Annotated in this window: 57 protein-coding genes and 6 pseudogenes (1 of these 63 only partly in view); 44 read left to right on the plus strand and 19 right to left on the minus strand. The window is 38.2% G+C overall.

Annotated features, from left to right (window positions below; translation table 11 throughout):
- Positions 1 to 163: 163 nt before the first annotated feature.
- Positions 164 to 340 carry a site-specific integrase gene (locus HMPREF0851_RS16740; RefSeq protein ID WP_416068969.1) on the minus strand — a complete coding sequence of 59 codons (177 nt, stop codon included), beginning with the start codon at positions 338 to 340 and terminating at the stop codon, positions 164 to 166.
- A 90-nt stretch (positions 341 to 430) separates the two neighbouring features.
- Here HMPREF0851_RS16740 and HMPREF0851_RS05085 point away from each other — a divergent pair, with 90 nt between their 5' ends.
- Positions 431 to 1,396: a polyprenyl synthetase family protein gene (locus HMPREF0851_RS05085; RefSeq protein WP_000416122.1), complete on the plus strand. Its 966-nt coding sequence runs from the start codon at positions 431 to 433 to the stop codon at positions 1,394 to 1,396.
- A gap of 43 nt (positions 1,397 to 1,439) precedes the next feature.
- Here HMPREF0851_RS05085 and HMPREF0851_RS05090 read toward each other — a convergent pair whose 3' ends face one another.
- Together HMPREF0851_RS05090 and gdhA are read right to left on the minus strand one after the other, a co-directional pair.
- A complete protein-coding gene (locus HMPREF0851_RS05090) occupies positions 1,440 to 2,432 on the minus strand; it encodes a hypothetical protein (protein ID WP_000694215.1) in 993 nt (330 codons plus the stop codon).
- A 660-nt stretch (positions 2,433 to 3,092) separates the two neighbouring features.
- Positions 3,093 to 4,439, minus strand: a complete 1,347-nt coding sequence (gene gdhA / locus HMPREF0851_RS05095) for an NADP-specific glutamate dehydrogenase (RefSeq protein ID WP_000199529.1) — start codon at positions 4,437 to 4,439, stop codon at positions 3,093 to 3,095.
- Between the two features lie 225 nt (positions 4,440 to 4,664).
- Here gdhA and HMPREF0851_RS05100 point away from each other — a divergent pair, with 225 nt between their 5' ends.
- The 7 genes from HMPREF0851_RS05100 to abc-f all read left to right on the plus strand — a co-directional run bounded on the left by HMPREF0851_RS05100 (position 4,665) and on the right by abc-f (position 11,404).
- Positions 4,665 to 5,600, plus strand: coding sequence for a dihydroorotate oxidase (locus HMPREF0851_RS05100; protein ID WP_000255153.1), 936 nt, complete (start codon positions 4,665 to 4,667; stop codon positions 5,598 to 5,600).
- 32 nt (positions 5,601 to 5,632) lie between these two features.
- Positions 5,633 to 6,670, plus strand: a complete 1,038-nt coding sequence (holA, locus tag HMPREF0851_RS05105; RefSeq protein ID WP_000879662.1) for a DNA polymerase III subunit delta — start codon at positions 5,633 to 5,635, stop codon at positions 6,668 to 6,670.
- A 313-nt stretch (positions 6,671 to 6,983) separates the two neighbouring features.
- Positions 6,984 to 7,589, plus strand: coding sequence for a superoxide dismutase SodA (gene sodA, locus HMPREF0851_RS05110; RefSeq protein ID WP_000974740.1), 606 nt, complete (start codon positions 6,984 to 6,986; stop codon positions 7,587 to 7,589).
- A gap of 156 nt (positions 7,590 to 7,745) precedes the next feature.
- The gene (locus HMPREF0851_RS05115) at positions 7,746 to 8,273 is read left to right on the plus strand and encodes a YutD family protein (RefSeq protein ID WP_001224346.1); all 528 of its coding nucleotides are present in this window, start codon (positions 7,746 to 7,748) and stop codon (positions 8,271 to 8,273) included.
- 20 nt (positions 8,274 to 8,293) lie between these two features.
- Positions 8,294 to 9,379, plus strand: a complete 1,086-nt coding sequence (rlmN, locus tag HMPREF0851_RS05120; RefSeq protein ID WP_000804761.1) for a 23S rRNA (adenine(2503)-C(2))-methyltransferase RlmN — start codon at positions 8,294 to 8,296, stop codon at positions 9,377 to 9,379.
- The gene (locus tag HMPREF0851_RS05125) at positions 9,379 to 9,861 is read left to right on the plus strand and encodes a VanZ family protein (protein WP_000976712.1); all 483 of its coding nucleotides are present in this window, start codon (positions 9,379 to 9,381) and stop codon (positions 9,859 to 9,861) included. Before rlmN ends, HMPREF0851_RS05125 begins: the two co-directional genes overlap by 1 nt.
- 1 nt (position 9,862) lies before the next feature.
- Positions 9,863 to 11,404 carry a ribosomal protection-like ABC-F family protein gene (gene abc-f / locus HMPREF0851_RS05130; protein WP_000025375.1) on the plus strand — a complete coding sequence of 514 codons (1,542 nt, stop codon included), beginning with the start codon at positions 9,863 to 9,865 and terminating at the stop codon, positions 11,402 to 11,404.
- A gap of 55 nt (positions 11,405 to 11,459) precedes the next feature.
- Here the strand turns inward: abc-f and HMPREF0851_RS05135 are convergent, their stop codons facing one another.
- A complete protein-coding gene (locus HMPREF0851_RS05135; protein WP_000731942.1) occupies positions 11,460 to 12,263 on the minus strand; it encodes a peptidylprolyl isomerase in 804 nt (267 codons plus the stop codon).
- Between the two features lie 306 nt (positions 12,264 to 12,569).
- Positions 12,570 to 12,945: pseudogene (locus HMPREF0851_RS05140) on the minus strand (tyrosine-type recombinase/integrase); the annotation flags it as partial.
- 64 nt (positions 12,946 to 13,009) lie between these two features.
- On the opposite strand from HMPREF0851_RS05140, the pseudogene HMPREF0851_RS15470 reads away from it, so the two are divergent.
- Together HMPREF0851_RS15470 and HMPREF0851_RS05145 are read left to right on the plus strand one after the other, a co-directional pair.
- A pseudogene (locus tag HMPREF0851_RS15470) lies at positions 13,010 to 13,814 on the plus strand (IS5 family transposase).
- A gap of 121 nt (positions 13,815 to 13,935) precedes the next feature.
- Positions 13,936 to 14,154 (plus strand): hypothetical protein, encoded by a 219-nt coding sequence (locus HMPREF0851_RS05145; protein WP_152639384.1) that lies wholly within the window; start codon positions 13,936 to 13,938, stop codon positions 14,152 to 14,154.
- A gap of 100 nt (positions 14,155 to 14,254) precedes the next feature.
- Here the strand turns inward: HMPREF0851_RS05145 and HMPREF0851_RS05150 are convergent, their stop codons facing one another.
- The 4 genes from HMPREF0851_RS05150 to HMPREF0851_RS05165 are packed head-to-tail and all read right to left on the minus strand — an operon-like array spanning position 14,255 to position 18,344.
- Positions 14,255 to 15,625 (minus strand): MFS transporter, encoded by a 1,371-nt coding sequence (locus tag HMPREF0851_RS05150; RefSeq protein ID WP_000753505.1) that lies wholly within the window; start codon positions 15,623 to 15,625, stop codon positions 14,255 to 14,257.
- On the minus strand, positions 15,625 to 16,722 hold the full coding sequence (locus tag HMPREF0851_RS05155; RefSeq protein WP_009014148.1) for an NADH-dependent flavin oxidoreductase Oye family: 1,098 nt from the start codon (positions 16,720 to 16,722) through the stop codon (positions 15,625 to 15,627). Before HMPREF0851_RS05155 ends, HMPREF0851_RS05150 begins: the two co-directional genes overlap by 1 nt.
- Before the next feature lies 1 nt (position 16,723).
- Complete coding sequence (locus HMPREF0851_RS05160) at positions 16,724 to 17,404, minus strand: AAA family ATPase (protein ID WP_000684424.1); 681 nt, start codon at positions 17,402 to 17,404, stop codon at positions 16,724 to 16,726.
- A 22-nt stretch (positions 17,405 to 17,426) separates the two neighbouring features.
- Positions 17,427 to 18,344, minus strand: a complete 918-nt coding sequence (locus tag HMPREF0851_RS05165) for an AvrD family protein (protein ID WP_000351501.1) — start codon at positions 18,342 to 18,344, stop codon at positions 17,427 to 17,429.
- A 102-nt stretch (positions 18,345 to 18,446) separates the two neighbouring features.
- Here HMPREF0851_RS05165 and HMPREF0851_RS05170 point away from each other — a divergent pair, with 102 nt between their 5' ends.
- On the plus strand, positions 18,447 to 18,776 hold the full coding sequence (locus HMPREF0851_RS05170) for a winged helix-turn-helix transcriptional regulator (RefSeq protein WP_000447029.1): 330 nt from the start codon (positions 18,447 to 18,449) through the stop codon (positions 18,774 to 18,776).
- A gap of 520 nt (positions 18,777 to 19,296) precedes the next feature.
- Here HMPREF0851_RS05170 and HMPREF0851_RS05175 read toward each other — a convergent pair.
- The 3 genes from HMPREF0851_RS05175 to HMPREF0851_RS16250 form a co-directional block, all read right to left on the minus strand.
- Positions 19,297 to 19,521, minus strand: a complete 225-nt coding sequence (locus HMPREF0851_RS05175) for a helix-turn-helix transcriptional regulator (protein ID WP_001041099.1) — start codon at positions 19,519 to 19,521, stop codon at positions 19,297 to 19,299.
- A gap of 2 nt (positions 19,522 to 19,523) precedes the next feature.
- Complete coding sequence (locus HMPREF0851_RS05180) at positions 19,524 to 20,120, minus strand: hypothetical protein (protein ID WP_000749550.1); 597 nt, start codon at positions 20,118 to 20,120, stop codon at positions 19,524 to 19,526.
- Between the two features lie 378 nt (positions 20,121 to 20,498).
- On the minus strand, positions 20,499 to 20,642 hold the full coding sequence (locus HMPREF0851_RS16250) for a hypothetical protein (RefSeq protein WP_001092277.1): 144 nt from the start codon (positions 20,640 to 20,642) through the stop codon (positions 20,499 to 20,501).
- A 177-nt stretch (positions 20,643 to 20,819) separates the two neighbouring features.
- On the opposite strand from HMPREF0851_RS16250, the gene rpsP reads away from it, so the two are divergent.
- From rpsP to HMPREF0851_RS05225, 9 genes and pseudogenes are all read left to right on the plus strand, one after another.
- A complete protein-coding gene (gene rpsP / locus HMPREF0851_RS05185; RefSeq protein WP_000268760.1) occupies positions 20,820 to 21,092 on the plus strand; it encodes a 30S ribosomal protein S16 in 273 nt (90 codons plus the stop codon).
- Positions 21,093 to 21,111: 19 nt separating this feature from the next.
- Positions 21,112 to 21,351, plus strand: coding sequence for an RNA-binding protein KphA (gene kphA / locus HMPREF0851_RS05190; protein WP_000379617.1), 240 nt, complete (start codon positions 21,112 to 21,114; stop codon positions 21,349 to 21,351).
- Positions 21,352 to 21,537: 186 nt separating this feature from the next.
- Positions 21,538 to 21,822 (plus strand): annotated as a pseudogene (locus HMPREF0851_RS05195) (MazG nucleotide pyrophosphohydrolase domain-containing protein); the annotation flags it as partial.
- 335 nt (positions 21,823 to 22,157) lie between these two features.
- Positions 22,158 to 22,490, plus strand: a complete 333-nt coding sequence (locus HMPREF0851_RS05200; protein ID WP_009014151.1) for an EamA family transporter — start codon at positions 22,158 to 22,160, stop codon at positions 22,488 to 22,490.
- Entirely contained in the window at positions 22,430 to 23,059 is a 630-nt protein-coding gene (locus tag HMPREF0851_RS05205; protein WP_156790861.1) for a DMT family transporter, read from the plus strand. The genes HMPREF0851_RS05200 and HMPREF0851_RS05205 overlap by 61 nt, the downstream gene beginning before the upstream one ends.
- A gap of 149 nt (positions 23,060 to 23,208) precedes the next feature.
- Positions 23,209 to 24,083 (plus strand): annotated as a pseudogene (locus HMPREF0851_RS05210) (alpha/beta fold hydrolase).
- 76 nt (positions 24,084 to 24,159) lie between these two features.
- Positions 24,160 to 24,678: a ribosome maturation factor RimM gene (gene rimM / locus HMPREF0851_RS05215; RefSeq protein ID WP_001105872.1), complete on the plus strand. Its 519-nt coding sequence runs from the start codon at positions 24,160 to 24,162 to the stop codon at positions 24,676 to 24,678.
- Positions 24,668 to 25,384 carry a tRNA (guanosine(37)-N1)-methyltransferase TrmD gene (gene trmD / locus HMPREF0851_RS05220; RefSeq protein WP_000686914.1) on the plus strand — a complete coding sequence of 239 codons (717 nt, stop codon included), beginning with the start codon at positions 24,668 to 24,670 and terminating at the stop codon, positions 25,382 to 25,384. Before rimM ends, trmD begins: the two co-directional genes overlap by 11 nt.
- Positions 25,385 to 25,398: 14 nt before the next feature.
- A complete protein-coding gene (locus HMPREF0851_RS05225; protein WP_001196038.1) occupies positions 25,399 to 25,737 on the plus strand; it encodes an ATP cone domain-containing protein in 339 nt (112 codons plus the stop codon).
- Positions 25,738 to 25,766: 29 nt separating this feature from the next.
- Here the strand turns inward: HMPREF0851_RS05225 and HMPREF0851_RS05230 are convergent, their stop codons facing one another.
- The gene (locus HMPREF0851_RS05230; RefSeq protein WP_001216104.1) at positions 25,767 to 26,087 is read right to left on the minus strand and encodes a hypothetical protein; all 321 of its coding nucleotides are present in this window, start codon (positions 26,085 to 26,087) and stop codon (positions 25,767 to 25,769) included.
- A 97-nt stretch (positions 26,088 to 26,184) separates the two neighbouring features.
- On the opposite strand from HMPREF0851_RS05230, the gene HMPREF0851_RS05235 reads away from it, so the two are divergent.
- The gene (locus HMPREF0851_RS05235) at positions 26,185 to 26,400 is read left to right on the plus strand and encodes a YdbC family protein (protein WP_000807423.1); all 216 of its coding nucleotides are present in this window, start codon (positions 26,185 to 26,187) and stop codon (positions 26,398 to 26,400) included.
- A gap of 53 nt (positions 26,401 to 26,453) precedes the next feature.
- On the opposite strand, the gene HMPREF0851_RS05240 is transcribed toward HMPREF0851_RS05235, so the two are convergent.
- Together HMPREF0851_RS05240 and gor are read right to left on the minus strand one after the other, a co-directional pair.
- Positions 26,454 to 26,990, minus strand: coding sequence for a biotin transporter BioY (locus HMPREF0851_RS05240; protein WP_000709044.1), 537 nt, complete (start codon positions 26,988 to 26,990; stop codon positions 26,454 to 26,456).
- Between the two features lie 196 nt (positions 26,991 to 27,186).
- Entirely contained in the window at positions 27,187 to 28,533 is a 1,347-nt protein-coding gene (gor, locus tag HMPREF0851_RS05245) for a glutathione-disulfide reductase (RefSeq protein WP_001209567.1), read from the minus strand.
- Positions 28,534 to 28,819: 286 nt separating this feature from the next.
- Between gor and HMPREF0851_RS05250 the strand changes: the two genes are divergently transcribed.
- From HMPREF0851_RS05250 to ciaH, 15 genes and pseudogenes are all read left to right on the plus strand, one after another.
- Positions 28,820 to 30,025, plus strand: coding sequence for an efflux RND transporter periplasmic adaptor subunit (locus HMPREF0851_RS05250; RefSeq protein WP_025169836.1), 1,206 nt, complete (start codon positions 28,820 to 28,822; stop codon positions 30,023 to 30,025).
- Positions 30,009 to 30,710 (plus strand): ABC transporter ATP-binding protein, encoded by a 702-nt coding sequence (locus HMPREF0851_RS05255; protein WP_000811469.1) that lies wholly within the window; start codon positions 30,009 to 30,011, stop codon positions 30,708 to 30,710. The genes HMPREF0851_RS05250 and HMPREF0851_RS05255 overlap by 17 nt, the downstream gene beginning before the upstream one ends.
- Before the next feature lies 1 nt (position 30,711).
- Positions 30,712 to 31,971 (plus strand): ABC transporter permease, encoded by a 1,260-nt coding sequence (locus HMPREF0851_RS05260; protein ID WP_001180432.1) that lies wholly within the window; start codon positions 30,712 to 30,714, stop codon positions 31,969 to 31,971.
- A gap of 123 nt (positions 31,972 to 32,094) precedes the next feature.
- Positions 32,095 to 34,092, plus strand: coding sequence for a methionine--tRNA ligase (gene metG, locus HMPREF0851_RS05265; protein WP_001291403.1), 1,998 nt, complete (start codon positions 32,095 to 32,097; stop codon positions 34,090 to 34,092).
- A 330-nt stretch (positions 34,093 to 34,422) separates the two neighbouring features.
- Positions 34,423 to 34,743 carry a PadR family transcriptional regulator gene (locus tag HMPREF0851_RS05275; RefSeq protein ID WP_000665422.1) on the plus strand — a complete coding sequence of 107 codons (321 nt, stop codon included), beginning with the start codon at positions 34,423 to 34,425 and terminating at the stop codon, positions 34,741 to 34,743.
- Positions 34,744 to 34,746: 3 nt separating this feature from the next.
- The gene (locus HMPREF0851_RS05280; protein ID WP_000164416.1) at positions 34,747 to 35,562 is read left to right on the plus strand and encodes a hypothetical protein; all 816 of its coding nucleotides are present in this window, start codon (positions 34,747 to 34,749) and stop codon (positions 35,560 to 35,562) included.
- A gap of 74 nt (positions 35,563 to 35,636) precedes the next feature.
- Complete coding sequence (locus tag HMPREF0851_RS05285) at positions 35,637 to 36,563, plus strand: aldo/keto reductase (RefSeq protein ID WP_001269444.1); 927 nt, start codon at positions 35,637 to 35,639, stop codon at positions 36,561 to 36,563.
- A 96-nt stretch (positions 36,564 to 36,659) separates the two neighbouring features.
- Positions 36,660 to 36,896 carry a DUF2829 domain-containing protein gene (locus HMPREF0851_RS05290; protein ID WP_000141914.1) on the plus strand — a complete coding sequence of 79 codons (237 nt, stop codon included), beginning with the start codon at positions 36,660 to 36,662 and terminating at the stop codon, positions 36,894 to 36,896.
- Positions 36,889 to 37,587 carry a 3-oxoacyl-ACP reductase gene (locus HMPREF0851_RS05295; protein WP_000167122.1) on the plus strand — a complete coding sequence of 233 codons (699 nt, stop codon included), beginning with the start codon at positions 36,889 to 36,891 and terminating at the stop codon, positions 37,585 to 37,587. Before HMPREF0851_RS05290 ends, HMPREF0851_RS05295 begins: the two co-directional genes overlap by 8 nt.
- A gap of 9 nt (positions 37,588 to 37,596) precedes the next feature.
- Positions 37,597 to 38,097: pseudogene (locus HMPREF0851_RS05300) on the plus strand (NUDIX hydrolase).
- On the plus strand, positions 38,075 to 38,950 hold the full coding sequence (locus tag HMPREF0851_RS05305; RefSeq protein WP_001245813.1) for a putative PEP-binding protein: 876 nt from the start codon (positions 38,075 to 38,077) through the stop codon (positions 38,948 to 38,950). Before HMPREF0851_RS05300 ends, HMPREF0851_RS05305 begins: the two are co-directional and overlap by 23 nt.
- Positions 38,919 to 39,359, plus strand: coding sequence for an ASCH domain-containing protein (locus HMPREF0851_RS05310; RefSeq protein WP_009014157.1), 441 nt, complete (start codon positions 38,919 to 38,921; stop codon positions 39,357 to 39,359). Before HMPREF0851_RS05305 ends, HMPREF0851_RS05310 begins: the two co-directional genes overlap by 32 nt.
- Positions 39,360 to 39,481: 122 nt before the next feature.
- Complete coding sequence (locus HMPREF0851_RS05315) at positions 39,482 to 42,028, plus strand: M1 family metallopeptidase (protein WP_001149131.1); 2,547 nt, start codon at positions 39,482 to 39,484, stop codon at positions 42,026 to 42,028.
- A 106-nt stretch (positions 42,029 to 42,134) separates the two neighbouring features.
- Positions 42,135 to 42,809, plus strand: coding sequence for a two-component system response regulator CiaR (gene ciaR / locus HMPREF0851_RS05320; RefSeq protein WP_000590636.1), 675 nt, complete (start codon positions 42,135 to 42,137; stop codon positions 42,807 to 42,809).
- Positions 42,799 to 44,133 carry a two-component system sensor histidine kinase CiaH gene (gene ciaH / locus HMPREF0851_RS05325; RefSeq protein WP_000491802.1) on the plus strand — a complete coding sequence of 445 codons (1,335 nt, stop codon included), beginning with the start codon at positions 42,799 to 42,801 and terminating at the stop codon, positions 44,131 to 44,133. Before ciaR ends, ciaH begins: the two co-directional genes overlap by 11 nt.
- 33 nt (positions 44,134 to 44,166) lie before the next feature.
- Here ciaH and HMPREF0851_RS05330 read toward each other — a convergent pair whose 3' ends face one another.
- Positions 44,167 to 44,454, minus strand: a complete 288-nt coding sequence (locus HMPREF0851_RS05330; protein ID WP_001145231.1) for a DUF3270 domain-containing protein — start codon at positions 44,452 to 44,454, stop codon at positions 44,167 to 44,169.
- Between the two features lie 139 nt (positions 44,455 to 44,593).
- On the opposite strand from HMPREF0851_RS05330, the gene HMPREF0851_RS05335 reads away from it, so the two are divergent.
- From HMPREF0851_RS05335 to tnpA, 8 genes and pseudogenes are all read left to right on the plus strand, one after another.
- Complete coding sequence (locus HMPREF0851_RS05335; protein WP_000411190.1) at positions 44,594 to 45,523, plus strand: peptidase U32 family protein; 930 nt, start codon at positions 44,594 to 44,596, stop codon at positions 45,521 to 45,523.
- Between the two features lie 198 nt (positions 45,524 to 45,721).
- Positions 45,722 to 48,172 (plus strand): bifunctional DnaQ family exonuclease/ATP-dependent helicase, encoded by a 2,451-nt coding sequence (locus tag HMPREF0851_RS05340; RefSeq protein ID WP_000848737.1) that lies wholly within the window; start codon positions 45,722 to 45,724, stop codon positions 48,170 to 48,172.
- 36 nt (positions 48,173 to 48,208) lie between these two features.
- Complete coding sequence (locus HMPREF0851_RS05345; RefSeq protein ID WP_000830670.1) at positions 48,209 to 49,432, plus strand: FtsW/RodA/SpoVE family cell cycle protein; 1,224 nt, start codon at positions 48,209 to 48,211, stop codon at positions 49,430 to 49,432.
- Between the two features lie 10 nt (positions 49,433 to 49,442).
- Entirely contained in the window at positions 49,443 to 49,997 is a 555-nt protein-coding gene (locus tag HMPREF0851_RS05350) for a DJ-1 family glyoxalase III (protein WP_000241404.1), read from the plus strand.
- Positions 49,998 to 50,082: 85 nt separating this feature from the next.
- Positions 50,083 to 50,646, plus strand: a complete 564-nt coding sequence (locus tag HMPREF0851_RS05355) for an HAD family hydrolase (protein ID WP_025169837.1) — start codon at positions 50,083 to 50,085, stop codon at positions 50,644 to 50,646.
- A 13-nt stretch (positions 50,647 to 50,659) separates the two neighbouring features.
- Positions 50,660 to 52,606 carry a DNA topoisomerase (ATP-hydrolyzing) subunit B gene (gene gyrB, locus HMPREF0851_RS05360; protein WP_000134034.1) on the plus strand — a complete coding sequence of 649 codons (1,947 nt, stop codon included), beginning with the start codon at positions 50,660 to 50,662 and terminating at the stop codon, positions 52,604 to 52,606.
- A gap of 80 nt (positions 52,607 to 52,686) precedes the next feature.
- Positions 52,687 to 54,414, plus strand: a complete 1,728-nt coding sequence (ezrA, locus tag HMPREF0851_RS05365; RefSeq protein WP_001276171.1) for a septation ring formation regulator EzrA — start codon at positions 52,687 to 52,689, stop codon at positions 54,412 to 54,414.
- A 200-nt stretch (positions 54,415 to 54,614) separates the two neighbouring features.
- A pseudogene (gene tnpA, locus HMPREF0851_RS15475) lies at positions 54,615 to 55,129 on the plus strand (IS200/IS605 family transposase).
- A gap of 269 nt (positions 55,130 to 55,398) precedes the next feature.
- Here tnpA and HMPREF0851_RS05370 read toward each other — a convergent pair.
- The 3 genes from HMPREF0851_RS05370 to HMPREF0851_RS05380 all read right to left on the minus strand — a co-directional run.
- Positions 55,399 to 55,698, minus strand: coding sequence for a DUF1827 family protein (locus HMPREF0851_RS05370; protein ID WP_000767198.1), 300 nt, complete (start codon positions 55,696 to 55,698; stop codon positions 55,399 to 55,401).
- A gap of 58 nt (positions 55,699 to 55,756) precedes the next feature.
- Positions 55,757 to 56,209, minus strand: a complete 453-nt coding sequence (locus HMPREF0851_RS05375; protein WP_000235165.1) for an NUDIX hydrolase — start codon at positions 56,207 to 56,209, stop codon at positions 55,757 to 55,759.
- A 129-nt stretch (positions 56,210 to 56,338) separates the two neighbouring features.
- Positions 56,339 to 56,832, minus strand: partial view of an ATP-dependent Clp protease ATP-binding subunit gene (locus HMPREF0851_RS05380; protein ID WP_000882536.1) — the final stretch only. 1,765 nt of this gene lie beyond the right edge of the window; the window shows 494 of its 2,259 coding nt (coding positions 1,766–2,259); its start codon lies beyond the right edge, outside the window — the gene reads right to left on this strand; its stop codon occupies positions 56,339 to 56,341.

Here is a 56,832-nt window from a genome sequence, read left to right on the forward strand (position 1 = left end):
CTGTTCTAAATATATAAAATGCTTTTCAGAATGTCATGCGGAATCGTTTAGGCAATACTTTTCAGTTCTAAATTGAAAGCGCAATTGATTGAAGGATTCTCTTCAATTATGTTCTGGTATTTTAGATAGTTATAAAACACCTTCATACAAGCAATTTTTCTTCTTAATGTATTCGTTTTATGTTAGATTGTGTCAACTGCTCTATATAGGATTCGACATTATCATGGTCTGAGTTATAAAATTGCATAAGATCATTCTTATAAGCGCGAATTGTGTGTGAACTCAAACGCTTATGAGTTTTGCAATAATCTAAGTAAGCAGAAATAAGTTTATAATCCATAAAAATCTCCTTTATCAATAATCATGCTATTATAAACCTATTTAGGTGCTTTGTATAGTGATAATAAATTGTTATCAGTAGGAGAATACTATGGAAAAGACACCAATCATTACGTTAAATAGTGAAGAAAAAGATTTTTTGTTCCGGATTGATTCTATGATTAAATCAATACTGTTTGAACTACCAGTACAATATCATGAGATACTTCAAGTGGTGAATGGGAGTCGTTTTAGACCGTTATTAACATATTATGGTTATAAGTTGTTTTCTGAGAATCTAAATGAAAAAGTTTACAAGTCTGCAATAGCTATTGAGTTAATTCATAAATCCTCTATTATTATTGATGATATTATAGATCAAGACGATAAAAGACATAGCATATACACAGTACATAAGCAATATTCTATTGATGAAGCCCTAGTAATCACAGTTTTTTTATTAGGAAAGTGTATTGAATTATTATCTGAAATTGATGATTCTACAATTAGGGTATTTAGTCGTATGATTATTAGAATGTGTCAAGGAACAATACAAGAATTGAATATTGATATGAATGTAAGTATTGATAAAATAAAAGAAATCTTAGATAACCAAACTTCACAAGTTATTCAAAATTGTTTAGTGATTGGCATGAAATCATATGATCCTGAGTTAGATAATCAACATTTAGCAATTATTGGTTACAAATTAGGCTACTTATTTCAATTACTAAATGATTGCGAAGCATACTTTAATCCTGAGTTCACTATAAAATACAAAGGGAATCATAATTTTGATATTAATAAAAGTAGGAAAAATTTATGTTACGTTTACCTTGAACAGTTTCTCTCTAATAAAGAAAAATTGGGACTTCAGAATAAAGATAAGGTGACTAATATAGAAATTTTATTGAATAAATATAGTGTGTTAAAACATATAAAAAATGAAGTTTCGTTAATTGAGTTTGATATTAAAAAACAATGTGAAGTTTTAGAAAAAAATCACTCTATGGAAAGGTTAAATTATTTTATTGATTATTCAATTAAATTAGCGAAGGTGAGAGCGGGGATTTATTAAAATAAAAGAGCAGAGATTGGAATTCTCTGCTCTTTTAACAACACTAATTTTGTGATAAAAATGGTTGAAGTAACCTATATAGATTTATCAAAATGGGGATGTAACCTATCGGATTGAATATTTTTCCATTGAATAACTGTGGAAAGTTCGGGGAATCTTTATAGAGTTTAAATAGCTCAATATAATCTTTATTAAGTTGTTTATTACTGTAATCGGTAATATCATATTCCTTCAGTTGCATTCTTTTTATTTTTTTTATTATATCTTTAATATATTTTTTCCAAAGATAGTCAAAAATTAAATAACCAAAACCAATCAGTATAAAAATTATTCCCCAAGTAATTTTAAATACTAGGTTATTAGGTGTATCTATTACTAATGTATTCTCGGTAAATTTAATAGCAGATAGCGGAGTGGTTAAATAGAATAGAGCAGTATAAGCAATACCTAAAATTCCAAAATAATTACTAAATGAACTCATACTATCGGTAAATTTAACTATCCAATCACATTCAGATGGATTATGTAGAGAAACTGGTGTCAATGTAGTAAACTCTAATTTTGAAATCTTTCTTAAGGTAAGAATATAGAGTAGATACTTTAAATACAATTGTATTGCAATAAATACAGTTAGGATTAGAGTAATAGCGCCATAGATTGTAATTAATTCGTTCCAGATAAGAACTTTTAATAATATTAGTGAAACGAAATAAGTTACTCCAATTGTAAAAGAAACAGTTATGCTATACCATTTATTTAAATAATCACTATTTTTACTAAGTATTGAAAACAGGGGAAGGTCATTAACTTTAGTGCCTGAAATAGATGTTGAAACGTTTCTTTCTTTTTTCATTAAGTTTCGATATGTGATGATTTGAGCTAACAATAAAGAATTTACACCAAGAACATACACATAATTATTTTTCAATGATGAATCAAAAATTGATACTATAATCCCAATAAAAATCCAACAAGAAAAAATAACTGTCCAAAAGCATTTTTGGGAGAGAATTTGATCGACTATTTTTATTTTCATACCAATCTCCTACCAATAACAATTTATTATCACTAGTATACCATAAATTCATCTTTAGTGGCTTGATTTGTATAATAATTTTTTTAGTTAAAATTAGATGATATTGGCCAACTATAAATTAAAACACTGTTTTGAAATTATATCGAATATTTTTGAGTCGATTACAAACTTACAACAATTAGAGAATTGTGTAGTTTGAAGGAAATAAGTACAAGTTTATTAGAAAAGGAGCATTTTATAGGATTATCACGAAAAATTCTAATTTTAGAATGATACTTTCTATTAATTTAGAACATGTTTTTTAATTTTTAAATGTTATAATATTGTTATCAATTAAAAGTAGCATACTATAATTGGTAACAATATAAAATTCTACTAAAGACACACGGCCTGACAAAAACAGATTTGCTCGAATTGTATAAATTTTACGCAATAGCCCTTAGCTGTTATAAAAACGGAACAAGTACCATTTCAACAGAATTTATAGAAGATTCCGCAATTGGAAATCTCTAGCTTTTTTGTGGCTGAGAACTATTTTGTCCCAGACTCTTTTCTTTTTGTTCTAACAGGGACAAAAGGTGGCGAGTAAGTAATTTATAAACTATTTAACTCAAAATAAAAATCCCCAATCGGAGCGATCGGGGATTGAGCGAATAAATCTTAAACAATACCTTGTGCAATCATAGCGTTTGCTACATTTTCAAAGGCAGCAATGTTAGCTCCTGCAAGGTAGTCCTTATCAAGACCATATGTTTCTGAAGTTGTTTTAGCTGTGTTAAAGATGTTTGTCATGATGTCTTTGAGACGTCCATCAACTTCTTCACGAGTCCATGAAAGGCGAAGACTATTTTGGCTCATTTCAAGAGCTGAAACGGCTACACCACCAGCGTTGGCAGCTTTGGCAGGTCCGTAGAAGATACCATTTTCTTTGTAAACTTTGATGGCATCAAGGTCGCTCGGCATGTTGGCACCTTCAGAGACGCAGATAACGCCTTGGGCAACCAAACGTTTAGCTGCTTCACCGTTGATTTCGTTTTGAGTAGCACATGGAAGCGCGATATCGTAGTTACCAGCGTAAGTCCATACAGAACCTTCATGATAAGTAGCAGTTGCTTTCTCAGCTGCATACTCAGTCAAACGAGCGCGACGTTTTTCTTTAACATCAACCAAAAGATCGAAGTCGATACCATTTTCATCGATGACATAACCATTTGAGTCAGATACAGAGATAACAGTTGCACCAAGTTCAGTTGCTTTTTGAAGAGCGTACTGAGCTACGTTACCAGAACCTGAAATAACTACTTTTTTACCAGCAAAACTGTTGCCGTTAGCTTTTAGCATTTCTTCAGTATAGTAAACCAAACCGTAACCAGTTGCTTCTGGACGAATCAAGCTACCACCAAATCCAAGAGGCTTACCAGTCAAGACACCAGCATCAAATTGGTTAAGGCGTTTGTATTGACCGTAAAGGTAACCAATCTCACGTCCACCTACACCGATATCACCAGCAGGTACGTCCAGTGATGGTCCGATGTGTTTTTGCAATTCAGTCATGAAACTTTGACAGAAGCGCATCACTTCAGCGTCTGTTTTACCTTTAGGATTGAAGTCTGATCCACCTTTTCCTCCACCGATAGGAAGTCCAGTCAAGACATTTTTGAAGATTTGTTCGAATCCGAGGAATTTCAAGATCCCTTGGTTTACAGTTGGGTGGAAACGAAGTCCGCCTTTGTATGGTCCAACAGCTGAGTTGAATTGAACACGGTAACCACGGTTTACTTGAATTTTTCCGTCACGGTCAACCCAAGGAACACGGAAAGAAATCACGCGTTCTGGCTCAGTGATACGTGCCAAGATATTTTCTTCGATATACTCAGGGTGTTTTTCAAATACAGGTTCTAAAGTGTTGAAAAATTCTTCAACAGCTTGGAGGAATTCAGCCTCGTGCCCGTTACGAGCTTTTACAGTTTCAAACACGCTTTGGATATATTCTTTAGCAGATGTCATATCGTTCTCCTTAAATTCTAATTTAATTATGTGTGTCATTATAGCAGAATTTTTTTTAACTGTAAAGAGAAAAACAAAAATTTTCTAAAAATTCTATCAATTCAGTTCAAATTTTTCTTTAATTCATAAAATACGAACCTTTTTCTTTGAAATATCTTTCTCAAAGAGAAAATCTGAAAATGTGGTATAATATTAGCAATAAAAGGAATCTGGAGGATCAGAATCATGGTATCAACGAAAACGCAAATTGCTGGTTTTGAGTTTGACAATTGCTTGATGAATGCAGCAGGTGTGGCTTGTATGACGATAGCAGAGTTAGAAGGAGTTAAAAACTCAGCGGCAGGAACCTTTGTCACTAAGACAGCGACCTTGGACTTTCGTCAGGGGAATCCTGAGCCACGCTATCAAGATGTTCCACTTGGTTCCATCAACTCTATGGGCTTGCCGAATAATGGCTTAGACTATTATTTGGACTATCTTTTGGATTTGCAGGAAAAAGAGCCAAACCGAACTTTCTTTTTATCTCTAGTTGGCATGTCTCCAGAGGAAACTCATACTATCCTGAAAAAAGTCCAAGAGAGTGAGTTTCGTGGTCTGACTGAGCTAAACCTCTCCTGTCCAAATGTTCCAGGTAAACCTCAGATTGCCTATGATTTTGAGACAACAGATCAGATTTTGGCAGAAGTATTTGCCTACTTTACCAAACCTCTGGGAATTAAATTGCCACCATATTTTGACATTGTTCACTTTGACCAAGCGGCAGCTATTTTCAATAAGTATCCGCTCAAGTTTGTCAACTGTGTTAACTCTATCGGAAACGGCCTTTATATAGAGGATGAGTCTGTCGTTATTCGTCCTAAAAATGGTTTCGGTGGCATTGGTGGCGAGTATATCAAACCAACCGCTCTAGCCAATGTTCATGCCTTCTACCAACGCTTAAATCCTCAAATCCAAATCATCGGAACAGGTGGTGTTTTGACTGGTCGTGATGCCTTTGAACATATCCTCTGTGGAGCAAGTATGGTGCAGGTGGGAACCACCCTTCACAAAGAAGGCGTCGGTGCTTTTGAACGCATTACCAATGAACTGAAGACAATCATGGCGGAAAAAGGGTATGAGAACCTAGAAGATTTTCGTGGGAAATTGTGCTATATTGATTAAATGAACTAAAAAGTTAGAAGAAAGGAGAGAAGATGCTAGCCATTGAAGAAAGTCAGAAGATGACTTTATCAAATTTACCGAGCCTGAGCCTTTTTACAGGGACAGATCAGGGTCAGTTTGAAGTTATGAAGAGTCAAGTGTTGAAACAGATTGGTTATGATTCTGCCGACCTTAACTTTGCCTACTTTGATATGAAAGAAGTAGCTTACAAGGATGTGGAACTGGAGTTGGTCAGCCTTCCTTTCTTTGCAGATGAGAAAATCGTGATATTAGATCATTTTGTCGATGTCACGACTGCTAAAAAGCGCTTTTTGACAGATGATGAGCTCAAGTCATTTGAAGAATATCTTGACAATCCTTCACCAACAACCAAGCTGTTAATCTTTGTGGAAGGAAAGCTGGATAGCAAAAGACGGTTGGTTAAATTACTTAAGCGTGATGCCAAGGTCTTTGATGCAGTAGAAGCCAAAGAACAAGAATTGCGCCAGTATTTCCAAAAGTGGAGTCAGAAACAAGGTCTACAGTTTGCTAATCATTCTTTTGAAAATCTCCTTATCAAATCTGGTTTTCAATTTAGCGAAGTCCAGAAAAATCTCCTCTTTTTACAGTCCTATAAGGAAGACTCTGTTATCGAGGAAGAGGATATTGTCAATGCTATTCCCAAGACCTTACAGGACAATATTTTTGATTTAACTCAGTTTATTCTGACTAAAAAGATGGACAAGGCGCGTGATTTGGTGAGAGATTTGACCTTGCAAGGGGAAGATGAAATCAAGTTGATTGCAGTCATGCTAGGACAATTTCGGACTTTTACTCAGGTGAAGATTTTGGCGGAGTCTGGGCAAACAGAATCTCAGATTGCAAGTAGTTTAGGTGGTTTTCTCGGACGCAATCCCAATCCCTATCAAATCAAGTTTGCGCTGAGGGATTCGCGAGGACTTTCCTTGAGTTTTTTGAAGCAAGCTATTTCCTATTTGATTGAGACAGACTATCAGATTAAAACAGGACTCTATGAAAAAGGTTTCCTTTTTGAAAAGGCACTCCTACAGATTGCTAGTCAGGTAAATTGATATTTTTTTGAAACTACAACCCGCGTCAAGATTAGCTTGTCGTGGGTTTCTTACTGATTTGCTTGTTTTATACTCAATGAAAATCAAAGAGCAAACTAGGAACTAGCCGCAGGTTGCTCAAAGCACTGCTTTGAGGTTGTAGATAAGACTGACGAAGTCAGTCACATATATAATCCAAGGCGACGTTGACGTGGTTTGAATTTAGTATTATTAGAAAGTATGTCAGTGATTTCCTCATCTATAAGCAAAAAACTTGAAAAAAGTGAATGTTTGCGTTATCATTTTCATATAGAAAGAAAAAGAGGTATTACAGATGGCTATTATCTTACCAGATCTTCCATATGCATACGACGCTTTGGAACCATACATCGATGCGGAAACAATGCACTTGCACCATGACAAACACCATCAAACTTATGTCAACAATGCTAATGCAGCTCTTGAAAAACACCCTGAAATCGGTGAAAATCTTGAAGCCTTGCTTGCTGATGTAGAATCTATCCCAGCTGATATCCGTCAGGCACTTATCAATAATGGTGGTGGACACTTGAACCACGCTCTTTTCTGGGAATTGATGACTCCTGAAAAAACTGCTCCATCAGCAGAACTTGCAGCAGCAATCGATGCAACATTTGGTTCATTTGAAGAATTCCAAGCAGCCTTCACTGCAGCAGCAACAACTCGTTTCGGTTCAGGATGGGCATGGTTGGTTGTCAACAAAGAAGGTAAACTTGAAGTGACTTCAACAGCAAACCAAGACACACCAATCTCAGAAGGTAAAAAACCAATCTTGGGCTTGGACGTTTGGGAACATGCTTACTACGTGAAATACCGCAACGTGCGTCCTGACTACATCAAAGCTTTCTTCTCAGTGATTAACTGGAACAAAGTAGATGAATTGTACGCAGCTACTAAATAATGATAGTTGGAGGGAAGAATTGTTCTTCTCTTTTTTAGGTTATATGATTCTGGTCTGACAAAATCGTCAGACTTTTTTCATTTTTATGAGAAACGTGCTAACTGCTAGAAATTATGGTAGAATAAAGTATTAAGTAATCGTGGAAAAAGGATATCTATGCGAAAAGAAATTGCACCTGAATTATACAACTATAACAAGTTTCCTGGTCCTGAGTTTCATTTACACGGGGACAAGGTTGAAACGGAAGGGATAGCTTTTTCCTTGGTGGAAAACATCAAGGATGCCTTTGATGTGACGGCTTTTAATCAGCGTTTTTCAGAAGTCTTAACCAAGTTTGATTATATCGTGGGAGACTGGAGCAACGAACAGCTTCGCCTACGCGGTTTTTACAAGGATGACCGAACAGAAGAAAAACTTGAAAAAATCAGTCGTTTACAAGACTACCTTTTAGAGTATTGTAGTTATGGTTGTGCCTATTTTGTTCTAGAAAATGAAGCCCCTAAGCGAGCATCATTTGACAAGAAAATGCGTAAGAAGGAAGAAACATCTTCTAGAAAAGGAAAGAAACCGGCTCAAACAAAACGAAAACCGAATGCAGATAAGAAAAATAGACGTCGTCAGAAAGACCAGCATTCTCAGAAAGAGGACAAGAGGCAACGTCATTTTGTCATTCGTCAGAAGTGAGTAGAGAATAAGGAGAAGAAATGAAACCGTCAATTTATAGTTTAACACGTCAAACCATGCAGGAATGGGTTTTGGAGCAGGGAGAAAAGAAATTCCGTGCAGATCAAATCTGGGAATGGCTTTACCGTAAACGTGTCCAGTCGTTTGAAGAGATGACCAACCTGTCAAAGGATTTGATTGCTAAGCTCAATGACCAGTTTGTGGTCAATCCCTTGAAACAGCGAATCGTTCAAGAGTCTGCTGATGGTACTGTCAAATATCTCTTTGAATTGCCTGACGGTATGTTAATTGAGACTGTACTCATGCGTCAGCACTATGGTTTGTCTGTCTGTGTGACCACTCAGGTCGGATGTAATATCGGTTGTACCTTCTGTGCCTCTGGTTTAATCAAGAAGCAACGTGACCTCAATAATGGGGAAATCGTAGCGCAGATCATGCTGGTTCAGAAATATTTTGATGAGCGTGGACAAGACGAACGCGTCAGCCATATCGTTGTCATGGGAATCGGTGAGCCTTTTGATAACTACAACAATGTCTTGAATTTCGTTCGTACTATCAACGATGACAAGGGAATGGCTATCGGTGCTCGTCACATCACGGTTTCAACCTCAGGTTTGGCCCATAAAATTCGTGATTTTGCTAATGAAGGTGTTCAGGTCAATCTTGCCGTTTCCCTTCACGCACCTAACAATGAATTGCGCTCAAGCATCATGAAGATTAACCGTGCCTTTCCGATTGAAAAACTCTTTGCTGCTATTGAGTACTACATCGAGACAACTAATCGTCGTGTGACCTTTGAGTATATCATGCTCAATGAAGTAAATGACGGTGTAGAACAAGCCTTGGAATTGGCTGAATTGCTCAAGAATATCAAGAAATTGTCTTATGTAAACTTGATTCCTTATAACCCAGTTAGTGAGCATGACCAATATAGCCGTAGTCCTAAAGAGCGCGTCCTGGCCTTCTATGATACGCTTAAGAAAAAAGGGGTCAACTGTGTTGTTCGTCAAGAACATGGTACTGATATTGATGCAGCTTGTGGACAATTGCGTTCCAATACAATGAAACGTGACCGCCAGAAAGCAGTCGCAGTAGTCAATCCTTAATGATGAAGAAAACTTATAATCATATTTTGGTCTGGGGAGTCATTTTCTATAGCATTTGTATCGTTTACTTTTGCTTTACTCCTCAAGAACATTCTCCCGTGGGAGTGGAAACTCCAGGTATTCAGCATCTTGGACGCCTGGTTTTTCTTTTGACTCCTTTCAATTCTCTCTGGAAACTGGGTGAAGTGAGTGACATAGGACAATTATGTTGGCTTTTTCTACAAAATATCCTCAATGTCTTCTTGCTTTTTCCTCTGATTTTCCAACTCCTTTATCTCCTTCCAAACTTGCGGAAAACAAAAAGAGTTCTTCTTTTCAGTTTTCTAGTGAGTCTTGGAATCGAGTGTACGCAGTTAGTCTTGGACTTTTTCTTTGATTTCAATCGCGTCTTTGAGATTGATGATTTGTGGACCAATACCTTGGGTGGCTATCTGGCTTGGCTCCTCTATAAACAATTACATAAAAACAAGATAAGGAATTAAAATGAGTATTTTAGAAGTTAAAAATCTGAGTCACGGTTTTGGTGACCGTGCAATTTTTGAAGATGTGTCCTTCCGTCTCCTCAAGGGAGAACATATCGGCCTGGTCGGTGCCAATGGTGAAGGGAAATCAACCTTTATGAGCATCGTGACTGGTAAAATGCTGCCAGATGAAGGGAAGGTTGAGTGGTCCAAATATGTGACTGCCGGTTACTTAGACCAACACTCTGTCCTTGCTGAAGGTCAATCTGTTCGAGATGTGCTCCGTACAGCCTTTGATGAGCTTTTCAAAGCAGAAGCTCGTATCAATGATCTCTATATGGAAATGGCTGAAGACGGAGCGGATGTTGATGCTCTCATGGAAGAAGTTGGCGAACTCCAAGACCGTTTGGAGAGTCGTGATTTCTATACCTTGGATGCCAAGATTGACGAAGTGGCGCGTGCTCTTGGTGTTATGGACTTTGGCATGGATACGGATGTAACTTCTTTGTCAGGGGGGCAAAGAACCAAGGTACTTTTGGCCAAACTCCTCCTTGAAAAGCCTGATATCTTACTTCTGGACGAGCCAACCAACTACTTGGATGCTGAGCATATTGACTGGCTCAAGCGCTATCTCCAAAACTATGAGAATGCCTTTGTCCTCATTTCACACGATATTCCATTCCTAAATGATGTTATTAATATTGTCTATCATGTGGAAAATCAACAGCTGACGCGTTACTCTGGTGACTACTACCAGTTCCAAGAAGTCTATGCTATGAAGAAATCTCAGTTGGAGGCTGCTTACGAACGTCAGCAAAAAGAAATTGCGGACCTCAAGGACTTCGTGGCTCGAAACAAAGCGCGTGTTGCAACACGAAATATGGCCATGTCTCGTCAAAAGAAATTGGATAAGATGGACATCATTGAACTCCAAAGTGAGAAACCAAAACTATCCTTTGATTTCAAATCAGCTCGTACGCCAGGGCGCTTTATCTTCCAAGCCAAGGATTTGCAGATTGGTTACGACCGTCCTCTGACTAAGCCTTTAAATCTTACCTTTGAACGCAATCAAAAGGTCGCTATTATCGGAGCAAATGGTATTGGGAAAACAACTCTCTTGAAGTCTCTCTTGGGTATTATTCCGCCAATCGCTGGGGAAGTGGAACGCGGTGATTACCTAGAACTTGGATACTTTGAACAGGAAGTAGAAGGAGGCAATCGCCAAACCCCACTTGAAGCTGTCTGGAATGCCTTTCCTGCCCTTAATCAAGCAGAAGTTCGTGCAGCCCTTGCTCGTTGTGGTTTGACAACCAAACATATTGAAAGCCAAATTCAGGTCTTGTCAGGTGGGGAGCAAGCCAAGGTACGCTTCTGTCTCTTGATGAATCGGGAAAACAATGTGTTAGTGTTGGACGAGCCAACCAACCACTTGGATGTGGATGCCAAGGATGAACTCAAACGCGCTCTTAAAGAATACAAGGGATCGATTCTTATGGTCTGCCACGAACCAGACTTTTATGAAGGTTGGATGGACCAAATCTGGGATTTTAATAATTTAACTTAAGAATGAGAGTAAAAGAAATACAGTACCGAATGTGGATACTGTATTTTTTGGGTTTTTAAGATTTAAAATTGTAATCTTTCACCACTTCGATGCTATCGATTGTGATAGCAGTAGTTGGCTTGTCTTTTTCATCTTTTTCGGCTTTGGCAATCTTATCCACAACATCCATACCGTCAATCACTTGGCCAAAGACTGGGTGTTTACCATCTAGACTAGGATTTCCACCATCTTTGTAGGCTTCGATGATTTTCTTTGGATACTTGCTTGTAGGGAGTTTAGTAGAGGTATCTGTAGAGTTTTGGTTGATGAAGAATTGGCTACCGTTGGTGTTTGGTTGACCAGTATTAGCCATCGCAAGAGCCCCACGGATGTTATAGAGATAAGGAGTAATCTCGTTTTTGAAACCAGTTCCCTTGTCTTTAGTCTTATCCTTGTCATGCCAGATGGACTGACCACCTGTACCGTCCCCTTTTGGATCTCCAGTTTGAACCATGAAGCCATCGATGACACGGTGGAAGGTAATGCCGTTATAGTAGCCTTCTTTGGCGTGAGTGAGGAAGTTTTCAACCGCTAAAGGAGCGAGTTTAGGGAAGAGCTTAATGCGAATATCACCTTGACTTGTGTGTAGAATCACTTCAGCCTCGTCTTCAGCAACTTCTTTAGATAGTTGTGGGAAATTGGCGTTTTCGTTTGTCAAAGCATCATTTAACTCCTTGGCAGATTGGGCTGCTGCTTTGGAACTTTCTTCAGCAGCAAGACTGGAATCAACATAGTCATCACCACGCAGACTGCGTTGGATGCTGTTACATCCAGCTAGGGTTACAGTTGATAGTAGAAGAAGGGTTGCTAGTTTTTTCATTCTTTTCCTCTCAAAAATTCATTTCTACCATTGTACCCTAAAAGGAAGTGGATTTCAAATATTAGTGACAAGACAGTTTAAGAGGAAGCCAACCAGAAAGTCGCTTGTTTAGGGGTATCAATACCATAAGTGTACTCGAAGTATTTAGGAAACCAGGTCTTAAGAAAGCTCGTAAAGCATCACAATTCTCAAAACGTTAATCAATACGATTATATCAACGTTTCAAAGCACTCAAAAGTTTACCTTATGGGTGCTTTTTTCGTGTTTTTTTAAAAAGTTTACCTCAAAGTTCACCTTATTTTTACCTTATTGTTTTAGAGACTTTAAAGCAAATTCACCAACTGCCATAGGAACTACATTAGAGGTGTTGACATAAATTTGAGTTGTGCCTGTATCGCTATGCGTTAGTGCTTCAGAAATGGCTTCTAAGCTCATTCCTGCTTGTTTAGCAAGTGTTGCTCCTGTATGTCGTAATTTATGAGGTGTAGCATGTGTTAGTTCTGGATGACGTGAGGTAGTCAGAGTGTAGTGGACCGTTAACATTGCTCTTCATATCGATATAAGTAAAGACATACTGTTCATCAGATTGGATAATTCCAAATTTTGCTAGTTCTCTTTTTTGTTGCTTTTCCCATGACTGAAGTAAATCAGTTAGTTCAACAGGAATTCGGGAAATTGTTTTTATTTCCTTAGGTTGGTATTAGTAATAGACTTCCTGCGAAACAAAAATATGATACAATAAAACTATGAATTATGAATCAAGTAAAGTATTAAGTGATGCACGATTTAAGCGCCTTGTTGGTGTTCAGCGCACTACTTTTGAAGAGATGTTAGCTGTGTTAAAAACAGCTTATCAACGTAAACACGCGAAAGGTGGACGAACCCCTAAGTTAAGCCTAGATGACCTCCTCATGGCTACTCTTCAATATATGCGAGAATACCGCACTTATGAACAAATTGCGGCTGATTTTGGTATTCACGAAAGCAACTTAATCCGTCAGAGTCAATGGGTTGAAGCAACTCTTATTCAAAATGGTTTTACGATTTCAAAAACTCATCTTAGTGCTGAGGATACGGTGATTGTGGATGCAACAGAGGTAAAAATCAATCGTCCTAAAAAAATCAACTAGCCAATTATTCTGGTAAAAAGAAATGTCATGCTATGAAGGCTCAGCGATTGTCACAAGCCAAGGGAGAATTGTTTCTTTGGATATTGCAGTGAACTATTGCCACGATATGAAGTTGTTCAAAATGAGTCGCAGAAACATCGGACAAGCTGGTAAAATCTTAGCAGACAGTGGTTATCAAGGGATCATGAAGATGTATTCACAAACGCAAACTCCGAGGAAATCAAGTAAACTTAAGCCACTAACTCTTAAAGATAAATCCTATAATCATGTGCTATCTAAAGAGAGAATCAAGGTTGAGAATATTTTTGCCAAAGTAAAAACGTTTAAAATGTTTTCAACAAGCTATCGAAATCGACGTAAACGCTTTGGATTACGAATGAATTTGATTGCTGGAATTATCAATCGTGAACTAGGATTTTAGTTTCGCAGGAAGTCTAATAAAAGCCATTAATTATATATCAAATACAATCTATACTACTTATCAGTTAGTAAAAGATTTAAAAGATTTGACTAGTGAAACGATTGCTAGCGAGGTTCAGGATATGAGTGAAGAGCTACTCAAAAGAGATATTGCAATTGATAGTAGCCTAGTTCATTATGATGACGGTCTTCTTTTGGGAAGTTTAATCAATATTGAGGATAGCCAAGGAACACGACGAGTGTTATCTAATTTATCATATGAACTAACGCTTATGCATTTTTCACAGTTTCATCAAGGTTATGAGGTAGTTGGTATTTTACAATCTTTGCGACAAAAGTAATTGAGTTATTTATTAAGCAAATTATGATGATTGGAGTAATTGTGCTGAGAAATAATATAAAACGCAATCAACTTTTAAATTGATTGCGTTCTGTTTAGTTTTATTCTTTTCCATAAAGGTAACGACTAGCAATTAACCAAGTAGCAATATACATTATCACGTTAACCAAAAATGCGATAACGATGACTATATTCCAATCATGGGATAAATTAGTAGTTACAATCCCCATAATTGTTGTACCAAAAAGTCCACCAATCTGTTTGTTAGCGTTTAGAGTTGCACCAGCAATTCCAGATAATTCTTGACCAGCAGCTTCCATAAGAATGGTTGTAGTTGCTGGAGTTAACACTCCGATACCTAGACTCATTAAAGAAAATAAAGGAATTAGGATGTATAGTTGAATTTCATGAAAAAGAACTCCAATTCCAAAAATTCCTGCTGCTCCTACAATGGCAAAAATAATTGAGACAGTAGCTAGGCTTCCCACGGAAAATCGTTTTACAGCACGTGCGTAAAATAAATTACCAATAATTAAGACAATCATTCCTGGTAGAATGAGGAGTCCAGAAACCATTGAGGAAAGGTTTAAATAAGTTTGAAAATAGAGTCCTAGCACCAAAACAATGCCATATAGTGAAATGTTAACTACTAAACCTAATAGATTAGAGACAATAAACTTAGCATTTTTTAATAGTTGGTGGGGAACAATAGGTGCTTTACTTTTTTTATCGTGGACTACTAAACCAATAGCAAATAATATAAATAGGAGAAGAAACAATAAAAGATTTGAGTTACTATAACCATATTGATTCCCTTCAACAAGGTAAATAACTAGACTTCCGATAGTTGTAACCAGAAATATATTACTAAAGATGTCAATTCTGGTCTTTAGATTGGCAATATTATTTTTCACGAGAAGTAATATTGAAATTACTGTCAAAATTCCAAATGGAATATTGACCAAGAAAATACCCCTCCATCCGAAGTAGTTAATTATTAGTCCACCAATAAAAGAACCAGTACCGGTTGCAACAGAAATAATTGCTGTCCAGATTCCTAACATACGTGCTCTTTTAGTAGAATCGGGGTATGAAATGAATAAAAGTGCTAATGAACTTGGCATAAACAAAGAAGCACCGAAACCTTGAATGAATCTAAGTATAATTAATGTTTCAATATTTGGTGAAAAAGAGCACCCAAACGAGGATAGTGTAAAAATTGTCATTCCAATTAATAAAATTCGTTTAGCACCATATTTTGTTGTTAGATTTCCTGAAAGTAGGAGTAAAGACCCTAAAGCTAGTGTATAGGCGTTAATAATCCAAATGGATTGCTCTAATGAGACTCTCATAGCTGTTTCAATATGGGGAACAGCAAGAACCACTCCGGTTGTATCTAGGACCGCCATAATGTATCCTAGTGAAAGAATAAAAAGTAGATAAGCTGGCGCTTTTGTATTTGTTTTTTTCATCAATCTTCCTCCGTTATTTCATCAAACCAATTTTCATTTATCAATAGAGGACGACCAAAAGCAAGTAAATCAAACCCTCCTTCTTTAAAATCAGAAACTAAATTATTCGAGTAAAAAATTTGTGCCTTTTTCCTTTGTAAATGAAGATATGACATTTTAGGTTGTGATGTTATTTCTGTAATAAGTGTTGGAATATCTTTGTATAGAATTTCAGGTGAACCTATGCCTCCAGTTGTTATTGTAGGCTTATTTGCAATTTTTTTCACCCAGTATGATAAATTGCCTGATTTTCCAGTGACAGCAGAATCTGTATAGTTTATTTCAGAGCAGTCAAAGATATCAACACCTGCATTTGAAATTGGTATTATGATTTGTTTTAATTCCTCTAAAGTTTTTGCTAATTTTGCAGTAGGATCATAACTTTTAAAATTTGATAGGCGAATGAAAATCGGAAAATTGTCCCCAACAACTTTTCTACATTCCTTAATAACTCTTTCTGCAAAGTAAGTTCTATTTTTAAAACCAAACTCATCAGTTCTCTGGTTGGTATCTGCTGTTAAAAAATCATGAATTAAACTACCGTGTGCAGCATGAATATCAACTCCATCAAAACCAGATATTTGAGCTTTTCTGGCGGCTTCAGCAAATTTTTGGACAATAAGGTTAATTTCTTCAACTGATAAAGGTGACCCCACTTTCTTTTTTCCAATGTATCCAGATGGAGTAGAGACCTTAAGAGATAAATCAGTTTTTGAAAATGCTCTTGAACTCCCACTATGCCAAAGCTCAGCAATAGCCTTACTTTTTTCTTGGTGAATTGCCTTGGTTACTTGTTTCCATACCTCAATATCACGACTGGTTGAAATATTTGGTATATTTTCATTGTTAGTAGCAGTTTCATGCTCAATATTTATAGCGCCTATAATAAATAGCCCTACATTTTTTGCTCTTCGCTTATAGAACTCGGCAATTTCTGGTTTGGGAACACCACTTTCTACAAATCCTGTTGGAACTGGATTCATTACAATCCGATTTCTTAAAGATAGTTGGGATGTCTCAAACTTGGAAAAGAGGATATTTCTCAAATCTTTATCCATATTATTTACCCTCCTGAACGATATTATAGTTTTGCGCTTCCTTTTTTGCTAAAGAAACTGCTTGTTCAATACTTATTACAGGTTTTAGTTGATAAATTTCTGAAATCTTCTGGAGTCTTTCCTCGATAGTACCGCCCACGATATGGTAAGGAATTTTTAATTCATCCAGTGTTATTAATAGCAAATCGTTTGAGCGTTTTCTAAATAATTCTGACACAGGACGATGGCCATCTGGAGCTAAAGGAAATTCAATAGGCAAATGTACAAATGATTCATAAGTTTCTTTAGCATAGTCTTTTGCAACAGACCCAAAATTTTTCATAACTTCTCTAAGATATTTGAGGTCATCAGTTAAAATAATATTTCCTTTATCTGTCTCTTGGTTGGGATTCATTCCTAATTCGGTTCTCACCATACCGTATACCCATTCATGTAAAGAGGAGCCATCAGAAACAAAAGAGTCAAGATGAGACTCCCTAACTGCTCGCTCCATTAGACGACGAATTCCTAATTGAACCAGCTCAGGACCAGTGGCGTCTTCTAATCTTTTTCCGGGTAAAGCTATGGGAAGAATCTCTCTCATAGTTTTTGCGTGTGTACGTGGTAAACCAGTATAAAAAGCTAGTGCTAAAGTTGTTGTCGTTTTTCCTGTCGAATAAGTTCCTGAAATTGCTATTTTCATATTAGTCCTCTTTCTATTTATCTTATAGCTCTTGAGCCACGGAATATATCAATGTTGACTCTCCAAGTTTTGAAATCATATCACTAACTCGAACATTCTTTCCTTTTAAAGGTACTATTTTAGTTTTTAGAACTTGAACTTTAATGTTGCCTTCACTTAACTGTGAATCGTTTGAAAGGTTGCGTAGGATTTTAATTTTACGCATTATCAATGTTTTCGAAAATTCTCTAGGGGTTCTGTCCAAATATGAATGTAACACTTCCGTAAGTTCAGCTGTTACAATTATATGGTCTAAGATAGATGGTAATCTCTTTTTCAGGAGATGTGCTGATTCAATACCACTAAATTTATCTGAATAGGAAAAAGAAGTAGTAGCTGAAATAGAATTTAATTCTGTTTTCACCGAAATATCAGTTAGTTTGGTATCAACTGTTTTAAAGTTTGAAAAATAGTAATCTTCTCCAGAATTTATTTTAAGTTGTTTTGAGTCATCAAATAAATCGACAACTAATTCAACCGAAAACGAAGCTATCCTTCCCTTGAAGGATAGCTTATCATCTGATGATAAGCTCAATTTTGCTGTAACATTTTTCAAATCTTCTACAAGAGATTTTCCTGCTTTTACCGAGAAACTAGAAATTAGAGCATTATTGATTGTGTCCTCTTCTATGACTAATTCTTCTCTAAGAAAATCGCTGACTAGTTTCACAGCAAGTACAATAGAATCTAAAGAGCTAAAATGTGGTTTTATTGACTCAATATTTTTCTTAGTTGACCAACTCTTCGGATAGTTGATTTCAAATACTGACTCAATTCCTTCAAAAGTAATATGTTTAACTTTCTGAAAATATTTTACTTGTGTATATCCATTACCAAAGTATCTTCCATCAGGACTGCCGAGAATATCTTCAATACGGTCAAACTTAGTTATAATGTCCATAGTAATTTCTCCCTTCAAGTGATATAATTAATTTATCATGTAATTATTTATAAAACAAGAAGGGAAAAAAAGTATAGTAACTATCAAAAAAGGAGGAAATGAATGGAGACTTGCAAGATGCAACCTTTGAAAAAATCAATTTGTCCAGCAAGAAGGGTCTTGAATTTACTAAAGGGTAAATTTACTCTTGAGATTTTATCTGAAATTATTAATGGTAATATACATTATGGTAGTCTTTTGCGTAGTGTAGAAGGTATTAATCCTAGAATATTAGCTCAACGGTTACATGATTTCGAGCAAGAAGGTATTTTATCAAGAAAAGTTTTACCGACATCGCCTCCACAGGTTGAATATAAAATGACAAAAAAAGGTATTGCTCTAAGAAGTATCGTTGAAGAAATGAAAAAATGGGAGCAAACTTATAGAAATTAGATTGAATTTACATAATTTATTATTAATATTTTTCTATAAAATAGAAAATGTAATTCTGAAAGATTTGGTAATCTTGTTAATCAAAGCAACGTAAAAACCTAGTTCAAATGTGTGACTAGGGTTTTTTGGCTCTATAATTTTTGTCGTGGGTAAGACCATAGGTAAAAACAGGCAAAATAAAAAATCATCTAAATAGTGGTGTGAACTTTTCGGTACATTCTAGCTCATTTTTTTGATTTTTTGGGGTGAAATTCACACCATTCAACTGAAATTTATTCAAATTAGATGAAATTCTGTTTTCTGAAAAAGTTGGAAAACATTGATTTTAAGCATTTACTGAAGGTTATTCAAATCATAGTTTTTCCAACCAGATCTTAAGAAAGCTCGTAAAGCATCACAATTAGCAAACGTTAATTCGAAAGAATTACTATATTTTAAAAGAGCACATTTTCAAAGGATTTTTTCTTTTGGCTTCAATTCCTAATTAATCAATGAACTTAATACTAGGTCTCGAAAAGAATTATGCTTCCTCTTTCTGTCTGAGTTCAAAGAGGTCTTCTACTTTCAGATTAAAAACTTGAGCAATTTTAAGAGCCATTTCCAGCGAAGGATTGTAACGATTATTTTCCAAGTGCAGAATTGTCTCGCGTCGCATGCCGATGCGGTCTGCTAACTCCTGCTGGGTCATGCCTGTGGACTCACGAACAGATTTGAGATTAGTAATAATCTTGCTTTCTTTGGCCATGCTTATCCTCTACGTTCCAAGATAAAATAGACAACCGCAAAGATGCTAATCAAGGCAGCTATGCTAATAAATATTTGGCCCATGTAAAGAGTGAGAGCCCCCATATACCCAATGATAACTGCTAGAATCATCAGTGCGCCTAGTATAAAAACAAACATCAAGCTAGCTGCCTTGGCTAAATTAGCATAAAAGCGTTCGTCCGGAGTTTCCTTGACATTTTTAAAACAGAAAAAGCCAAATACAATCACTTCAATAACGAGGCCAATCCCCAAAATCAATTCTCTAATACCAGAACTTTCGCTTGGGGTCGCAACCCAAATCCCTACTGTATAAAAAATGCTTGCTGCAAAAATAAGTATCGTGTAAAGCTTAGCAGACAAGTCAAAAATAATCTTCCCCTTACCTTTCTGAATCTTATGAGGCCGTGGTTTCATATGTAGCCAGCTCCAAATAGCTATAATTTGACCTGATACTGAAATACCAGTAATAACTAACTTGGGTCCCCAACTAAGATTAGAACCAAATAAAACAATAAAATCAATAAAGAGAGCTACGGCAATCATTGCAATGAGACCATGCATTTTTTGACTTTTTTTCATGATAGACTCCTTTTTTGTGTTATAAATATATAACACTTAAATTTTATATTATAAATATATCACATTTGAATTTGGAAAGCAAAAATTTATGTGCCAAGGTGGCAATTATTTGAAAAAATTTTTTAATAAAAGCCCTCGATAGTCAAACAACTAAAGAATTCTTTGAAGCAATGCATCGGATTTGGTTTGGATAGTTTCGTTAATAATATTTGTTGATAAAGAATTTTTGAAAAATCTAGATACTGTATGAATCTCTACTTTTTTTCTTAGACTGTTATAAAGTCTGTAAGAATAAGCTTTATAGGTGTAGAAGTTAATTTTTATAGAACTAAATTATTCCCCTATTTAGAATCTATTAATTCATATTTTATAAATTAATTAGTAGATATCGTTCTTAAAATCCTTGATATTTCGCTTGGGAACGGGCTTGGGATTTAGGAGCCAAGCATCCAAATCTCGTTCAGGCGAGATGAAGGGTTTGAGTTGATGGTCTTTATAAAATGTTTCTAAAATAGTATTCACTGATAGCCTCTTTCAAACATTTATTTCCTACTTCTAACAAATTTCTAAATGGTTTAAAAATTTTATAGTCTGTCAAGTTTTTTTCTTGACACCTGTCAGAAATCTGCTATAATAGAACATGTGCTAAATAGCTCAGCTATTTCACTGAAATAAAAAATAAGAAAAGAGACTTTAAAAATGGCAGTTAAAATCCGTTTGACTCGTATGGGTTCTAAGAAAAAACCTTTCTACCGTATCAACGTAGCAGATTCACGTTCACCACGTGACGGACGTTTCATCGAAACAGTTGGAACATACAACCCACTTGTTGCTGAAAACCAAGTAACTTTGAAAGAAGACCGCGTTCTTGCATGGTTGGCTGATGGAGCTCAACCTTCAGATACAGTTCGCAACATCCTTTCAAAAGAAGGTGTGTTGAAAAAATTCCACGATTCTAAATTCTCAAAATAAGTTTAAAGTAGGTTGACAGATGGATACGATTGAAAATCTCATTATTGCGATTGTGAAACCCTTGATTTCACAACCAGATGCCTTAACTATCAAGATTGAAGATACACCAGAGTTTTTGGAATATCATTTGGATCTTGATCAAAGCGATGTGGGTCGTGTAATCGGTCGTAAGGGTCGCACTATTTCTGCGATAAGAACGATTGTCTACTCTGTCCCAACTGAAGACAAAAAAGTAAGAATCGTTATTGACGAAAAATAAGAAGGGCGGGACGAATGTCTCGCTTTTTTTGCAAGGAGCAGGATATGAAGGATTTAACGTTTAGACAATTACAAGACTGGTTATACTCAATGAAAATCAAAGAGCAAACTAGGAAGCTAGCCGCAGGCTGTACTGGAGTACGGCAAGGTGAAGCTGACGTAGTTTGAATTTGATTTTCGAAGAGTATTACTCGAACATTACCAGTAGTCTCAAACTGAGGAAGGTCTCTTTATGAAGTTAGTGGAGGAAGTCGGAGAAGTAGCTGAGGTGTTGAATAGTCGTTCTGGTAGAAAAGAGGGCGTTCAGGATTCTAACGAGGAACTAGCAAAAGAACTGGCTGATGTCATTCACTACACCGTCGCAAGCGCGGCTATCAACCGTATTAATCTTACCAAGACTATCTTTGAGAAAGATAAAACTGCAGCCATCAAGTACCAACATGAACGAGATTTGGAAGGATTTTTGAAGGGGACATCTAAGACGATAAGAAATGATTTTTTACTAATAAAGAAGGTATTAGTAAATATAAGAAAGATAAAGCAAGGAAAATGGTGGATTATGCTATCAAAGTAAGGAATTTCCAAGAGGTATACAAGCTAGAACTTGTGAGATAAGAACGAGAAAAGCAGATCAGACTTGCTGAATCCTTTTTAGGTAATGAAAAAGATAAACGGTGAAAGAAGGCATAAAATACTAATCCTAGAAATAGCATCTAGGATTCTACTATGCTACAATGGAAAGACAGTCTCAAAGAATTCTAGTCAATCAATCTTGAGAATAGCTATTTTTAAAAGGAGTAACAGTCTATGAACGAGAAAACAAAAGCTTATCTAGCAGCCTTATCTTTTTCAGCCATCATTGGATTTTCTTTTTTATTTACTAAAATTGCTTTAAGCTATACCAGTCCTCTTACGAACTTAGCGCATCGCTATACAATTGCAGCTTTAGTAATTGTTGTTCTTCATCAGACTAAACTTATCAAAGTGAGTTTAAGTAGAAAAGCTATTCTTTCTATTCTTCCTATGAGTCTTTTCTATCCGCTTTTCTTTTTATTTTTCAATCCTTTGCTTTACAGTATATATCGTCTTCTGAAGCTGGAATTTTACAGGCTCTTGTCCCGATTTTTACGCTCCTTTTAGCATCGGCATTTCTCAAGGAAAAGACAAGCTTGCTTCAAAAGTTCTTTTTATTTTTATCCGTAGCAGGAGTAGTTTTCATCTTCCTTAGTAAAGGAGCTAACTTTGGTACTGAGACTGCTAGCTTTGGCTTTCTTTTGATGTTGGGATCTGTTCTCGCAAATGCGATAAACAATATTCTCAGCAAGTCCACAGGAGGTCGCTATCGGGCCATGGATATGACAGCTGTTGTGATATTTGTTGGCTTCGTCACCTTTAATACGCTGAGTCTGACCTCGCACTATCTAGAGGGGAACGTATTAGCCTACTTTGCACCTCTCGGACAGCTTCCTTATCTGTTTTCCATTCTTTATTTGGGAATTTTAGCCTCTATCGTTACTGGTAGTCTCTCTATCTATGCTATTGTTCGACTTGGAGCATCAACCGTCAGTGTCTTTGGAAATCTTGGAACAGTTTTGACTATTGTAGCCGGAGCTATTATCCTCCACGAACCAATTTATAGCTACCATGTAATCGGAGCAACTTTGATTATTGCTGGAATTTTAGGCATGAATCTGATGAGAAAAAAGTAAAGATTGCTGAGCAGTCTTTTTCTTAATCTAAATGATACAGAAAATTCAAAATTTTTAATGGACTTAAGTTTAGAAAACGATGATTTTAATATAGCATGATAAAATAGATAAAAAGAATGACACTAGGATAAAGAGGAGAGAGTGTAATAATGAAGCAAAATGATATAGCTGAAGCTATTGCTTTTTATAACAGAAAACCTGAGACTTTGGTACGTCACATTATACCAGTCTTAGATTGTGACTTGTCTTAGATTGTGACTTGGTTGTTTATCATCGTCCTGGAAACGCAAGTAAAGGCCACATTATTTTTTATCATGGAGCTTGTGGCCGTAGTCAGATGTGGGCCCACCAGTATGATGCTTTTGATGAATTTGACCTTTACTTTGTCAATGTTAGAGGACAGGGTGAATCACCTATGAAAGTTGGTTTACCTGACTTAGAAGGTGCTGTTCAAGATGTAGATGCTATTTTGTCCTATTTCCAGTTGGATAAGGTGATATTGGTTGGTCATTCTTGGGGAGGGAATCCACTTCAAGAGTACACCTATCGCCATCCAGAAAGAGTTCTAGCCTTGGTCATGGTAGATAGTTGGGGACAGCATCGTTACCTATCAGATAAAGAGAGAAATCGCATAAAATATAGTTCCCTTATGTACAAAACGATTCCTTGGAAGTTGATTGCAGATAAGAACTCAAAAATGTGTACAGATAATCCTATCACAAGAGAATTAGTCAAGACGGCCATTATAGAAACTGGGAGAGATGTTTTTTTGAATCTTGGAATCACAGGTTTTTTGGCTGTCCATGAGATAGAAGGTTATCATGGCAATCCTCCTATGCTATTAGTAAGAGGCGAAAACGATTTTCCCAAACACCTAAAAATGATTTACGATGGGATCATTGCCTTAAATCCCAATGCGCGTCAAGTAACGATTTCAGATAGCAAACACCAACCGATGAATGACCATCCTAAAGAGTTTAATCAGATAATTGGTGAATTCTTTGAAGAAGTAGTAGACCCATAAGATAGGATCTATCCAACTTGTGAAAATCCTTGGAACGTGATAAAATAAAGGATAGAAATAGACTACAGGAGACAAGATGAACTACTTTAATGTTGGGAAAATCGTCAATACGCAAGGGTTACAGGGTGAGATGCGAATCTTGTCTGTGACAGATTTTGCAGAAGAACGGTTTAAAAAAGGGGCTGAGCTGGCCTTGTTTGATGAAAAAGATCAGTTTGTCCAAACAGTGACCATCGCTAGTCACCGTAAACAGAAGAACTTTGACATTATCAAATTCAAAGATATGTACCATATCAATGCTATCGAAAAGTACAAGGGATACAGTCTCAAGGTCGCTGAGGAAGATTTAAACGATTTAGACGATGGTGAATTCTACTATCACGAGATTATCGGTTTGGAAGTCTATGAGGGAGAGAACCTGATTGGAACCATCAAGGAAATCCTGCAACCAGGTGCCAACGATGTCTGGGTGGTCAAGCGGAAAGGCAAACGAGACTTGCTCTTGCCTTATATCCCACCAGTAGTTCTCAATGTCGATATTCCAAATAAACGGGTCGATGTGGAAATCTTAGAAGGGTTAGACGATGAAGATTGATATTTTAACCCTTTTTCCAGAGATGTTTTCTCCACTGGAGCACTCAATCGTTGGAAAGGCTCGAGAAAAAGGGCTCTTGGATATCCAGTATCATAATTTTCGAGAAAATGCTGAAAAGGCTCGTCATGTAGACGACGAGCCATATGGAGGCGGACAGGGCATGTTGCTCCGAGCCCAACCCATTTTCGATGCCTTTGATGCTATTGAAAAGAAAAATCCGCGCGTCATTCTCCTCGATCCTGCTGGAAAGCAGTTCGATCAAGCTTACGCTGAAGATTTGGCTCAAGAAGAGGAACTGATCTTTATCTGTGGTCACTATGAGGGCTATGATGAGCGCATTAAGACCTTGGTGACAGATGAGATTTCCCTGGGAGACTATGTCTTGACTGGTGGGGAATTGGCAGCTATGACCATGATTGATGCTACAGTACGCCTGATTCCAGAAGTGATTGGCAAGGAGTCTAGTCACCAAGATGATAGTTTTTCTTCTGGCCTTCTCGAATATCCTCAGTACACGCGTCCCTATGATTATCGAGGCATGGTTGTCCCAGATGTTCTGATGAGCGGGCACCATGAAAAGATTCGTCAGTGGCGCCTGTATGAGAGTTTAAAGAAAACCTATGAACGCAGACCGGATTTGCTTGACCATTATCAACTGACAGCAGAAGAAGAAAAAATGCTGGCAGAAATTAAAGAAAACAAATAATAAAGGAGAAACCTATGCAAGTAATCAAACGTGATGGAGAAATTGCTGAATTTAATCCAGACAAGATTTACCAAGCCATCTTAAAGGCGGCCCAGACTGTCTATGTATTGACAGATGATTTGCGTCAAAACCTTGCACAAGTCACTAAGAAAGTGGTTTTGGATTTGGAAGAAGCCAAGGTGGAACGTGCTACCATCAGCATGATTCAGTCTTTGGTTGAACATCGTTTACTGGGTGCAGGTTACATTACCATTGCAGAACACTACATTTCCTATCGTCTACAACGTGACTTGGAAAGAAGTGGTTATGGAGACCATATCGCTGTTCATTTACATTTTGAACAAATTCGCTAAGAAAAAGAGTGGGATGAAGCAACTACATCTCACTCTTTCTTAAATCTATTTTTTTGGGCTGTTTGGACGGTTGAAGGGACAAATCGCAGGCGTTGAATATCGCTTATGCGGATAATACGGGTCACATTTTTGGCAAAATTTTTCACGATAATTTGCTGGCGTTGCTGATCGTATTTGATGATGTCACCTGTAAAGCTTGTCTCAGACAAGATAAGGTGAACAGCGGTTTGTTTCTGGATAGCCTCTTCAATAGTAGCGGTAAGGGAGTTGGTTTCAGTCTGGTCAGGTTCTTCATGTCCATTTAAAAAGTCATGTATTTTATCTAGAACTTGCTGGAATTTATGTCTCATATTGGCCTCCCTTCTTTTATATCAATATTATATAAAATTTTCCTAAAATCTACAAGATTTTACGAATAGTCAAATGAAAGCTAAAAAGGAGAAGAAAATGGCAGAATTTACATTTGAAATCGAAGAGCACTTGTTGACTCTTTCTGAAAACGAAAAAGGTTGGACCAAGGAAATCAACCGTGTGAGCTTTAATGGTGCCCCTGCAAAGTTTGATATTCGTGCTTGGAGCCCAGACCATACTAAAATGGGCAAAGGGATTACTCTCTCCAATGAAGAATTTCAAACCATGGTGGATGCCTTTAAAAGCAACTAAGTTTTCAAAATAAAAGAAAAGGATACTGAGTCATGATAACTCGATATCCTTTTTTAGTTAGCGAAGTAAGACTGATTTTTAAGGCGTTGAAGTAATGGATGACTAATAAAACTAATAGCAATAATTTTACCAAGATCTGGGATGATAAAGGGAAATACCCCCACAACAAGAGCTTTTTCAAATGGCATTCCAGCTAGGAAATGCAATCCAATGATTCCACCGACAAAGACAAGTGTATCTCCCAAGAGATTTGCTAGAAAAATTCTGACAAAACCACTATCACTGTTAGTTAGAGAAGAGGTAAGCCCAGAATAAACAAGATAAAACCAAAGATAGCCTGCAGTAGGACCAATCAAAGCATGAAATCCACCTCCACCTCCTGCAAAGACAGGAAGACCGATAGCACCTAGAAGAAGATAGAGTCCAACAGAAAGTACAGCCTCTCTCGGTCTAAAGACAGTAGCAATCAAACCGATTGCAAAGTTCTGCAGAGTGAAGGGAACAGGTCCAATTGGAAGACTGATTTGTGCTAAAACAGCAATGAGAGCAGCCCCAATAGCAGGGATAGCATAAACGTGAGCTTTTTTCAAAATAGTTAACCTCTTTTCTTATGTATAGTAACTATTATACTTAAATTAATATTATTGTCAACCTGTTTTTATAACAAAGGTAACAAAGAACTGTAACAGCCGATTTTGCGTACTGGTTAAGTTGGATAATTGTTTTGTTGATTCGAAAACATCAAAAAAGAAGCCGACATATTTGTATCAGCTTCTTTTGTTTCGATTAACGCATGGTTACAAATTCTTCGGATGCAGTTGGGTGAATCGCCACAGTTGCATCAAAGTCTGCCTTGGTTGCTCCCATTTTGATAGCAACAGCAAATCCTTGAATCATTTCATCAACACCGTAGCCAATTCCATGAAGTCCGACAACTTTTTCTTCTGAACCAGTTGTGATCAATTTGAAACGTGTTTCTTGACGGTTGCAAGTGCAAGCAGAGTACATAGAAGTAAAGCTTGATTTGTAAACCTTGATTTGGTCTTGACCGTATTCTTTAATAGCTTGCTCTTCTGTCAATCCAACAGTTCCGATAGCAGGGTGTGAAAAGACAACGGTTGGAATAGTTGAGTAGTCCATTTTTGCAGTTGTTTTTCCGTTAAAGAGACGTTCAGACAAAGTACGTCCAGCCTTGATAGCAACTGGAGTTAGTTCTTTTTCGCCTGTTACATCACCTAGAGCGTAGATTCCTTCAACAACAGTATTTTGGTATTCATCCACTTGGATAAAGCCACGTTCGTTCAGAGTTACGCCAGCTTTTTCAAGTTGCAATCCCTTAACGTTTGGACGGCGACCTGTAGCCCAGATAACTTGGCTAGCTGTGTGACTAGTTCCGTCTTCAAAATGAATGGTAATGCCTTCAGCAGTTTTTTCTAACTTGACAGGGACTTTGTGAGTATGAAGTGGCAAGTTTGTTCTTTCCATTTCCTTGACCAAACCTTCAACGATGTAAGAATCAAAACCACGTAAAGGACGATCGCGGCGAACAAAGAGGTCTGTCTTGACACCAAAGGTGTGAAGTACTCCAGCCAATTCAACAGCGATATAACCAGCGCCTAGAATAGCAACTGACTCTGGCAATTCTTCCCAGGCAAATACATCATCAGAAGAGCCACCTAGTTCAGCACCAGGAATATTTGGAATACTTGGATAGGCACCAGTAGCAATCACGATATGTTTAGCACGAATCAGTTCACCATTTACGATGACAGTATGAGAATCTACAAATTCAGCATGACCTTCAATCAAGTCTACTCCGTTTCGTTTAAAACTGCCATCATAAGAAGAACGAGCGCGATCAATGTAGGCTTCACGATTGCGACGTAGGGTTGCAAAGTCAAAGTTAAGATCAGTAGTCTTAAAGCCGTAGTCTTCTCCAAATTGATGGAAAGTCTCAGCGATTTGTGCTCCGTACCACATGATTTTTTTAGGAACACAACCGACGTTGACACAGGTTCCACCTAATTTCTTTTCCTCAATAACGGCCGCTTTGGCACCATGTTCACCAGCACGGTTCATAGTAGCAATTCCTCCGCTACCTCCACCGATAGCAATGATATCATATTCTCTCATTGAAAACTCCTTTGTACTCTTTTAAATAGTAGAGTGTCATTTTTTGATAGTCATATTCTATCTTTTTTTTGAATTGATTGCAAAAATCTGCTACGTTCAAAAAAAGTTTAAGAAAAGGCTTGCAAAAGGGAAAAATAAAGTATATTATATATCTAGTACAACGATAAAAAATTTCCGAACAATAAGTGAATCCTGAAATGTCATTATTTCGTTCTAAAATGTTATTGTTTCAAATTGATAATTTTTGTATAATATTGTTAAGAACTTTAAATCAAAAAGGAGTTTCATTATGAAAAAGAATGGTAAAGCTAAAAAGTGGCAATTGTATGCAGCAGTTGGTGCTGCCAGTGTAGTTGTATTGGGTGCTGGGGGCATTTTGCTCTTTAGACAACCTTCTCAGACTGCTGTAAAAGATGAGGCTACTCATCTGGTTGTTGCCAAGGAAGGAAGCGTGGCATCCTCTGTTTTATTGTCAGGGACAGTAACAGCAAAAAATGAACAATATGTTTATTTTGATGCTAGTAAGGGTGATTTAGATGAAATCCTTGTTTCTGTGGGTGATAAGGTCAGTGAAGGACAGGCTTTAGTCAAGTACAGTAGTTCAGAAGCCCAGGCGGCCTATGATTCAGCGAGTCGAGCAGTAGCTAAGGCAGATCGTCATATCAACGAACTCAACCAAGCACGCAATGAAGCCGCTTCAGCTCCCGCTCCACAGTTACCAACACCAGCAGGAGGCGAAGGAACTGCAACGCAAACTCCAGCTCCAGTCGCAGGAAATTCAGTATCCTCTATTGATGCACAATTAGGTGATGCTCGTGATGCCCGTGCAGATGCAGCAGCGCAATTAAGCAAGGCTCAAAGTCAGTTGGATGCAATGACGGTTCTCAGTACCCTAGACGGGACTGTGGTCGAAGTCAATCGTAACGTTTCCAAATCTCCAACAGGAGCTAGCCAGGTGGTAGTGCATGTCGTAAGTAATGAAAACTTGCAAGTTAAGGGGGAATTATCTGAATACAATCTTGCAAACCTATCTGTAGGTCAAGAAGTAACCTTTACTTCTAAAGTTTATCAAGATAAGAGATGGACTGGTAAGATTAGCTATATCTCTGATTACCCTAAAAACAATGGCGAAGCAGCAAGTACAGCTACCGCAGCTGCTGGTAATTCTGGTTCTAAATATCCATATACCATTGATGTTACAAGTGAAATTGGTGACTTGAAACAAGGATTCTCAGTAAGTGTTGAGGTCAAGAATAAGAGTAAAGCTATTTTGGTTCCTCTAACAAGTATTGTGACCGAAAATGATAAGAACTATGTCTGGGTGCTTGACGAGCAGAAAAAGGCCAAGAAAGTGGAAGTTGGTTTGGGAAATGCTGATGCAGACAACCAAGAAATCACTTCAGGTCTGACAAATGGAGTCAAGGTCATCAGTAACCCAACGTCTTCTCTAGAGGAAGGAAAAGAGGTGAAGGCTGATGAAGCAACTAATTAGTCTAAAAAATATATGCAGAAGCTACCGTAACGGTGACCAAGAACTGCAGGTTCTCAAAAATATCAACCTAGAAGTGAATGAGGGTGAATTTGTTGCCATCATGGGACCATCTGGTTCTGGTAAGTCTACTCTGATGAATACGATTGGCATGTTGGATACACCAAGCAGTGGAGAATATTATCTTGAAGGCCAAGAAGTAGCTGGACTGGGCGAAAAGCAACTAGCCAAGGTCCGCAACCAACAAATCGGATTTGTTTTTCAGCAGTTCTTTCTTTTATCCAAACTCAATGCTCTGCAAAATGTAGAATTGCCCTTGATTTACGCAGGAGTTTCGGCTTCAAAACGGCGCAAGTTAGCTGAGGAATATCTAGATAAGGTTGAATTGACAGAACGTAGTCATCATTTACCTTCGGAATTATCTGGTGGTCAAAAGCAACGTGTGGCTATTGCGCGTGCCTTGGTAAACAATCCTTCTATTATCTTAGCAGACGAACCGACAGGAGCCTTGGATACTAAAACAGGGAATCAAATCATGCAATTATTAGTTGACTTGAATAAAGAAGGAAAAACTATTATTATGGTAACGCATGAGCCTGAAATTGCTGCTTATGCCAAACGTCAGATTGTCATTCGCGATGGAGTTATTTCATCTGATAGTGCTCAGTTAGAAAAGGAGGAAAACTAAGATGCAGAATCTGAAATTTGCCTTTTCATCTATTATGGCTCACAAGATGCGTTCTTTGCTTACCATGATTGGGATTATTATCGGTGTTTCATCGGTTGTTGTGATTATGGCTCTGGGTGATTCTATGTCTCGACAGCTCAATAAAAATATGACCAGATCTCAAAAAAATATCAGTGTCTTTTTCTCTTCTAAAAAAAGTAAAGATGGATCTTTTACTCAGAAACAATCAGCTTTTACGGTTTCTGGAAAAGAAGAGGAAGTTCATGTTGAACCACCAAAACCGCAAGAATCTTGGGTCAAGGAGGCAGCCAAACTGAAGGGAGTGGATAATTACTATGTAACCAACTCAACGAACGCCATCTTGACCTATAAAGATAAAAAGGTTGAAAATGCTAATTTGACAGGTGGTAACAGAACTTATATGGAGGCTGTTAACAATGAAATTCTTGCAGGTCGTAGTCTGAGAGAACAAGATTTCAAAGAATTTGCAAGTGTCATTTTGCTTGATGAAGAATTATCCATTAGTCTATTTGGATCTCCTCAAGAGGCTATTAACAAGGTTGTAGAAGTCAATGGTTTTAGTTATCGAGTCATTGGTGTTTATACTAGCCAAGAATCTAAAAATTCAAAAATGTATGGTCTTGGCGGCTTACCCATTACCACAAATATCTCTCTTGCTGCGAATTTTAATGTAGATGAAATAGCTAATATTGTCTTTCGAGTGAATGACACAAGTTTGACTCAAACTCTGGGGCCAGAATTAGCACGAAAAATGACAGAGCTTGCTGGCTTGCAACAGGGAGAATATCAAGTGGCAGATGAGTCAGCTGCATTTGCAGAAGTTCAACAATTGTTTAGTTTTATGACGACGATTATTAGTGCCATCGCAGGAATATCTCTCTTTGTTGGAGGGACTGGTGTTATGAACATCATGCTGGTTTCGGTGACGGAACGTACTCGTGAGATTGGTCTTCGTAAGGCTTTGGGTGCAACACGTGCCAATATTTTAATCCAGTTTTTGATTGAATCTATGATTTTGACCTTGCTTGGTGGAGTCATTGGTTTGACAATTGCGACAGGCTTAACCGCTATAGCTGGTATACTTTTACAAGGTTTGATTGCGGGTATAGAAGTGGGAGTGTCAATCCCAGTTGCCCTATTTAGTCTTGCGGTTTCGGCTAGTGTGGGTATGATTTTTGGAGTCTTGCCAGCCAACAAGGCATCGAAACTTGATCCAATTGAAGCTCTTCGTTATGAATAAGATCAACAAGATGGACACTTGTCTATCTTGTTTTTGTATGGATTTCCCTATCTAAAATCCTTAAAAATGTGATATAATGAAGTGTTAGAAAAACAGGTTTCATTTGCCTGGAAAGGAAAAATTATGTCTGAAAAGAATTTTTATATTACAACACCTATTTACTATCCATCTGGTAAACTTCATATCGGTTCTGCCTACACAACTATCGCCTGTGATGTCTTAGCACGTTACAAACGCCTGATGGGCTACGATGTCTTTTATCTGACAGGTCTTGATGAGCATGGTCAGAAAATCCAGCAGAAAGCTGAAGAAGCTGGCATCACACCTCAATCTTATGTTGATGGAATGGCAGTTGGAGTTAAAGAACTCTGGCAATTACTAGATATCTCATACGATAAATTTATCCGTACAACTGATGACTACCATGAAAAAGTTGTCGCACAGGTCTTTGAACGCTTGCTTGCTCAAGATGATATCTATTTGGGTGAATACTCTGGTTGGTACTCAGTATCAGATGAGGAATTCTTTACAGAAAGCCAGCTTGCGGAAGTTTTCCGTGACGAAGCTGGAAATGTGACTGGAGGTATTGCTCCATCAGGTCACGAAGTTGAATGGGTATCTGAAGAATCATACTTCCTTCGCCTCAGCAAATACCAAGATCGTTTGGTAGACTTTTTCAAAGCTCATCCTGACTTTATCACTCCAGATGGTCGTCTGAATGAAATGTTGCGTAACTTCATTGAGCCAGGTTTAGAGGATTTGGCTGTTTCTCGTACAACCTTTACATGGGGAGTGCCTGTCCCATCAAATCCTAAACACGTTGTCTATGTTTGGATTGATGCCCTTCTTAACTATGCGACAGCTCTTGGCTACGGTCAAGATGAACACGGTAACTTTGACAAGTTCTGGAATGGAACTGTCTTCCATATGGTAGGAAAAGATATTCTTCGCTTCCACTCGATTTACTGGCCAATCCTTCTTATGATGTTGGATATCAAATTGCCAGATCGTTTGATTGCTCACGGTTGGTTTGTCATGAAAGACGGCAAAATGTCTAAGTCTAAAGGGAATGTCGTTTATCCTGAAATGTTGGTAGAGCGTTATGGACTAGATCCACTTCGTTACTACCTCATGCGTAGCCTTCCAGTTGGTTCAGATGGAACCTTCACTCCCGAGGACTATGTAGGTCGTATCAACTATGAATTAGCCAATGACCTTGGGAACCTCCTCAACCGTACGGTTTCTATGATTAATAAGTACTTTGATGGGCAAGTACCTGCCTATGTAGAAGGCGTGACTGAATTTGACCATGCTCTTGCTAACGTTGCAGAACAATCAATCGCAGACTACCATACCCATATGGAAGCAATCGACTACCCACGTGCACTTGAAGCAGTCTGGACTCTGATCTCTCGTACCAATAAATACATCGACGAGACAGCTCCATGGGTCTTGGCAAAAGATGAAGCACTCCGTGACCAATTGGCAAGTGTCATGAGTCACTTGGCAGCCAGCCTTCGTGTTGTAGCTCACTTGATTGAGCCATTTATGATGGAAACCAGTCGTGCAGTCTTGACTCAACTTGGTCTAGCAGAAGTCTCTAGCCTTGAGAACTTGAGCTTGGCTGATTTCCCTGCAGGTGTGACTGTAGTTGCCAAAGGAACACCAATCTTCCCACGTCTCGATATGGAAGAAGAAATCGCCTATATCAAGGAACAAATGGAAGGTAACAAGCCAGCTGTCGAAAAAGAATGGAATCCAGATGAAGTTGAACTCAAACTAAACAAGGATGAAATCAAGTTTGAAGACTTTGACAAGGTCGAAATTCGTGTCGCAGAAGTCAAAGAAGTGTCTAAAGTAGAAGGTTCAGATAAGTTGCTTCAATTCCGCTTGGATGCTGGTGATGGAGAAGATCGTCAAATCCTCTCTGGAATTGCAAAATACTATCCAAACGAACAAGAATTGGTCGGCAAGAAAGTTCAAATCGTTGCTAACCTCAAACCACGTAAAATGATGAAGAAATATGTCAGCCAAGGGATGATCCTCTCAGCTGAACATGATGGGAAATTAACCCTTCTCACAGTTGATCCAGCTGTACCAAACGGAAGTGTGATTGGGTAAAAATATACAGGACTAGTTCATGCTAGTTCTGTTTTTTTATTTATACTCAATGAAAATAAAAGAGCAAACTAGGAAGCTAGCCGCAGATTGCTCAAAACACCGTTTTGAGGTAGTAGATAAGACTGACGAAGTCAGCTCAAAACACTGTTTTGAGGTTGTAGATAAGACTGACGAAGTCAGTTACATACCTACGGTAAGTCTACGCTGACGTGGTTTGAAGAGATTTTCGAAGAGTATTAACTATTATGCTTTACAAACTAGTGTGTAAGTGGTATACTAGTTTGTAAAGCTGCTAGTAGGTATTACAAAATAGATTAGAAGGGGGAAGGGATGAAGGAAACTCAACTATTAAAAGGTGTTCTTGAAGGTTGCGTCTTGGATATGATTGGTCAAAAAGAGCGATATGGTTATGAGTTGGTTCAGACTTTGCGAGAGGCTGGATTTGATACTATCGTTCCAGGAACTATTTATCCTTTGTTGCAAAAGTTAGAAAAAAATCAATGGATAAGAGGCGACATGCGTCCGTCGCCAGATGGTCCAGATCGGAAGTATTTTTCGTTAACGAAAGAAGGAGAAGAGCGTGTCTCGGTCTTTTGGCAACAATGGGACGATTTGAGTCAAAAAGTAGAAGGAATTAAGAATGGAGGGTAAACCATGACGAAAATGAAGTATTATGAAGAAACAAGTGCTTTGTTGCATCAGTTTTCTGAGGAAAATCAGCAGTATTTTGAGGAGCTATGGGATAGTTTTAATCTTGCTGGATTTCTCTATGATGAGGACTATCTTAGAGAGCAGATTTATTTGATGATGTTAGATTTCTCAGAAGCAGAACGAGATGGCATGAGTGCAGAGGAGTATCTAGGTAAGAATCCTAAAAAATTAATGAGAGAGATGCTCAAGGAAGCCCCTCGCAGTTCTATCAAAGAGTCCCTTTTGACGCCAATTCTTGTCCTAGCGGTATTACGCTACTATCAACTATTAGGTGATTTTTCTAAAGGTCCTCTCTTAACAGTCAATTTGCTTACGTTTTTAGGGCAACTTCTTCTTTTTCTGGTCGGATTTGGGCTTGTGGCTACAATTTTACGAAGAAGTCTAGTCCAAGATTCTCCTAAAATGAAAATTGGTACCTATATTGTCGTTGGGGTTCTTGTTCTGCTAGTTGTTCTGGGATATGTAGGAATGGCAAGCTTCATACAAGAAGGAGCCTTTTATCTTCCTGCTCCCTGGGATAGTTTATCTGTCTTTACGATTTCGCTGGTCATCAGTATTTGGAATTGGAAAGAAGCGGTCTTTCGTCCCTTTGTCAGTATGATTGTTGCCCACCTTATTGTAGGCTCTCTGCTCCGTTACTATGAGTGGATGGGAATTTCAAATGTTTTTCTTACAAAATTCATTCCTTTAGGAATTCTCTTTATTGGAATCTTTCTCTTGTTCCGTGGGTTTAAGAAGATAAAATGGAGTGAAATATAGTCAAAAAGCCGTTGCAAAGCGGTTTTTTGTTATAATGAAGGGAAGAATATTAGAAATTTAAGGAGAAAAATTTGATGAGATACATAACTCTTGGTCAAGATGACAAAGAATTATCAGAAATTGTTCTCGGAATGATGAGAATAGAAAATAAGTCTGTAAAAGAAGTTGAAGAGCTTGTAGAAACAGCACTTTCTGTTGGAATCAATGCTTTTGACTTGGCTGATATTTATGGTCGTGGTCGTTGTGAAGAACTGTTAGGTCTTGTCCTAAAAAATCGTCCAGATTTAAGAGAAAAGATGTGGATTCAGTCCAAATGTGGCATTCGCATTGAAGAATTTACCTATTTTGATTTTTCTAAGGACTATATTATAAAATCAGTTGACGGAATTTTGCAAAGATTGAAGATAGATCATTTAGATAGCTTGCTTCTTCATCGGCCAGATGCTTTGATGGAATCTGACCAAGTAGCAGAAGCCTTTGATCTCCTTTATAAACAAGGTAAGGTTCGAGATTTTGGAGTTTCTAATCAAAATCCTATGATGATGGAGTTGCTTAAAAAAGATGTCAAGCAGCCGTTAGCTGTTAATCAGCTACAATTGAGTGCGGCTTTTACTCCAGGATTCGAATCAGGTTTTCATGTTAATATGGAAGATAGTCAAGCAGCTATGCGAGATGGCAGCATTTTTGAATATTGCAAATTACACGATGTGGTCATTCAAGCATGGTCTGTCTTACAATTCGGGTATTTTAAAGGGAATTTTGTTGGAAATGAGAAATTTCAAGCTTTAAATCAAGTACTTGATCGTTTAGCTATTAAATATGGAGTAACCCCTTCAACTATTGCCATTTCTTGGATATTGCGTTATCCAGCAAAAATACAGGCAGTCGTAGGTACAACAAATCCTAAGCACTTGAGAGAAGTTAGCCAAGCGGCAAACTTTAGCTTAACAAGAAAAGAATGGTATGAAATTTATCTTGCTGCAGGGAATAATTTGCCGTAAGTAGAAGCAGATGTAAATAAATCACATTCAAAAAGCCGTTGCAAAGCGGTTTTTTGTTATAATTAAATGAAGAATATAGAATTAAAGGAGAAAACCATGACATTTGAAGAGATCCTACCTGGGTTAAAGGCTAAGAAAAAATATGTACGAACTGGTTGGGGAGGTGCTGAAAACTATGTCCAACTTTTTGACACCATTGAACAAAACGGGGTTGCACTTGAAGTGACACCTTATTTCCTAATCAACGTGTCTGGAGAAGGAGAAGGTTTTTCCATGTGGAGTCCGACACCTTGTGATGTTTTGGCGACAGATTGGGTAGAAGTGAATGACTAAACGTGTATTGATTACAGGAGTGAGTTCAGGGATCGGTCTGGCTCAAGCTCGCCTCTTTTTAGAGAATAGCTATCAAGTTTACGGAGTTGACCAAGGTGAAAATCCACTCTTAGAGGGTGATTTTCACTTTTTACAGAGAGATTTGACCTTGGACTTGGAGCCAATTTTTGACTGGTGCCCTCAGGTTGATGTTTTGTGTAATACTGCAGGAGTTTTAGATAATTACAAACCACTGTTGGAACAAACAGCGCAGGAAATTCAAGAAATTTTTGAAATTAATTATATAACTCCTGTTGAGTTGACTCGTTATTATTTGACACAAATGCTAGAGAATAAAAAAGGGACCATTATCAATATGTGTTCCATAGCTTCGAGTCTAGCAGGAGGTGGTGGTCACGCCTATACTTCATCTAAGCATGCTTTGGCTGGATTTACCAAGCAGTTGGCTCTAGACTATGCTGAAGCTGGGATTCAGGTCTTTGGTATCGCTCCAGGAGCAGTCAAGACAGCTATGACTGCTGCGGACTTTGAGCCAGGTGGTTTAGCGGACTGGGTGGCTAGTGAAACACCAATCAAGCGCTGGATAGAGCCAGAGGAAGTGGCAGAAGTCAGTCTCTTTTTGGCCAGTGGAAAGGCATCTGCCATGCAGGGACAAATTCTGACAATAGATGGTGGCTGGTCTTTGAAGTAGGAGGATCTGATGGAAATCAAAAATCACTTTGGAGTCTATGGTGTTTGCTTTGAAAATGGGAAGTTACTCTGCATTGAAAAAACGATAGGCCCTTATTAAAATCGGTACGATCTACCTGGAGGCAGTCAGCAACTTGGTGAAGGGTTGACAGAAACTCTCAAGAGGGAAGTTTTGGAAGAGACGGGATTTACTGTTAGAAACTACTCTAATCCTCGAATCTACGATGTTTTCGTCAGGGAAGAGTTAAAAAACTTTATGGTTCACCATGTCATGGCCTTGTATGATGTTGAAATGAATGAGAGTGCACCTCAAGTTACGATTTCGGAAGCTGTGTCTGATGGTGCGAATGATTCGCTTGGATATATTTGGATGGATATTCAAGAAATCACAGAAGAAAATGCATCGCCATTAGTCTTGAAGGTTAAGTCTGAACTATTAGGATTTCCAGAACTGGACAAGACCTCTTACATGAATTGGAAGGTGAATGATGAGAAACCAACTAGCTCTTAGTGGCGAAAAAATTATTGAAAAAGTTTACCCACAACTATTTCACCACATTGGCATGATTCGTGGGGAATATTTGTTGAGAGAGCTCAATCAAAACATCCTGTTACCAAGTTGTCGGCAATTTGTAAAAGATTATCTAGAGACTATCTGCTCCCTGTACTCAGATGAAGAAGTTTGGTATCGTTTTTCTGAATTAACGAATACAGAAGCCAATTGTTTAGTGGGGACTAAAGAGTATTTTGATGAAAATCATCCCTTGTTTGGCTATAGAGGGACTAGGCGTTTGCTGGCGTGTCTGGATGAATTTCAGGCTGAAGCACATGTCGTTACAGAAGTTTATCAAATCAATCCCAATCTGTCTCTTATCTTTCCTTTTGTCAATGATGCTGAGCAGTTAAAGCAAGCTATTACAGTATTGCGTCAGCAGGGTTTTACTGGGAAAATTGCCACGATGATTGAATTACCGTCAGCTTATTTTGACTTAGACAGGATACTGGAAACGGGTATTTCAAAGATTGTAGTTGGAATGAATGATTTGACTTCTTTTATTTTTGCGACTGTGAGAAAGAGTCAATGGCATGATATGGAAAGTCCAATAATGTTAGATATGCTGAGACAGATGCAGGATAAAGCAAGGAAGAATAAGATTGACTTTACTGTAGCAGGCTATCTGAATCTTTCTTTTATACAAAAAATGAATCAGATGGGTATCGAATGCATTCTCCATTACAGCTCTATTCCAGAGATTTTTGATTTAGAAATTGACTATCCAGATCATCTTAAACACATAAAAGAAGAAAGTAAAAAATTACAAAGGAGCACCCATGACACCGCAAGAAATGTGGAATGCATATAAGAAAATCAATCCTTCTATCGGAGATGAAATAGATGCTTGGACTTTTGGAGTAGAAGCCGACCTCTTGGCAGATTTGGTTTTAAAAGGAGAAAAGACAGCAACCGCATCAGCCTATGACCTCTATGCACTAGAAGGCGAACCTCTTCCGCAAGAAGGAACATTTGATGTCATTTTAGACAGTCAAAATCAGGCTGTCTGCATTGTCGAAATTACAAAGGTTTCCGTTCAGCCCTTCAATCAAGTTTCTGCTGACCATGCCTACAAGGAAGGAGAAGGTGACAAATCCTTGGCCTATTGGCGTCAGGTTCATGAGGATTGTTTCACCGAGTGGCTGAGAGAGGCTGGACTAACTTTTACACCTGAAAGCAAGATTGTTTTAGAAGAATTTCGCAAGGTCTACCCCTTGTAAACTGTTAGAAGGAAGAAAGTTTTGGAAATGACCGTCCAATCCTTTTTTCTCAAGCAAAACATGATATAATAAGTTTGTTTGAAGAAGAGCTCTAGCTCTGAAACTTAGAATAGGAGAAAACTATGCAAGCAGTTGAACATTTTATTCAGCAATTTGTTCCTGGACATTATGATTTATTTTTAGACTTGAGTCGTGAGACCAAGACATTTTCAGGGAAAGTGACCATCACTGGTCAAGCACAGAGTGACCGTATTTCACTTCATCAAAAAGACTTGGAAATCGCTTCTGTAGAAGTTGCAGGGGTAGCTCGCCCATTCACAGTTGATCATGACAATGAAGCCCTGCATATCGAGCTGGCTGAGCCAGGTCAAGTTGAAGTGGTCATCGCTTTTTCAGGAAAAATCACAGACAACATGACAGGTATTTACCCATCTTACTACACAGTTGATGGAGTCAAGAAGGAAGTCTTGTCTACTCAATTTGAGAGCCATTTTGCGCGAGAAGCCTTCCCATGTGTGGATGAGCCAGAAGCCAAAGCGACTTTTGATCTTTCTTTACGTTTTGACCAAGCAGAAGGTGAATTGGCCTTGTCTAACATGCCAGAAATCGATGTTGAAAACCGTAAGGAAACAGGTATCTGGAAGTTTGAGACAACACCTCGCATGTCTTCTTACTTGTTAGCTTTCGTTGCTGGTGATTTGCAAGGGGTGACGGCTAAAACTAAAAACGGTACCCTTGTAGGTGTTTACTCAACCAAAGCTCACCCATTATCTAACCTTGATTTCTCACTGGATATCGCTGTTCGCTCTATCGAGTTTTACGAAGATTACTATGGAGTTAAGTACCCAATCCCTCAATCTCTCCACATCGCCCTTCCTGACTTCTCAGCTGGAGCTATGGAAAACTGGGGTCTTGTGACCTACCGTGAAGTTTACTTGGTTGTGGATGATAATTCTACCTTTGCCAGTCGCCAACAAGTTGCCCTTGTTGTTGCCCATGAATTGGCTCACCAATGGTTTGGTAACCTCGTAACTATGAAATGGTGGGATGACCTTTGGCTCAATGAAAGCTTTGCTAACATGATGGAGTACGTCTGTGTGGATGCTATTGAACCAAGCTGGAATATCTTTGAAGATTTCCAAACAGGTGGTGTTCCGTCTGCCTTGAAACGCGATGCGACTGATGGTGTTCAATCTGTTCACGTCGAAGTTAAACATCCAGATGAAATCAATACGCTCTTTGACGGAGCTATCGTCTATGCCAAAGGAAGTCGCCTCATGCACATGCTTCGTCGTTGGCTAGGTGATGCCGATTTTGCCAAAGGTTTGCATGCCTACTTTGAAAAACATCAATACAGCAATACAATTGGTCGTGACCTTTGGAATGCTCTTGGTCAAGCATCAGGTCGTGATGTTGCAGCCTTCATGGATTCTTGGTTGGAACAACCTGGTTATCCAGTTCTCACTGTCAAAGTTGAAAATGATGTCTTAAAGATCTCACAAAAACAATTCTTCATCGGTGAGCACGAAGATAAGAACCGTCTCTGGGTTGTGCCACTCAATAGTAACTGGAAAGGCTTGCCTGATACACTCGAAACTGAAAGCATCGAAATTCCAGGCTACGCAGCTCTTCTTGCTGAAAATGAAGGAGCTCTTCGTTTCAATACTGAAAATACAGCCCACTACATTACCGACTATCAAGGAGACTTGTTAGAAGCTGTTCTGGCTGAGCTAGAGACACTTGATAACACAAGCAAACTGCAAATCGTTCAAGAACGTCGTTTGCTTGCTGAAGCAGGGCACATTTCTTATGCTGACTTGCTCCCAGTCCTTGACAAACTTGCTAAGGAAGAATCTTACCTTGTCGTTTCAGCTGTTTCTCAAGTAATTTCTGCCCTTGAACGCTTTATCGATGAAGGAACAGAAGCTGAAACAGCCTTCAAAGCTTTGGTTGCTAAATTGGCTCGTCATAATTATGACCGTCTTGGTTTTGAAGCTAAAGATGGCGAATCAGATGAAGACGAATTGGTTCGTCAGTTGACCATTTCCATGATGATTCGCTCAAATGATGCAGAAGCTAGCCAAGCCGCTAGCCAAATCTTCGCGGCTCACAAGGATCAGCTTGCAGGACTTCCAGCAGCAATCCGTTCCCAAGTCCTAATCAATGAAATGAAACATCACGAGACTAAGGAATTGGTAGCCATTTATCTTGACCTTTACACTCATGCGACGGATGCGGTCTTTAAGCGCCAGTTGGCAGGAGCTCTTGCATACAGTACAGATGCCGAAAACATTCAAACCCTTCTTGCAACTTGGAAAGACAAATTTATCGTTAAGCCACAAGACCTTTCTTCATGGTACCTCCAATTCCTCGGACACCAAGCTACTCAAGAAACTGTTTGGGTATGGGCACGTGAAAACTGGGATTGGATTAAGGCAGCTCTTGGTGGTGATATGAGTTTTGATAGTTTTGTTATCTTCCCATCACACATCTTTAAAACTCAGCAACGCTTGGCGGAATACAAGGAATTCTTTGAACCACAACTTTCTGACCTTGCTCTTAGCCGTAACATCGGTATGGGAATCAAGGACATTGCAGCGCGTGTTGACTTGATTAACCGTGAAAAAGCTGCAGTGGAAGCAGTCGTTCTTCAATACGGAAATGCATAAATAAGCCTAAATAAAAGAAAACTCAGCTATCTCATGTAAAATGCAGAGAGTTGAGTTTTCTTTAAGGCAAATTTGGTATAATGGTTTTAATAAGGAGGAGTTTCTCATGATAAAAATCTTATTGGTTGAGGATGACCTAGGCCTGTCAAATTCAGTATTTGACTTTTTAGACGATTTTGCAGATGTCATGCAGGTGTTTGATGGGGAAGAGGGTCTCTACGAAGCTGAAAGTGGCGTCTATGATTTGATTTTGCTCGATTTAATGTTACCTGAAAAAAATGGCTTCCAAGTCTTGAAAGAATTGCGTGAAAAGGGAATTACGACACCAGTTCTGATTATGACTGCCAAGGAAAGTTTGGATGACAAGGGACATGGATTTGAATTGGGAGCGGATGATTATCTGACCAAACCTTTCTACCTAGAAGAACTCAAAATGCGGATTCAAGCCCTTCTCAAACGTTCAGGCAAGTTTAATGAAAACACCTTGACTTATGGAAATATTGTAGTTAATTTGTCAACAAATACCGTTAAGGTTGAAGATAATCCAGTCGAATTGCTGGGGAAAGAGTTCGATTTACTAGTTTATTTCCTTCAAAATCAAAATGTTATTTTGCCTAAGACTCAGATTTTTGATCGTCTATGGGGATTTGATAGTGATACAACGATTTCAGTTGTCGAAGTCTATGTTTCAAAAGTCCGTAAGAAATTAAAAGGAACCACTTTTGCAGAGAATTTGCAAACCTTGCGCAGTGTTGGGTATATTTTAAAAGATGTTCAGTAAACTAAAAAAAACATGGTATGCGGATGACTTTAGTTATTTTATCCGCAACTTTGGTGTCTTCACTCTGATTTTCTCTACCATGACCTTGATTATTTTGCAGGTCATGCATTCGAGTCTCTACACTTCGGTGGATGATAAGCTTCATGGCTTGAGCAACAATCCTCAGGCAGTTATTCAGTTGGCGTTAAATAGGGCGACAGAAGAGATTAAAGATTTGGAGAATGCTGCTACAGATACTAGTAAGACTGAGGTAAAACCCAATGTCAGTTCCAATACAGAGGTTATTCTTTTTGATAAGAATTTCACTCAGCTCCTTTCTGGAAATAGATTTTTGGGATTGGATAAGATTAAGTTAGAGAAAAAAGAACTAGGCCATATCTACCAGATTCAGGTTTTTAATAGCTATGGACAGGAAGAAATCTATCGCATGATTTTGATGGAAACGAATATCAGTTCTGTTTCAACCAATATCAAGTATGCGGCTGTCTTGATTAATACCAGTCAGTTGGAGCAAGCTAGTCAAAAGCATGAGCGATTGATTGTGGTTGTGATGGCAAGTTTCTGGATTCTGTCTTTGCTTGCCAGTCTCTATCTAGCTAGGGTCAGTGTTCGGCCCCTGCTTGAGAGCATGCAGAAGCAGCAGTCCTTTGTGGAAAATGCCAGTCATGAGTTACGAACTCCACTTGCTGTTTTGCAAAATCGCTTAGAAACCCTTTTCCGTAAGCCAGAAGCAACCATTATGGATGTGAGCGAAAGCATTGCATCGAGTTTGGAAGAAGTCAGAAATATGCGGTTTTTGACGACAAACTTGTTGAATTTAGCACGTAGAGATGATGGGATTAAGCCAGAACTTGGAGAAGTTCCAACTAGCTTTTTTAATACGACTTTCACAAACTATGAGATGATTGCTTCGGAAAATGACCGTGTCTTCCGTTTTGAAAATCGGATTCATCGAACGATTGTCACAGATCAGCTCCTTTTGAAACAACTGATGACCATCCTATTTGATAATGCTGTCAAGTATACTGAAGAGGATGGTGAAATTGATTTTGTGATTTCAGCGACTGATCGTAATCTCTATTTACTTGTTTCTGATAATGGAGTCGGTATTTCCGCAGAAGATAAGAAGAAAATTTTTGACCGTTTTTATCGAGTGGACAAGGCTAGAACTCGTCAAAAAGGTGGTTTTGGTTTAGGATTATCCCTAGCCAAGCAGATTGTAGATGCCTTAAAAGGAAGCATTACTGTTAAAGATAATAAACCAAAAGGAACAATCTTTGAAGTGAAGATTGCCATCCACACACCATCTAAAAAGAAAAAATAAAAATATCGCTCCAGATGGGGCGATATTTTGGATTTATCTTCTACGTTTTCGTTTGATAATAGATCGTTGAACTTTTAAAACAAGTAAGCTGGATCCGATTGCTGCGGCAAAGGCAAGAGCAGTTGATAATTTTAATGCTAAAAAGATAAAACTAAAGATAGCAATACAGATACAAAAAACAGCGATATTAACAAAAAATAGGATTTCCTTGAGATTGGCATCAGATTGCGCTTCAGGTGTATAATCTTGATAGCGAGGAACCTGATGGTTTGATTCTTCTTGATAGTCTACCTCATAGGATTGTAATTTTCTTACGGGCATTATTCTCTCCTTAACAGTACATACCTATTTTATCATTTTTTCAGCAGAGAATTATTACAGAAAGGTTACAAAAAGAATAAAGTCCCTTTTCATTTTCAAAGAATAGCTGATTTTTGAGAAATATGGTATAATCTTTCTTATGGAAAAGATTATCATTACAGCAACTGCTGAAAGTATTGAACAAGTTAAACAACTGCTCGAGGCTGGCGTAGATCGTATCTATGTTGGTGAGAAAGATTTTGGCCTTCGTCTGCCAACGACCTTTAGTTATGACCAATTGCGCGAAATCGCTGAGTTGGTTCATGATGCTGGTAAGGAATTGATTGTTGCAGTTAATGCCCTCATGCACCAAGATATGATGGACAGTATCAAGCCTTTCTTAGATTTCTTGGAAGAAATCAAGACAGACTACATTACGATTGGGGATGCAGGTGTCTTTTACGTGGTCAATCGCGATGGTTATTCATTTAAGACCATCTACGATGCTTCTACAATGGTAACAAGCAGTCGTCAGATCAACTTCTGGGGACAAAAGGCTGGTGCATCTGAGGCTGTTTTGGCACGTGAAATTCCATCTGCTGAGCTCTTCAAGATGCCTGAGATTTTGGAAATTCCTGCTGAAGTGTTGGTTTACGGTGCTAGTGTTATTCACCATTCTAAACGTCCACTCTTGCAAAACTACTATAACTTTACGCATATCGATGATGAAAAGACCCGCAAGCGTGACCTTTTCTTGGCTGAGCCAAGTGATCCTGAAAGCCATTACTCTATCTTTGAAGACAATCATGGTACCCACATCTTTGCCAACAATGACCTTGATCTGATGACCAAATTGACAGAATTGGTAGAGCATGGTTTTACTCACTGGAAACTAGAAGGGCTCTACACTCCAGGTCAGAACTTTGTTGAGATTGCGAAACTCTTTATCCAAGCGCGTAGCTTGATTCAAGAGGGAAACTTTAGCCATGACCAAGCCTTCTTGCTGGATGAAGAAGTGCGTAAACTTCACCCTAAAAACCGATTCCTTGATACAGGATTCTATGACTACGATCCTGATATGGTTAAATAAAGTAAATGATTCATTGAGAGAAGGAAGATTTAAAATTTCTTCTCTCAATTTTTCTTATTTCTTCACTATTTTCAAAAAATCATCAGGCTAGTATGCTCTGTTTACTGAGATTTTTAAGAAAAGTGACCTTCTTGAGTTTGAAACTAATCATATGTTTGCAGGTGCCAAATGGCCCTTTTTTTGGTATAATTTTTTATAATGAAAACGATTGGTAATCGCTATGTTGTGGTTGATTTAGAGGCAACTAGCACAGGTAGTAAGGCTAAAATTATCCAAGTGGGAATTGTTGTGATTGAGGATGGAAAAATCGTTGATCGCTATACGACAGATGTCAATCCACATGAACCTTTGGATGCTCATATCAAAAAACTGACAGGATTGACAGACCGACGTCTGGCGCAAGCACCTGATTTTTCGCAAGTTGCCAGAAAAATCTTTGACTTGGTGGAGAATGGGATTTTTGTAGCCCATAATGTTCAGTTTGATGCTAATCTCTTGGCGGAAAATTTATTTTTTGAAGGCTATGAACTAAGAAATCCTCGTGTGGATACGGTCGAATTGACTCAGGTCTTTTTCCCTGAACTGGAAAAATATAGTTTACCGATTTTGTGTCGAGAATTAGGAATTCCTCTAAAGCACGCTCATACAGCCCTTTCCGATGCCCAAGCTACAGCAGAATTACTCTTATTTTTACGAGAAAAGATGGCCCAACTTCCTAAAGAACTCTTGGAACGTTTGCTGGAGATGGCTGACGCCCTCCTATATGAGTCCTACCTGGTTATTGAAGAAATTTATCGAAGTCAATCTATCCTGATTTCTTCTGACTTGGTCGAAGTTCAAGGACTGTATTTCAAGAAAATTGTAGCTCCTCTGGAGTCACGAAAATTATCTCAAGATTTTTCTAAAAACATTTCTCTATTGAATCTTGAAGTGAGGGAGGAACAAGAAAGTTTTGCTAAAGAGGTTGACTTGCTATTGAAAAATGAGCCTGTCTCATTAATTCAAGCCCCGACAGGGATTGGGAAAACCTATGGCTATCTCTTACCCGCTTTATCTCAAGTGACAGAGCGTCAAATTGTTCTTAGTGTTCCGACAAAGATTCTTCAAAATCAAATCATGGAAGAAGAAGGTAAACATCTCAAGGAAGTATTCCATACAGATATTCATTCTTTAAAGGGCCCACATAATTACCTGAAGTTGGATGCCTTTTATCGTTCCTTGCAGGAAAATGATGAAAATCGCTTATTTAGACGCTTTAAAATGCAAGTCTTGGTCTGGCTGACAGAGACTGAGACAGGAGATTTGGATGAGATTGGTCAACTCTACCGTTACCAACATTTTCTAACAGATCTTCGTCATGACGGGAATTTATCAGCTAAAAGCTTATTTGTGACGGAAGATTTTTGGAAACGTAGTCAAGAAAGGGCAGAGACCTGCAAGCTTTTAGTGACCAATCATGCCTATCTTGTAACCAGACTTGAAGATAATCCTGAATTTGTCAGAGACCGTTTATTGATTATTGATGAAGTTCAAAAAGTTTTGTTGGCTCTAGAAAATCTGCTTCAAGAGACCCATGATATCCAGTCTATTATTGATTTAGTTGATAAGGCTTTAGTAGGAGAAGAAAACAGGATTCAGCAACGAATACTAGAAAGTATTCGCTTTGAGTGCCTCTACTTGATAGAACAATTTCAGTCTGGCAAATCTAAGAAAAATATCTTAGATTCTCTTGCCAATCTCCACCAGTATTTTTCAGAATTAGAAGTAGAAGGCTTTGAGGAGCTGGTTCGCTATTTTACAGCTGACCGAGATTACTGGCTTGAAGCAACTGAAACGAGTCAAAAGAAAATTCAGATTTCTTCTACGAAATCAGGCCGTATTCTTCTATCTTCCTTAGTGCCTGATTCATGTCAAGTCTTGGGAGTGTCGGCCACTCTTGAGATTAGTCAAAGAGTTTCTTTGGCAGACCTGTTAGGCTATCCCGAAGCTAAATTTGTTAAGATTGAAGCTTGTAAAAAACAGGATCAAGAAGTGGTCTTGGTCAAAGATTTTCCTCTAGTAACAGAAACTTCCTTAGAAGTCTATGCTAAGGAGGTAGCTGATTTGCTGATGGGAGTTCAAGCTTTCCAACAACCAATTTTGGTTCTCTTTACTGCCAAAGACATGCTTCTAGCAGTATCGGATTTACTTCCAGTTAGCCATCTGGCCCAGTATAAAAATGGGGATGTTCATCAGCTTAAGAAGCGCTTTGAAAAAGGTGAACAACAAATCCTGCTTGGTGCAGTAAGTTTCTGGGAGGGAGTTGATTTTTCAAGCCATCCTTTTGTAATTCAAGTTGTACCAAGACTCCCTTTCCAAAATCCACAAGAGCCCTTGACGAAAAAAATCAATCAGGAATTAATTCAAGAAGGAAAAAATGCCTTTTATGATTATCAGTTGCCAATGGCCATTATTCGTTTAAAGCAGGCTTTGGGAAGAAGTATGAGACGCGAACACCAACGTTCCTTAACTCTCATTCTGGATAGGAGAATTGTCGGAAAGAGATATGGCAAACAAATAGTGGCATCTCTCGCAAAAGAAGCGACTGTTAAAACCCTCTCTCGGTCTGAAGTTAATGAAGCTATTGATACATTTTTAAATGAACTTTGATAAATAGTATTGTATGAAAGTATAAGGTTAGTATATATGAAACGTTCTCTCGACTCTAGAGTCGATTATAGTTTGCTCTTGCCAGTATTTTTCCTACTGGTTATCGGTGTGGTGGCTATTTATATAGCTGTTAGTCATGATTATCCAAACAATATTTTACCCATTTTAGGGCAGCAGGTTGCCTGGATTGTCTTGGGGCTTGTGATTGGTTTTGTGGTCATGCTCTTTAATACAGAATTTCTTTGGAAAGTGACTCCTTTTCTATATATTTTAGGCTTGGGACTTATGGTCTTGCCGATTGTTTTTTATAATCCAAGCTTAGTGGCATCAACGGGTGCCAAAAACTGGGTATCGATAAATGGTATTACTTTGTTCCAGCCATCAGAATTTATGAAGATATCCTATATCCTCATGTTGGCCCGTGTCATTGTCCAGTTTACAAAAAAACATAAGGAATGGAGACGCACGGTTCCGCTGGACTTCTTGTTGATTTTTTGGATGATTCTCTTTACCATTCCAGTCCTAGTCCTTTTGGCACTTCAAAGTGACTTGGGGACGGCTTTGGTTTTTGTGGCTATTTTCTCAGGAATCGTTTTATTATCAGGGGTTTCTTGGAAAATTATTATCCCAGTATTTGTGACTGCTGTAATAGGAGTTGCTGGATTCTTAGCCGTTTTTATCAGTAAGGGTGGTCGTGCTTTTCTTCATCAACTGGGAATGCCGACCTACCAAATCAATCGTATTTTGGCTTGGCTCAATCCGTTTGACTTTGCCCAAACAACCACTTACCAGCAGGCTCAAGGGCAAATCGCGATTGGGAGCGGTGGCTTATTTGGTCAGGGGTTTAATGCTTCTAATCTGCTTATTCCAGTTCGAGAGTCGGATATGATTTTCACGGTCATTGCAGAAGATTTTGGCTTTATTGGCTCTGTCTTTGTTATTGCCCTTTATCTCATGCTGATTTACCGTATGTTGAAGATTACACTTAAATCAAATAATCAGTTCTACACCTATATTTCTACAGGTTTGATTATGATGTTGCTCTTCCACATTTTTGAAAATATCGGCGCTGTGACGGGCTTGCTTCCTTTGACTGGGATTCCCTTGCCTTTTATTTCGCAAGGAGGATCGGCTATTATCAGTAACTTGATTGGTGTTGGCTTGCTTTTATCGATGAGTTACCAGACTAATCTAGCTGAAGAAAAGAGTGGAAAAGTCCCATTCAAGCGGAAAAAGGTTGTATTAAAACGAATCAAATAAGGAGAAAATCATGGTTAAAGTAGCCGTTATGTTAGCTCAGGGCTTTGAAGAAATTGAAGCTTTGACAGTTGTAGATGTCTTGCGTCGTGCAAATATCACTTGTGATATGGTAGGATTTGAGGAGCAAGTGACGGGTTCGCATGCAATCCAAGTAAGAGCAGATCGTGTCTTTGATGGAGATTTATCAGACTATGATATGATTGTCCTTCCTGGAGGGATGCCTGGATCTGCACATTTGCGCGATAATCAGGCCTTGATTCAAGAGTTGCAAAACTTCGAGCAAGAAGGGAAGAAACTGGCAGCCATTTGTGCGGCACCAGTTGCTCTCAATAAAGCAGGGCTATTGAAAAACAAGGAATACACTTGTTATGACGGTGTTCAAGAGCAAATCCTTGATGGTCACTACGTCAAGGAAACAGTAGTGGTAGATGGGCAATTGACAACCAGTCGAGGCCCCTCAACAGCCCTTGCCTTTGCCTACGAGTTGGTAGAGCAATTAGGAGGAGACGCAGAGAGTTTACGAACAGGAATGCTCTATCGAGATGTCTTTGGTAACAATCAGTAAAACGGGAGTCAAACTCTCGTTTTTTTACTTGGAAAAATCTAGGAAATCATCGCTTTTTTAAGGAAAAAATGGTATAATGAAAGCTATGAAATATCACGATTACATCTGGGATTTAGGTGGAACTTTACTAGATAATTATGAAACTTCAACAGCTGCATTTGTTGAAACATTAGCGCTGTATGGTATCACACAAGATCATGACAGTGTCTATCAAGCTTTAAAGGTTTCTACTGATTTTGCGATTGAGACATTCGCTCCTAATTTAGAGAATTTTTTAGAAAAGTACAAGGAAAATGAAGCCAGAGAGCTAGAACATCCGATTTTGTTTGATGGAGTTTCTGACTTATTGGACGACATTTCAAATCAAGGTGGGCGTCATTTCTTGGTTTCTCACAGAAATGATCAGGTCTTAGAAATTTTAGAAAAAACCTCTATAGCAACCTACTTTACAGAAGTGGTGACTTCTAGCTCAGGTTTTAAGAGAAAACCAGATCCTGAGTCCATGATTTATTTAAGAGAAAAGTATCAGATTAGCTCTGGCTTAGTCATTGGTGATCGACCGATTGATATTGAAGCCGGGCAAGCTGCTGGACTAGCTACCCATTTGTTTACCAGTATCGTGAATTTAAGACAAGTATTAGACATGTAAGAAAAGGAATAAGATGACAGAAGAAATCAAAAATCTGCAGGCACAGGATTATGATGCCAGTCAAATTCAAGTTTTAGAGGGCTTAGAGGCTGTTCGTATGCGTCCAGGGATGTATATCGGATCAACCTCAAAAGAAGGTCTTCATCATCTAGTTTGGGAAATTGTTGATAACTCAATTGATGAGGCCTTGGCAGGATTTGCCAACCATATTCAAGTTTTTATTGAGCCAGATAATTCGATCACTGTTGTCGATGATGGACGTGGTATCCCAGTCGATATTCAGGAAAAAACAGGTCGACCTGCCGTAGAAACTGTCTTTACTGTCCTTCATGCCGGAGGAAAGTTTGGCGGTGGCGGCTACAAGGTTTCAGGTGGTCTTCACGGAGTAGGGTCATCAGTAGTTAATGCCCTTTCCACTCAATTAGATGTTCATGTCCACAAAAACGGCAAGATTCATTATCAAGAGTACCGCCGTGGTCATGTTGTTGCGGATCTTGAGGTGGTTGGAGATACAGATAGAACTGGAACAACGGTTCACTTCACACCAGACCCAGAAATCTTCACTGAAACAACAACCTTTGATTTTGATAAATTAAATAAACGGATTCAAGAGTTGGCCTTTTTAAATCGTGGTTTACGAATTTCCATCACAGATAAGCGCGAAGGTTTGGAACAAACCAAGCATTACCATTATGAAGGTGGTATTGCTAGTTACGTTGAATATATTAACGAGAACAAGGATGTTATCTTTGAGACACCAATCTATACAGATGGTGAGATGGATGATATCACAGTTGAAGTAGCCATGCAGTACACAACGGGTTACCATGAAAATGTCATGAGTTTCGCCAACAATATTCATACCCATGAAGGTGGAACGCATGAACAAGGTTTCCGTACAGCCTTGACACGTGTCATCAACGATTATGCTAGAAAAAATAAGTTATTGAAAGACAATGAAGACAACCTAACAGGGGAAGATGTCCGAGAAGGATTAACTGCGGTAATTTCAGTTAAGCACCCAAATCCACAGTTTGAAGGACAAACTAAGACCAAATTGGGCAACAGTGAAGTGGTTAAGATTACCAATCGTCTCTTCAGCGATGCCTTCTCTGATTTCCTTATGGAAAATCCACAGATTGCCAAACGTATCGTAGAAAAAGGGATTCTGGCTGCTAAGGCTCGTGTGGCTGCCAAGCGTGCGCGTGAAGTCACTCGTAAAAAATCTGGTTTGGAAATTTCCAATCTTCCAGGGAAACTAGCAGACTGTTCTTCTAACAATCCTGCTGAAACAGAACTCTTCATCGTCGAAGGAGACTCAGCTGGTGGATCAGCCAAATCTGGTCGTAACCGTGAATTTCAAGCAATCCTTCCAATTCGTGGTAAGATTTTGAACGTTGAAAAAGCTAGCATGGATAAGATTCTTGCTAACGAAGAAATTCGTAGTCTTTTCACAGCTATGGGAACAGGATTTGGTGCAGAATTTGATGTTTCGAAAGCCCGTTACCAAAAACTAGTTCTGATGACCGATGCCGATGTCGATGGTGCCCACATTCGCACCCTTCTTTTAACCTTGATTTATCGTTATATGAAACCAATCCTAGAAGCTGGTTATGTTTATATTGCCCAACCACCAATCTATGGTGTCAAGGTTGGAAGTGAGATTAAAGAATATATCCAGCCAGGTGCAGATCAAGAAATCAAACTCCAAGAAGCCTTAGCACGTTATAGTGAGGGACGTACCAAACCAACTATTCAGCGTTATAAGGGGCTAGGTGAAATGGATGACCATCAGTTATGGGAAACAACCATGGATCCTGAGCATCGCTTGATGGCCAGAGTTTCTGTGGATGATGCTGCAGAAGCAGATAAAATCTTTGATATGTTGATGGGGGATCGAGTAGAGCCTCGTCGTGAATTTATCGAAGAAAATGCCGTCTATAGTACACTGGATGTCTAAAAATCGGGAGAAGTAGTTCCCTTGGTCTAAAAAATATGATATAATCATTACGATTGTTTCAAGTAAAAAAGGAGTTTAATATGTCTGCTAGACTAGTAATTTATCTTGCAATTGCAGTTGCAGTTTTCTTCGTGATTGCTTATGCTATTGCAATCTACGTACGAAAACGCAATGAAAGTAAATTAGCAATTTTAGAAGAGAAAAAAGAAGAGTTGTACAATCTTCCAGTTAATGATGAAGTTGAAGCAGTAAAAAACATGCACTTGATTGGACAAAGTCAAGTGACTTTCCGCGAATGGAATCAAAAATGGGTTGACCTATCTCTTAATTCTTTTGCAGATATCGAAAATAATCTTTTCGAGGCAGAAGGCTATAACAACTCATTCCGTTTTTTCAAGGCCAGTCATCAAATTGATCAAATCGAGAGCCAAATTACCTTGATTGAAGAAGATATTGCAGCAATTCGCAATGCCTTGGCAGATTTGGAGAAACAAGAGTCTAAAAATAGTGGACGTGTTCTCCATACCTTGGACTTGTTTGAAGAGTTGCAACACCGAGTTGCTGATCATTCTGAAGAATATGGCCAAGGTTTGTCTGAAATCGAAAAACAATTGGAAAATATCCAATCAGAGTTTTCTCAGTTTGTAACTTTAAACTCGTCTGGTGACCCAGTAGAAGCTGCTGTGATTTTAGATAATGCTGAAAATCATATCTTGGCTTTGACACATATTGTTGATCGTATACCAGCAGTTGTAACAACATTATCTAAAGAGCTACCTGATCAGCTAGAAGATTTGGAGGATGGTTACCGTAAGCTTTTAGATGCTAACTATCATTTTGCTGAAACGGATATTGAAGCTCGTTTCCAATTGCTTCATGAAGCTCTTAAGAAAAATCATGAGAATATTGCGCAATTAGAATTGGATAATGCTGAGTACGAAAATACTCAAATCCAGGAAGAGATTAATGCACTTTATGATATTTTTACACGAGAAATTGCTGCTCAGAAAGTTGTAGAAGCTTTAGTAGCAACACTTCCTACTTATCTTCAACACATGAAAGATAGTAATGCTGTTTTAGTCGAAGATATTAAACGATTGAGTCAGAATTATCTACTTTCTGAAACAGATGTTAGTCATGTTCATAGATTGCAAACTGAATTAGACTCTTTGGAAGAATCTGTAATAGAATTAACTTCAGAACAAGAGGAACATTCTGAGCCATATTCATTACTTGAAGAACGTTTGGAAAATTTACAAGCGACTTTGAAAGAAATTGAGGATGAGCAAGTTGAACTTAGTCAACGTCTTGCTCAGATTGAAAAAGATGATATCAATGCTCGCCAAAAGGCAAATGTTTATGTCAATCGTCTCCATACTATCAAGCGATACATGGAAAAACGCAATCTGCCAGGTATTCCACAAACTTTCTTGAAGTTATTCTTTACGGCAAGCAATAATACCGAGGATTTAATGGTTGAGTTAGAACAGAAAATGATTAACATTGAATCTGTTACCCGAGTTCTTGAAATTGCAACGAATGATATGGAAGCTTTAGAAACGGAAACTTATAATATTGTACAGTATGCAACCTTAACAGAGCAACTCTTGCAATATTCTAACCGTTACCGCTCATTTGATGAACGAATTCAGGAAGCCTTTAATGAATCATTAGAAATTTTTGAAAAAGAATTTGATTACCATGCTTCATTTGATAAGATTTCGCAAGCTTTGGAAGTCGCAGAACCTGGTGTAACCAACCGTTTCGTTACTTCATATGAAAAGACACGTGAGATAATTCGTTTCTAAGATAGTAAAAAAGATTTGATTCTGTGAGAAGCAGAAGCAAATCTTTTTTATTATGCGACTATTAGTCCGTCTCGCTCCGTTAGGTGCGAGACAAAAAAACCACCCGCTATGCGGGTGTGCGTCGAAGGTTATACCCAAAAAACTCCAAACGCGATACAATAAAGGTGTTCAAGCCAATTGTAAAGCGAAAGGAGAAAAATATGGCACAAAAGGCTCATAGTTTATCGCACACAAAGTGGCACTGTTCTATCACATTGTGTTCACCCCTAAGTATAGACGAAAAGTCATCTATAATCAATATCGAAGTAGTTTAGGAGAAATATTTCATCGTTTGTGTAGTTATAAAGGATTTGAAATTATCGAGGGTCACTTAATGCCAGACCATGTACACATGTTAGTAAGTATTCCACCAAGGATAAGTGTTTCGAATTTCATGGGTTATTTAAAAGGAAAAAGTGCACTCATGATGTTTGACAAACACGCCAATCTCAAGTACAAGTTTGGGAATCGGCATTTCTAGGCGGAAGATTATTATGTAAGTACAGTAGGGCTTAATGAAGTCACAATTAAGAAATATATTCAAGATTAAAGTAATTATCCAGTGGATGATTTCTTCACGAGTATGAAAATTTGAAAACGAGTAAAGCATGATATATCATTAGATAAATTGAGTGTAAAAGAATATGAGGATTCCTTTAGGGATAGTGGTAAGTAATACTAAAGCCTCTTTGAGAAGCAAGTGACGAGTCAAGATTAATAAGGTTTGAACAACGTGAAAGCCAGCGTCTTTAGGCGCTGGCTGGTAATTTGGACTTATAGTCCTGGTACAAACCACCCGTTTGACGGGTGGTCATGATTTATTGATTACCTATAAAATTATGTATAATAGGATTTCAAGATAAAAAATTGGAGACGATTTAAAAAGCAAGTCCGAACCTATGTTTGGCTTATTAGGTTCAATAGCTTTCTAATCTCTCCAAGATTTTATTTGGTTGGAATCGAAATTCCAATTAATTTTTCTGAATAGAGGGTTTTGATATTGGCCTCATCAATAGAGTCCTTATCAATTTTACGTTTCAAGAAAAATTCTTGAATAGCTTCGATTTCAGTTTCTCGAATAGCACGGTGTTTGTTTGAGATGAGGATTTCATAGTGAAGCGGAGCTTGGGTAAAAATAACATCAGTATTTCCAGCAGAATAGACCTCAACAAGGGTTGCATCTGTACTCTCTAGCTGGCTTTTTACAAGTTGCGAGTGTGAGTTTGTCGTATTGATAAGCTTCATAACATTTCCTCCGATTTTCTAATACTATTATAGCACTTTTTGAATAAAGTAGCTTGATTTAGTCAATCTTATGCTGTTTTTTCCAAGATTCAATAGCCCATTTATGGCTACCACGTTTGAGGTTCTCAATAGCCTCGTCAATAGGGAACCAGGCGATATGATTAAAGTCTTCTAGTGGCTTTTGCACTTCTTTGAAAGAAGTCGCTTCATAGAGGTAGGCAGGATTGTAGTAGTAGGTGTCACGGTGACGAGAGTAGAAATATTCGTCAGCTTGTCCGTAATAAGTACCAATTTCAGCTGTGAAACCAAGCTCTTCAATCAATTCACGCTTTAGAGCTTCTTGATGATTTTCACCTGCTTCAATTTCACCACCTGGTAAGAACCAAGCGCCATTTGGTGCTTGAACAAGAACAATTTGTTTTTGTTCAGTGTCAGGGATAACAGCATAAACACCATAGCGGTGTTGGTAAGTCACATTCTCTTTTTTTTCTCCGAAAGTTGGGGTTGCCATTGCATTTTCCTCATTATCTAGTATCGTTATTATTATCATAATGGACAAAGGCCGAGCTGTCAAGAACTTATAGTTACTTTTGTAAAAAGGAGCAGAAAATTTTCATTTTCTACTCCTTTTCTATAGGATTTATACTTCTTTCTCAGAAGTTTTTACTTCAGTTTTTTTGGCAGATTTAATCTGAATGTTTCCCTTGCTGGTCATAACTGCCTTGAGGTCTTTTTCGCTTGGATTTTCAAGGTAGTAGTCAGTGATTGCGTCCTCAATATAGTCTTGAATAGTGCGACGAAGTGGGCGTGCTCCCATTTTTGGATCATAACCGAGATCAACCAACTTTTCCTTGACCTTGTCAGTTACATCTAAATGAATGTTGTTGCTAGAAAGACGTTTGTTAACATCTGCCAGCATGAGTTCGACGATTTGGAGCAGGTTGTCCTTGCTGAGAGCCTTAAATTCGATAATACCATCAAAACGGTTCATAAACTCTGGGCTAAAGAAGTTACCGAGTTCACCGAGAACAGAATTGGTACGTCCTTCTCTAGCAGCACCAAATCCAACGCTGGCTTCTGCCTTACCTGTACCTGCATTTGAAGTCATGATGATGATTGCGTCCTTGAAGCTAA

This window comes from Streptococcus sp. M334 (assembly GCF_000187745.1).
GTDB lineage: Bacteria > Bacillota > Bacilli > Lactobacillales > Streptococcaceae > Streptococcus.

Bases quoted from the DNA above. Each gene is read 5' to 3' on its own strand.
- HMPREF0851_RS16740 (WP_416068969.1), bottom strand. From the start codon at position 340: ATGGATTATAAACTTATTTCTGCTTACTTAGATTATTGCAAAACTCAT.
- HMPREF0851_RS05085 (WP_000416122.1), top strand. From the start codon at position 431: ATGGAAAAGACACCAATCATTACGTTAAATAGTGAAGAAAAAGATTTT.
- HMPREF0851_RS05090 (WP_000694215.1), bottom strand. From the start codon at position 2,432: ATGAAAATAAAAATAGTCGATCAAATTCTCTCCCAAAAATGCTTTTGG.
- gdhA (WP_000199529.1), bottom strand. From the start codon at position 4,439: ATGACATCTGCTAAAGAATATATCCAAAGCGTGTTTGAAACTGTAAAA.
- HMPREF0851_RS05100 (WP_000255153.1), top strand. From the start codon at position 4,665: ATGGTATCAACGAAAACGCAAATTGCTGGTTTTGAGTTTGACAATTGC.
- holA (WP_000879662.1), top strand. From the start codon at position 5,633: ATGCTAGCCATTGAAGAAAGTCAGAAGATGACTTTATCAAATTTACCG.
- sodA (WP_000974740.1), top strand. From the start codon at position 6,984: ATGGCTATTATCTTACCAGATCTTCCATATGCATACGACGCTTTGGAA.
- HMPREF0851_RS05115 (WP_001224346.1), top strand. From the start codon at position 7,746: ATGCGAAAAGAAATTGCACCTGAATTATACAACTATAACAAGTTTCCT.
- rlmN (WP_000804761.1), top strand. From the start codon at position 8,294: ATGAAACCGTCAATTTATAGTTTAACACGTCAAACCATGCAGGAATGG.
- HMPREF0851_RS05125 (WP_000976712.1), top strand. From the start codon at position 9,379: ATGATGAAGAAAACTTATAATCATATTTTGGTCTGGGGAGTCATTTTC.
- abc-f (WP_000025375.1), top strand. From the start codon at position 9,863: ATGAGTATTTTAGAAGTTAAAAATCTGAGTCACGGTTTTGGTGACCGT.
- HMPREF0851_RS05135 (WP_000731942.1), bottom strand. From the start codon at position 12,263: ATGAAAAAACTAGCAACCCTTCTTCTACTATCAACTGTAACCCTAGCT.
- HMPREF0851_RS05145 (WP_152639384.1), top strand. From the start codon at position 13,936: ATGAGTGAAGAGCTACTCAAAAGAGATATTGCAATTGATAGTAGCCTA.
- HMPREF0851_RS05150 (WP_000753505.1), bottom strand. From the start codon at position 15,625: ATGAAAAAAACAAATACAAAAGCGCCAGCTTATCTACTTTTTATTCTT.
- HMPREF0851_RS05155 (WP_009014148.1), bottom strand. From the start codon at position 16,722: ATGGATAAAGATTTGAGAAATATCCTCTTTTCCAAGTTTGAGACATCC.
- HMPREF0851_RS05160 (WP_000684424.1), bottom strand. From the start codon at position 17,404: ATGAAAATAGCAATTTCAGGAACTTATTCGACAGGAAAAACGACAACA.
- HMPREF0851_RS05165 (WP_000351501.1), bottom strand. From the start codon at position 18,344: ATGGACATTATAACTAAGTTTGACCGTATTGAAGATATTCTCGGCAGT.
- HMPREF0851_RS05170 (WP_000447029.1), top strand. From the start codon at position 18,447: ATGGAGACTTGCAAGATGCAACCTTTGAAAAAATCAATTTGTCCAGCA.
- HMPREF0851_RS05175 (WP_001041099.1), bottom strand. From the start codon at position 19,521: ATGGCCAAAGAAAGCAAGATTATTACTAATCTCAAATCTGTTCGTGAG.
- HMPREF0851_RS05180 (WP_000749550.1), bottom strand. From the start codon at position 20,120: ATGAAAAAAAGTCAAAAAATGCATGGTCTCATTGCAATGATTGCCGTA.
- rpsP (WP_000268760.1), top strand. From the start codon at position 20,820: ATGGCAGTTAAAATCCGTTTGACTCGTATGGGTTCTAAGAAAAAACCT.
- kphA (WP_000379617.1), top strand. From the start codon at position 21,112: ATGGATACGATTGAAAATCTCATTATTGCGATTGTGAAACCCTTGATT.
- HMPREF0851_RS05200 (WP_009014151.1), top strand. From the start codon at position 22,158: ATGAACGAGAAAACAAAAGCTTATCTAGCAGCCTTATCTTTTTCAGCC.
- rimM (WP_001105872.1), top strand. From the start codon at position 24,160: ATGAACTACTTTAATGTTGGGAAAATCGTCAATACGCAAGGGTTACAG.
- trmD (WP_000686914.1), top strand. From the start codon at position 24,668: ATGAAGATTGATATTTTAACCCTTTTTCCAGAGATGTTTTCTCCACTG.
- HMPREF0851_RS05225 (WP_001196038.1), top strand. From the start codon at position 25,399: ATGCAAGTAATCAAACGTGATGGAGAAATTGCTGAATTTAATCCAGAC.
- HMPREF0851_RS05230 (WP_001216104.1), bottom strand. From the start codon at position 26,087: ATGAGACATAAATTCCAGCAAGTTCTAGATAAAATACATGACTTTTTA.
- HMPREF0851_RS05235 (WP_000807423.1), top strand. From the start codon at position 26,185: ATGGCAGAATTTACATTTGAAATCGAAGAGCACTTGTTGACTCTTTCT.
- gor (WP_001209567.1), bottom strand. From the start codon at position 28,533: ATGAGAGAATATGATATCATTGCTATCGGTGGAGGTAGCGGAGGAATT.
- HMPREF0851_RS05255 (WP_000811469.1), top strand. From the start codon at position 30,009: ATGAAGCAACTAATTAGTCTAAAAAATATATGCAGAAGCTACCGTAAC.
- HMPREF0851_RS05260 (WP_001180432.1), top strand. From the start codon at position 30,712: ATGCAGAATCTGAAATTTGCCTTTTCATCTATTATGGCTCACAAGATG.
- metG (WP_001291403.1), top strand. From the start codon at position 32,095: ATGTCTGAAAAGAATTTTTATATTACAACACCTATTTACTATCCATCT.
- HMPREF0851_RS05275 (WP_000665422.1), top strand. From the start codon at position 34,423: ATGAAGGAAACTCAACTATTAAAAGGTGTTCTTGAAGGTTGCGTCTTG.
- HMPREF0851_RS05280 (WP_000164416.1), top strand. From the start codon at position 34,747: ATGACGAAAATGAAGTATTATGAAGAAACAAGTGCTTTGTTGCATCAG.
- HMPREF0851_RS05285 (WP_001269444.1), top strand. From the start codon at position 35,637: ATGAGATACATAACTCTTGGTCAAGATGACAAAGAATTATCAGAAATT.
- HMPREF0851_RS05290 (WP_000141914.1), top strand. From the start codon at position 36,660: ATGACATTTGAAGAGATCCTACCTGGGTTAAAGGCTAAGAAAAAATAT.
- HMPREF0851_RS05295 (WP_000167122.1), top strand. From the start codon at position 36,889: ATGACTAAACGTGTATTGATTACAGGAGTGAGTTCAGGGATCGGTCTG.
- HMPREF0851_RS05305 (WP_001245813.1), top strand. From the start codon at position 38,075: ATGAGAAACCAACTAGCTCTTAGTGGCGAAAAAATTATTGAAAAAGTT.
- HMPREF0851_RS05310 (WP_009014157.1), top strand. From the start codon at position 38,919: ATGACACCGCAAGAAATGTGGAATGCATATAAGAAAATCAATCCTTCT.
- HMPREF0851_RS05315 (WP_001149131.1), top strand. From the start codon at position 39,482: ATGCAAGCAGTTGAACATTTTATTCAGCAATTTGTTCCTGGACATTAT.
- ciaR (WP_000590636.1), top strand. From the start codon at position 42,135: ATGATAAAAATCTTATTGGTTGAGGATGACCTAGGCCTGTCAAATTCA.
- ciaH (WP_000491802.1), top strand. From the start codon at position 42,799: ATGTTCAGTAAACTAAAAAAAACATGGTATGCGGATGACTTTAGTTAT.
- HMPREF0851_RS05330 (WP_001145231.1), bottom strand. From the start codon at position 44,454: ATGCCCGTAAGAAAATTACAATCCTATGAGGTAGACTATCAAGAAGAA.
- HMPREF0851_RS05335 (WP_000411190.1), top strand. From the start codon at position 44,594: ATGGAAAAGATTATCATTACAGCAACTGCTGAAAGTATTGAACAAGTT.
- HMPREF0851_RS05340 (WP_000848737.1), top strand. From the start codon at position 45,722: ATGAAAACGATTGGTAATCGCTATGTTGTGGTTGATTTAGAGGCAACT.
- HMPREF0851_RS05345 (WP_000830670.1), top strand. From the start codon at position 48,209: ATGAAACGTTCTCTCGACTCTAGAGTCGATTATAGTTTGCTCTTGCCA.
- HMPREF0851_RS05350 (WP_000241404.1), top strand. From the start codon at position 49,443: ATGGTTAAAGTAGCCGTTATGTTAGCTCAGGGCTTTGAAGAAATTGAA.
- HMPREF0851_RS05355 (WP_025169837.1), top strand. From the start codon at position 50,083: ATGAAATATCACGATTACATCTGGGATTTAGGTGGAACTTTACTAGAT.
- gyrB (WP_000134034.1), top strand. From the start codon at position 50,660: ATGACAGAAGAAATCAAAAATCTGCAGGCACAGGATTATGATGCCAGT.
- ezrA (WP_001276171.1), top strand. From the start codon at position 52,687: ATGTCTGCTAGACTAGTAATTTATCTTGCAATTGCAGTTGCAGTTTTC.
- HMPREF0851_RS05370 (WP_000767198.1), bottom strand. From the start codon at position 55,698: ATGAAGCTTATCAATACGACAAACTCACACTCGCAACTTGTAAAAAGC.
- HMPREF0851_RS05375 (WP_000235165.1), bottom strand. From the start codon at position 56,209: ATGGCAACCCCAACTTTCGGAGAAAAAAAAGAGAATGTGACTTACCAA.